Origin of the sequence: Micromonospora sp. NPDC047465 (genome assembly GCF_040643125.1) — a bacterium.
Classification (GTDB): Bacteria; Actinomycetota; Actinomycetes; order Mycobacteriales; family Micromonosporaceae; genus Micromonospora.
On record NZ_JBEYTP010000004.1, the window covers coordinates 1 to 56,590 of the forward strand.

54 protein-coding genes (1 of these 54 cut by a window edge) are annotated in these 56,590 nt (G+C 73.3%); 39 read left to right on the top strand and 15 right to left on the bottom strand.

Annotation, left to right across the window (positions count from 1 at the left end; genetic code table 11):
* Nucleotides 1-68 precede the first annotated feature (68 nt).
* Both ABZ793_RS05510 and ABZ793_RS05515 read left to right on the top strand, forming a co-directional pair.
* Nucleotides 69-1,100, top strand: a complete 1,032-nt coding sequence (locus tag ABZ793_RS05510; protein WP_357453148.1) for an iron ABC transporter permease — start codon at nt 69-71, stop codon at nt 1,098-1,100.
* A complete protein-coding gene (locus tag ABZ793_RS05515; protein WP_357452359.1) occupies nt 1,097-1,975 on the top strand; it encodes an ABC transporter ATP-binding protein in 879 nt (292 codons plus the stop codon). The genes ABZ793_RS05510 and ABZ793_RS05515 overlap by 4 nt, the downstream gene beginning before the upstream one ends.
* A gap of 114 nt (nt 1,976-2,089) precedes the next feature.
* Here the strand turns inward: ABZ793_RS05515 and ABZ793_RS05520 are convergent, their stop codons facing one another.
* Both ABZ793_RS05520 and ABZ793_RS05525 read right to left on the bottom strand, forming a co-directional pair.
* Complete coding sequence (locus tag ABZ793_RS05520) at nt 2,090-2,851, bottom strand: VOC family protein (RefSeq protein ID WP_357452362.1); 762 nt, start codon at nt 2,849-2,851, stop codon at nt 2,090-2,092.
* Nucleotides 2,852-2,944: 93 nt separating this feature from the next.
* The gene (locus ABZ793_RS05525; protein WP_357452365.1) at nt 2,945-3,082 is read right to left on the bottom strand and encodes a hypothetical protein; all 138 of its coding nucleotides are present in this window, start codon (nt 3,080-3,082) and stop codon (nt 2,945-2,947) included.
* A gap of 110 nt (nt 3,083-3,192) precedes the next feature.
* On the opposite strand from ABZ793_RS05525, the gene ABZ793_RS05530 reads away from it, so the two are divergent.
* A complete protein-coding gene (locus tag ABZ793_RS05530; protein WP_357452368.1) occupies nt 3,193-3,675 on the top strand; it encodes a sigma-70 family RNA polymerase sigma factor in 483 nt (160 codons plus the stop codon).
* Nucleotides 3,668-4,393, top strand: coding sequence for a hypothetical protein (locus ABZ793_RS05535; protein WP_357452371.1), 726 nt, complete (start codon nt 3,668-3,670; stop codon nt 4,391-4,393). Before ABZ793_RS05530 ends, ABZ793_RS05535 begins: the two co-directional genes overlap by 8 nt.
* 135 nt (nt 4,394-4,528) lie before the next feature.
* Here ABZ793_RS05535 and ABZ793_RS05540 read toward each other — a convergent pair whose 3' ends face one another.
* A complete protein-coding gene (locus ABZ793_RS05540) occupies nt 4,529-6,769 on the bottom strand; it encodes an AAA family ATPase (protein WP_357452374.1) in 2,241 nt (746 codons plus the stop codon).
* Between the two features lie 278 nt (nt 6,770-7,047).
* Between ABZ793_RS05540 and ABZ793_RS05545 the strand changes: the two genes are divergently transcribed.
* Genes ABZ793_RS05545 through ABZ793_RS05555 form a run of 3 tightly spaced genes read left to right on the top strand, consistent with a single transcriptional unit; the run spans nt 7,048 to nt 9,877 of the window.
* Nucleotides 7,048-7,629: a metalloregulator ArsR/SmtB family transcription factor gene (locus tag ABZ793_RS05545; RefSeq protein ID WP_357452376.1), complete on the top strand. Its 582-nt coding sequence runs from the start codon at nt 7,048-7,050 to the stop codon at nt 7,627-7,629.
* Nucleotides 7,630-7,672: 43 nt separating this feature from the next.
* Nucleotides 7,673-8,992 carry an MFS transporter gene (locus ABZ793_RS05550; RefSeq protein WP_357452378.1) on the top strand — a complete coding sequence of 440 codons (1,320 nt, stop codon included), beginning with the start codon at nt 7,673-7,675 and terminating at the stop codon, nt 8,990-8,992.
* A 33-nt stretch (nt 8,993-9,025) separates the two neighbouring features.
* Nucleotides 9,026-9,877: a menaquinone biosynthesis protein gene (locus ABZ793_RS05555; RefSeq protein WP_350701906.1), complete on the top strand. Its 852-nt coding sequence runs from the start codon at nt 9,026-9,028 to the stop codon at nt 9,875-9,877.
* 38 nt (nt 9,878-9,915) lie between these two features.
* Here ABZ793_RS05555 and ABZ793_RS05560 read toward each other — a convergent pair whose 3' ends face one another.
* Nucleotides 9,916-10,869, bottom strand: coding sequence for a hypothetical protein (locus ABZ793_RS05560; protein ID WP_357452382.1), 954 nt, complete (start codon nt 10,867-10,869; stop codon nt 9,916-9,918).
* On the bottom strand, nt 10,869-11,825 hold the full coding sequence (locus tag ABZ793_RS05565; protein WP_357452385.1) for a hypothetical protein: 957 nt from the start codon (nt 11,823-11,825) through the stop codon (nt 10,869-10,871). Before ABZ793_RS05565 ends, ABZ793_RS05560 begins: the two co-directional genes overlap by 1 nt.
* A 360-nt stretch (nt 11,826-12,185) precedes the next feature.
* Between ABZ793_RS05565 and paaA the strand changes: the two genes are divergently transcribed.
* The 5 genes from paaA (at nt 12,186) to paaE (ending at nt 15,951) form a co-directional block, all read left to right on the top strand.
* On the top strand, nt 12,186-13,253 hold the full coding sequence (paaA, locus tag ABZ793_RS05570; protein ID WP_357452388.1) for a 1,2-phenylacetyl-CoA epoxidase subunit PaaA: 1,068 nt from the start codon (nt 12,186-12,188) through the stop codon (nt 13,251-13,253).
* Nucleotides 13,250-13,570 (top strand): 1,2-phenylacetyl-CoA epoxidase subunit PaaB, encoded by a 321-nt coding sequence (gene paaB / locus ABZ793_RS05575; protein WP_357452391.1) that lies wholly within the window; start codon nt 13,250-13,252, stop codon nt 13,568-13,570. Before paaA ends, paaB begins: the two co-directional genes overlap by 4 nt.
* A gap of 76 nt (nt 13,571-13,646) precedes the next feature.
* Nucleotides 13,647-14,372 (top strand): 1,2-phenylacetyl-CoA epoxidase subunit PaaC, encoded by a 726-nt coding sequence (gene paaC / locus ABZ793_RS05580; RefSeq protein WP_357452394.1) that lies wholly within the window; start codon nt 13,647-13,649, stop codon nt 14,370-14,372.
* Nucleotides 14,369-14,845, top strand: coding sequence for a 1,2-phenylacetyl-CoA epoxidase subunit PaaD (gene paaD, locus ABZ793_RS05585; protein ID WP_357452397.1), 477 nt, complete (start codon nt 14,369-14,371; stop codon nt 14,843-14,845). The genes paaC and paaD overlap by 4 nt, the downstream gene beginning before the upstream one ends.
* Complete coding sequence (gene paaE, locus ABZ793_RS05590; RefSeq protein ID WP_357452400.1) at nt 14,842-15,951, top strand: 1,2-phenylacetyl-CoA epoxidase subunit PaaE; 1,110 nt, start codon at nt 14,842-14,844, stop codon at nt 15,949-15,951. The genes paaD and paaE overlap by 4 nt, the downstream gene beginning before the upstream one ends.
* Before the next feature lie 37 nt (nt 15,952-15,988).
* Here the strand turns inward: paaE and ABZ793_RS05595 are convergent, their stop codons facing one another.
* Entirely contained in the window at nt 15,989-17,122 is a 1,134-nt protein-coding gene (locus tag ABZ793_RS05595) for a Fic family protein (RefSeq protein ID WP_357452403.1), read from the bottom strand.
* 149 nt (nt 17,123-17,271) lie between these two features.
* Here ABZ793_RS05595 and mqnC point away from each other — a divergent pair, with 149 nt between their 5' ends.
* The 21 genes from mqnC (at nt 17,272) to ABZ793_RS05700 (ending at nt 41,895) form a co-directional block, all read left to right on the top strand.
* A complete protein-coding gene (gene mqnC / locus ABZ793_RS05600) occupies nt 17,272-18,462 on the top strand; it encodes a cyclic dehypoxanthinyl futalosine synthase (RefSeq protein WP_357452406.1) in 1,191 nt (396 codons plus the stop codon).
* Between the two features lie 340 nt (nt 18,463-18,802).
* A complete protein-coding gene (locus ABZ793_RS05605; RefSeq protein ID WP_357452409.1) occupies nt 18,803-19,969 on the top strand; it encodes an LPXTG cell wall anchor domain-containing protein in 1,167 nt (388 codons plus the stop codon).
* A 372-nt stretch (nt 19,970-20,341) separates the two neighbouring features.
* A complete protein-coding gene (locus tag ABZ793_RS05610) occupies nt 20,342-21,589 on the top strand; it encodes a cell wall anchor protein (protein ID WP_357452412.1) in 1,248 nt (415 codons plus the stop codon).
* A gap of 107 nt (nt 21,590-21,696) precedes the next feature.
* Nucleotides 21,697-22,407, top strand: a complete 711-nt coding sequence (locus ABZ793_RS05615) for a demethylmenaquinone methyltransferase (protein WP_357452415.1) — start codon at nt 21,697-21,699, stop codon at nt 22,405-22,407.
* Nucleotides 22,408-22,584: 177 nt separating this feature from the next.
* Entirely contained in the window at nt 22,585-22,815 is a 231-nt protein-coding gene (locus tag ABZ793_RS05620; protein ID WP_350701884.1) for a hypothetical protein, read from the top strand.
* 181 nt (nt 22,816-22,996) lie between these two features.
* Entirely contained in the window at nt 22,997-24,274 is a 1,278-nt protein-coding gene (locus ABZ793_RS05625) for a geranylgeranyl reductase family protein (protein ID WP_357452418.1), read from the top strand.
* A gap of 188 nt (nt 24,275-24,462) precedes the next feature.
* On the top strand, nt 24,463-24,828 hold the full coding sequence (locus ABZ793_RS05630) for an NADH-quinone oxidoreductase subunit A (protein ID WP_350701881.1): 366 nt from the start codon (nt 24,463-24,465) through the stop codon (nt 24,826-24,828).
* A gap of 14 nt (nt 24,829-24,842) precedes the next feature.
* A complete protein-coding gene (locus tag ABZ793_RS05635) occupies nt 24,843-25,517 on the top strand; it encodes an NADH-quinone oxidoreductase subunit B family protein (protein WP_357452422.1) in 675 nt (224 codons plus the stop codon).
* A complete protein-coding gene (locus ABZ793_RS05640) occupies nt 25,514-26,251 on the top strand; it encodes an NADH-quinone oxidoreductase subunit C (protein ID WP_357452425.1) in 738 nt (245 codons plus the stop codon). Before ABZ793_RS05635 ends, ABZ793_RS05640 begins: the two co-directional genes overlap by 4 nt.
* Nucleotides 26,248-27,573, top strand: coding sequence for an NADH-quinone oxidoreductase subunit D (locus ABZ793_RS05645; protein ID WP_357452428.1), 1,326 nt, complete (start codon nt 26,248-26,250; stop codon nt 27,571-27,573). Before ABZ793_RS05640 ends, ABZ793_RS05645 begins: the two co-directional genes overlap by 4 nt.
* On the top strand, nt 27,570-28,718 hold the full coding sequence (nuoE, locus tag ABZ793_RS05650; RefSeq protein ID WP_357452431.1) for an NADH-quinone oxidoreductase subunit NuoE: 1,149 nt from the start codon (nt 27,570-27,572) through the stop codon (nt 28,716-28,718). Before ABZ793_RS05645 ends, nuoE begins: the two co-directional genes overlap by 4 nt.
* A complete protein-coding gene (gene nuoF, locus ABZ793_RS05655; protein ID WP_357452434.1) occupies nt 28,715-30,031 on the top strand; it encodes an NADH-quinone oxidoreductase subunit NuoF in 1,317 nt (438 codons plus the stop codon). Before nuoE ends, nuoF begins: the two co-directional genes overlap by 4 nt.
* Nucleotides 30,031-32,541 (top strand): NADH-quinone oxidoreductase subunit G, encoded by a 2,511-nt coding sequence (locus ABZ793_RS05660; protein ID WP_357452437.1) that lies wholly within the window; start codon nt 30,031-30,033, stop codon nt 32,539-32,541. The genes nuoF and ABZ793_RS05660 overlap by 1 nt, the downstream gene beginning before the upstream one ends.
* Nucleotides 32,538-33,893 (top strand): NADH-quinone oxidoreductase subunit NuoH, encoded by a 1,356-nt coding sequence (nuoH, locus tag ABZ793_RS05665; protein WP_350701871.1) that lies wholly within the window; start codon nt 32,538-32,540, stop codon nt 33,891-33,893. The genes ABZ793_RS05660 and nuoH overlap by 4 nt, the downstream gene beginning before the upstream one ends.
* Before the next feature lies 1 nt (nt 33,894).
* Nucleotides 33,895-34,536, top strand: a complete 642-nt coding sequence (gene nuoI, locus ABZ793_RS05670) for an NADH-quinone oxidoreductase subunit NuoI (protein WP_121397080.1) — start codon at nt 33,895-33,897, stop codon at nt 34,534-34,536.
* Complete coding sequence (locus tag ABZ793_RS05675) at nt 34,533-35,303, top strand: NADH-quinone oxidoreductase subunit J (RefSeq protein ID WP_350701869.1); 771 nt, start codon at nt 34,533-34,535, stop codon at nt 35,301-35,303. Before nuoI ends, ABZ793_RS05675 begins: the two co-directional genes overlap by 4 nt.
* Nucleotides 35,300-35,599, top strand: a complete 300-nt coding sequence (gene nuoK, locus ABZ793_RS05680) for an NADH-quinone oxidoreductase subunit NuoK (RefSeq protein ID WP_350701867.1) — start codon at nt 35,300-35,302, stop codon at nt 35,597-35,599. Before ABZ793_RS05675 ends, nuoK begins: the two co-directional genes overlap by 4 nt.
* Before the next feature lie 11 nt (nt 35,600-35,610).
* Nucleotides 35,611-37,569, top strand: a complete 1,959-nt coding sequence (gene nuoL, locus ABZ793_RS05685; protein WP_357452443.1) for an NADH-quinone oxidoreductase subunit L — start codon at nt 35,611-35,613, stop codon at nt 37,567-37,569.
* 64 nt (nt 37,570-37,633) lie between these two features.
* Nucleotides 37,634-39,169: an NADH-quinone oxidoreductase subunit M gene (locus tag ABZ793_RS05690; protein WP_350701863.1), complete on the top strand. Its 1,536-nt coding sequence runs from the start codon at nt 37,634-37,636 to the stop codon at nt 39,167-39,169.
* Nucleotides 39,166-40,719: an NADH-quinone oxidoreductase subunit NuoN gene (gene nuoN / locus ABZ793_RS05695; protein WP_357452446.1), complete on the top strand. Its 1,554-nt coding sequence runs from the start codon at nt 39,166-39,168 to the stop codon at nt 40,717-40,719. Before ABZ793_RS05690 ends, nuoN begins: the two co-directional genes overlap by 4 nt.
* Before the next feature lie 90 nt (nt 40,720-40,809).
* Complete coding sequence (locus tag ABZ793_RS05700) at nt 40,810-41,895, top strand: polyprenyl synthetase family protein (protein WP_357452449.1); 1,086 nt, start codon at nt 40,810-40,812, stop codon at nt 41,893-41,895.
* Between the two features lie 46 nt (nt 41,896-41,941).
* On the opposite strand, the gene ABZ793_RS05705 is transcribed toward ABZ793_RS05700, so the two are convergent.
* Genes ABZ793_RS05705 through ABZ793_RS05715 form a run of 3 tightly spaced genes read right to left on the bottom strand, consistent with a single transcriptional unit; the run spans nt 41,942 to nt 44,002 of the window.
* Nucleotides 41,942-42,418: a hypothetical protein gene (locus tag ABZ793_RS05705; RefSeq protein ID WP_357452452.1), complete on the bottom strand. Its 477-nt coding sequence runs from the start codon at nt 42,416-42,418 to the stop codon at nt 41,942-41,944.
* Nucleotides 42,415-42,774: a hypothetical protein gene (locus tag ABZ793_RS05710; RefSeq protein ID WP_357452455.1), complete on the bottom strand. Its 360-nt coding sequence runs from the start codon at nt 42,772-42,774 to the stop codon at nt 42,415-42,417. Before ABZ793_RS05710 ends, ABZ793_RS05705 begins: the two co-directional genes overlap by 4 nt.
* A gap of 46 nt (nt 42,775-42,820) precedes the next feature.
* Nucleotides 42,821-44,002 (bottom strand): MFS transporter, encoded by a 1,182-nt coding sequence (locus ABZ793_RS05715; RefSeq protein ID WP_357452458.1) that lies wholly within the window; start codon nt 44,000-44,002, stop codon nt 42,821-42,823.
* 154 nt (nt 44,003-44,156) lie between these two features.
* Here ABZ793_RS05715 and ABZ793_RS05720 point away from each other — a divergent pair, with 154 nt between their 5' ends.
* Nucleotides 44,157-44,939, top strand: a complete 783-nt coding sequence (locus ABZ793_RS05720) for an IclR family transcriptional regulator C-terminal domain-containing protein (RefSeq protein WP_350701854.1) — start codon at nt 44,157-44,159, stop codon at nt 44,937-44,939.
* Nucleotides 44,940-45,083: 144 nt separating this feature from the next.
* Here ABZ793_RS05720 and ABZ793_RS05725 read toward each other — a convergent pair whose 3' ends face one another.
* Entirely contained in the window at nt 45,084-47,225 is a 2,142-nt protein-coding gene (locus ABZ793_RS05725; protein ID WP_357452461.1) for a PhoX family phosphatase, read from the bottom strand.
* A 248-nt stretch (nt 47,226-47,473) separates the two neighbouring features.
* Here ABZ793_RS05725 and ABZ793_RS05730 point away from each other — a divergent pair, with 248 nt between their 5' ends.
* On the top strand, nt 47,474-47,968 hold the full coding sequence (locus ABZ793_RS05730; RefSeq protein WP_350702681.1) for a sigma-70 family RNA polymerase sigma factor: 495 nt from the start codon (nt 47,474-47,476) through the stop codon (nt 47,966-47,968).
* Complete coding sequence (locus ABZ793_RS05735; protein WP_357452464.1) at nt 47,965-48,657, top strand: zf-HC2 domain-containing protein; 693 nt, start codon at nt 47,965-47,967, stop codon at nt 48,655-48,657. The genes ABZ793_RS05730 and ABZ793_RS05735 overlap by 4 nt, the downstream gene beginning before the upstream one ends.
* Before the next feature lie 107 nt (nt 48,658-48,764).
* On the opposite strand, the gene rarD is transcribed toward ABZ793_RS05735, so the two are convergent.
* The 4 genes from rarD to eccE all read right to left on the bottom strand — a co-directional run bounded on the left by rarD (nt 48,765) and on the right by eccE (nt 52,744).
* A complete protein-coding gene (gene rarD, locus ABZ793_RS05740; protein WP_357452467.1) occupies nt 48,765-49,697 on the bottom strand; it encodes an EamA family transporter RarD in 933 nt (310 codons plus the stop codon).
* On the bottom strand, nt 49,694-50,194 hold the full coding sequence (locus ABZ793_RS05745; RefSeq protein WP_357452470.1) for a GNAT family N-acetyltransferase: 501 nt from the start codon (nt 50,192-50,194) through the stop codon (nt 49,694-49,696). The genes rarD and ABZ793_RS05745 overlap by 4 nt, the downstream gene beginning before the upstream one ends.
* An 81-nt stretch (nt 50,195-50,275) precedes the next feature.
* A complete protein-coding gene (locus tag ABZ793_RS05750; RefSeq protein WP_350701847.1) occupies nt 50,276-50,662 on the bottom strand; it encodes a phage holin family protein in 387 nt (128 codons plus the stop codon).
* Between the two features lie 189 nt (nt 50,663-50,851).
* Nucleotides 50,852-52,744, bottom strand: a complete 1,893-nt coding sequence (gene eccE / locus ABZ793_RS05755; protein WP_357452474.1) for a type VII secretion protein EccE — start codon at nt 52,742-52,744, stop codon at nt 50,852-50,854.
* A gap of 257 nt (nt 52,745-53,001) precedes the next feature.
* On the opposite strand from eccE, the gene ABZ793_RS05760 reads away from it, so the two are divergent.
* Nucleotides 53,002-53,322 (top strand): WXG100 family type VII secretion target, encoded by a 321-nt coding sequence (locus ABZ793_RS05760; RefSeq protein ID WP_350701843.1) that lies wholly within the window; start codon nt 53,002-53,004, stop codon nt 53,320-53,322.
* A 27-nt stretch (nt 53,323-53,349) separates the two neighbouring features.
* Nucleotides 53,350-53,643 (top strand): WXG100 family type VII secretion target, encoded by a 294-nt coding sequence (locus tag ABZ793_RS05765; RefSeq protein WP_350701842.1) that lies wholly within the window; start codon nt 53,350-53,352, stop codon nt 53,641-53,643.
* A 108-nt stretch (nt 53,644-53,751) separates the two neighbouring features.
* Here ABZ793_RS05765 and mycP read toward each other — a convergent pair whose 3' ends face one another.
* Nucleotides 53,752-55,032 carry a type VII secretion-associated serine protease mycosin gene (gene mycP, locus ABZ793_RS05770; RefSeq protein ID WP_357452479.1) on the bottom strand — a complete coding sequence of 427 codons (1,281 nt, stop codon included), beginning with the start codon at nt 55,030-55,032 and terminating at the stop codon, nt 53,752-53,754.
* A gap of 152 nt (nt 55,033-55,184) precedes the next feature.
* On the opposite strand from mycP, the gene ABZ793_RS05775 reads away from it, so the two are divergent.
* Nucleotides 55,185-56,590 carry the 5' portion of an SseB family protein gene (locus ABZ793_RS05775; protein ID WP_357452482.1) on the top strand. 1,342 nt of this gene lie beyond the right edge of the window, so 1,406 of the gene's 2,748 nt are visible here — the first part of the coding sequence; its start codon is at nt 55,185-55,187; its stop codon lies off the right edge, out of view.

A 56,590-nucleotide genomic window follows, 5' to 3' on the forward strand; every position in this document is an offset into this window, starting at 1 on the left:
CGCGGTCTCTCCACTCGCCCCCCCCCCCGGGGGGGGCCGGGACGCTCCCCGCGTCCCGGCCCGCCGGGCTGCGGCCGCGCTGGCTCGTCGCCGGCGTCGCCGCCGTGCTGGTCGCCCTGGTCGCCGGGGTGTCGCTCGGCCCGGTCAGCCTGCCGCCGGGCAGCGTCGCGGCCGAGCTGCTCAACCTCGTCCCCGGGGTACGCATCGACAGCGGGCTGACCGAGCGGGAGATCGCCATCGTCACCGAGCTGCGGCTGCCCCGGGTGGTGCTCGGCCTGCTGGTCGGCGGGCTGCTCGCCCTGGCCGGCGGCTGCTACCAGGGCGTGTTCCGCAACCCGCTGGCCGACCCGTACCTGCTCGGGGTGGCGGCCGGGGCCGGGCTGGCGGTCACCGCCGTGATCACCCTCGGGGTGGGGGCGGGCGGCGCGCTCACCGGGCTGCCGCTCACCATCCCGCTGGCCGCCTTCGTCGGCGCGCTCGGCGCGGTGGCGATGACCTACCTGCTCGGGGCGTCCGGCGGGCGCGCCCGCTCCACGGCGACGCTGATCCTGGCCGGGGTGGCCGTCTCCGCGTTCCTCTCCGCCGGGCAGACCTACCTGCTGCAACGCAACTCCGACAGCATCCAGCAGGTCTACTCCTGGCTGCTCGGGCGGCTCGCCACCGCCGGCTGGCACGACGTCCGGCTGGTGCTGCCGTACTTCCTCCTCACCGCCCTGGTGGTGCTGCTGCACCGGCGGGAGCTGGACGTGCTCTCCGTCGGCGACGACGAGGCGACCGGCCTCGGGCTGCACCCGCAGCGGTCCCGCTACCTGCTGATCGCCGCCGCCTCGCTCGGCACCGCCGCCGCGGTCTCCGCCTCCGGGCTGATCGGCTTCGTCGGGATCATCGTGCCGCACACCGTACGGCTGCTGGCCGGGTCGAGCTACCGGGTGATCCTGCCGCTCTCGCTGCTCTTCGGCGGCGCCTTCCTGGCGCTGACGGACGTGGTCGCGCGTACCGTCGCCGCCCCGGCGGAGGTGCCGATCGGCGTGGTCACCGCGCTGCTCGGCGGCCCGTTCTTCGTCCTGGTCCTGCGCACCTCCCGGCGGGTGCTCGGATGAGCGCGCGACGTGCGCCGGCGCCGCGGCCGGCGGACGGCGGGGCGCGCGTGTCCGCCCCGCAGCCGGCGGACGGCGGCGACCGGACGACCGTCCCCGCCGTCCCCGCCGTCGAGGTCCGCGACCTGCACGTCCGCCTCGACGGCACGCCGATCCTCGGTGGCGTCGACCTGACCGTCGCCCCGGGCGAGTGGGTCACCGTGATCGGCCCGAACGGCGCCGGGAAGTCGACCCTGCTGCGCGCCGTCGGCGGCCTGCTGCCCGCGCCGGGCGCCATCTCCCTCTTCGGTACGCCGAGCGAGGCGCTGCGCCGCCGCGACCGGGCCCGGGTGGTGGCGACCGTGGCGCAGTCCCCGGTCGTGCCGGCCGGCATGTCGGTGCTCGACTACGTGCTGCTGGGCCGCACCCCGTACATCCCGCCGCTCGGCCGGGAGTCGGCCGCCGACCTGGCCGCCGCGTACGACGTGCTCGACGGGCTGGACCTGACCGGGTTCCAGGACCGGGAGCTGGCCACCCTCTCCGGCGGCGAGCGGCAGCGGGTCTTCCTGGCCCGGGCGCTGGCCCAGGGCGCGACCCTGCTGCTGCTGGACGAGCCGACCAGCGCCCTGGACATCGGCCACCAGCAGGAGGTGCTGGAGCTGGTCGACCGGCTCCGCCGCGAGCACGGCCTGACCGTGCTCGCCACCATGCACGACCTCTCGATAGCCGGCGAGTACGCCGACCGCATGGTGCTCCTCGCCGACGGCAGGGTGGTCGCCGCCGGCACTCCGCGCGAGGTGCTGACCGAGCAACTCCTCGCCACCTGGTACCGCGCCACCGTCCGCGTCATCGACGGCGACCACGGCCCCCTGGTAGTCCCCGTCCGCCCCCTCCCCTGACCCCCTGTCCCCTCCCCGCTCCTTCCCGGGCCCCCTGCCGTTGATCATGAAGTTGTTGTCGCGTCGCCCGGCTTGTCGCCGCACCTTCATGATCAACGTGGAGGGGTGGGTGGGTTAGGGGCGGGTGAGGATGTTGAAGAGGGCGCCGTGGGGGTCGCGGAGGGCGGCGAAGCGGCCCGCCGGGGCGTCCTGGGGCGGGACCAGGATCGTGCCGCCCAGTTCGGCGGCGCGGGCGGCGGCCGCGTCGGCGTCGGCCACCGCGAAGTACACCGACCAGTACGCGGGCGTGTCCGCCGGGAACCCGTCGCCCAGCGGCGGCACCATGCCGGCCACGATCCGGGTGCCGAGCCGCCAGCCGGTGTAGGTGACCGGCCCTGCCGGCTGGTCGTCCGGGTGCCAGCCGAAGACCAGCTCGTAGAAGACCTTGGCGCCGTCCGGGTCGGGGGTGACCAGTTCGGTCCAGGTCAGCGCGCCCGGGGTGTCGAACACCTCGGCCCCGGGCATCGCCATCGGCTGCCAGACGCTGAAGGCGGCCCCGGCCGGGTCGGTGAAGACCGCCATCCGCCCCCGGTCGAACACCTCGAACGGCGGCACCACCACCTGCCCGCCGGCCCGCTCGACCCGGCCGGCCACGAGGTCCGCGTCGTCCGTCGCCAGGTACGTCGACCAGATCGGCACCTGGTCGGGGATGGCCGGCGGTCCCGCGCCCGCCACCGCCCGTCCGCCGAGCAGGAAGACGGTGTAGCCGCCCGCCTCGGGCTCCGGGTCTATCCGGCCCGTCCACCCGAACAGCTCCGGGTAGAACCTTCGCGCGTCGGCGAGACCGGGGGTGGCGAGGTCGGCCCAGCAGGGCGTGCCCGGCGGGACGGTGCTCACGTCGACCCCTCTCGGCGGGGGGCGACCACGACGGTGCCCCTGCCGGCATCGTGGCACCGACCTGCCGCGCGACGGGGCGGATCGGACGAAACGTCAGCTGAACCGTCGACCCTCGTCGCGCCGGCACGCCCGCGCGGCCAGCGCCGTCAGCAGCACCACCCGGACCACGAGCATGCCCATCGACAGCGGGTTCGGCGGACAACGGGGCGTCGCCGCCGCTGGCCCGGTCACCTGTGAACCGATCCACCCCCGGTGGGTCGCCGATGGCTGAAACCGTCGCTGGCCGTCGTGCGCCTGTACGGTGTCGCCCGCTTTCGACGGCGGGCGGGAGCGGAGTAGGCATGACAGGCCGGACAGCGCTCGCGGACGTCGCGGACGACGTCTTCGGGACGACGTACGAGCGGCACTTCCGCGGGATGGTGGCGTTCGCGTACCTCACCACGGGTAGCGCCGCCGCGGCGGAGGACATAGTGCAGGAGGCGTTCATCGACCTGTACCGCCGCCGCGCCCAGGTGCGGGAACCGGAGCGCTGGCTGCGGCGGGCGGTGGCCAGCCGCTGCACCTCCTGGGTACGACGGCGCATCCTCGAACGGCGGCACGCCTTCGCCGACCCGACGCGCCCGGTCACGGTGCCGCACGAGTCCGCGTCGGTACGGGCGGCGCTGCGCCGGATCCGGCCCCGGCAGCGCGCCGCGTTGTTCCTCCGCTACTACCTCGACCTGCCGGAGCGGGAGATCGCCGAGACGCTCGGCTGCCCCGCCGGCACCGTCAAGACCCTCCTGCACCGTGGACTCGCCGCCCTCAGGGAGCACCTCGATGACTGACCCGACGCAGCAGGTCCGTGACGCTTTCGACCGGTTGCTCGCCGACGAGCGGCTGCCGGTCACCCCGCTGGGCGAGATCGTCCAGCGGGCCGAGGGCCCCGCCCGACGCGGCTGGCCGGGCATCCTGGCCACCGCGCTGGCCACCGCGTTCGTGCTGGTCGTCGGGGTCGGGTTGTGGCAGGTCGGGCCGCGACTGCTCGGCAACGCCGGACCGGGCCGGCCGCTGACCGCGATGGCGGAGCCGGAACGCGCCGATGTGCTGACCCAGTGCCGGGTGGACGGTCCGGGCGACCGACTGGTCAACGCCGTCGAGTGGCCCGACGGACGCCGAGCCGCCATCGTCGTCAACGGCACCGGAATCGCCCACTGCCTGGCCCGTCCCGGGGGCGACCTCAGGATTTCGAGCGGCAGCCGGCTGGACCCGGGGCAGGACCCGCTGTACTGCCCGCCGCGCACCTGCGCTGTTGCCGGCGGCGTAACCGTGCTCACCCTGAGCGATCTCCCCCTGGGTCACGCGAGCGTGATGGAGGGGCTTGCGCCCGAGGGCGCGACGCGCGTGCGGGTGCGGACCGACCGCGGGTACAGCGTCGAGGCGCCGGTGGTCAACGGGACGTACATCGTCCGGGCCGACAGTTGGACCACCAGCGAGGTCGAGTTCACGGAGATCACCGTGCTCGGCGCCGACGGCGCGGTGCTGATGCGGGTGCCGGTTCGCTGACGCGCCCGTCGTGGCCCGTCGTGACGAGCACGGAGCCAGCAGCGAATCACCGAGATCCGGGGCGGGCGTGCCCCGCCGGCACACCGCCCCGGACGACCGCCGCGCTCACCGGCAACCGCGCCGCCCGGCGGCCGGTCAGGCGAGCGGCGCGGGCAACGGCGCGGCGTGCAGCACGGCGAGGCGGGAGACGGCCCGGGTGAGCACCACGTAGAGCCGGTGCAGGCCGCGCGGCTCGGCCGCCACGATCGCCGCCGGCTCGACGACGATGACATGGTCGTACTCCAGGCCCTTGACCAGCGTCGCCGGCACCACCGTGACGCGCGCCGCGGCGGCCGGGTCGTCGACGGTCGCGGCCTCGACCCCGGCGGCGGCGAGGGCGGCCCGCAGCCCGTCGACCGCGTCGTCGGCGGCGATCACCGCGACCGAGCCGTCGAACGCCAGCGCCGCGCGCACCTCGGCCACCGTCGCGGCGGTCAGGTCGGTGACGGTACGCACGTCGAGCGCGCCGTCGCGGCGCAGCGACTCCGCCGGCGGCACGTCGACGGCGAGCGCCGGCAGCAGCCGGTTGGCGAACGCGACCACGGCGGCGGGCACCCGGAAGCCGACCGTCAGCGGGACCACCACCGCGTCCGGCTTGCCCAGGTGGCGCAGGGACTCCCGCCAGTCGGCGGCGGCCCACGGCGCGGTGCCCTGGGCCAGGTCGCCGAGGAGCGTGATCGACCCGTGCTCGCTGCGTCGGGCGATCACCCGGCACTGCATGGGCGACAGGTCCTGCGCCTCGTCGACCACCACGTGGCCGAAGCCGGCCGGCCGCTCGACCAGCCCGGCGGCCTCGTCGATCAGCACCGCGTCCGCCGCCGTCCACTTCGTGGCCTTCGGGGTGCGCCCGAGCTTCGTCCCGGCTGCCGCGGCGCGGCGCGCCGGACGCGGGGCATCCGCCGCGCCGCCTGCCGCCACCAGATCGGGCGTCCCGCGCAGCAGCGCCTGCTCGTCGGCAGTCAGCAACCCGTCGGCGCTGGCGGCCAGCAGCTCGGCGTCGGTGAGCAGCCGGTGGACCAGCCCTTCCGGGGTCAGCGCCGGCCAGACCGCGTCGAGGAAGGCGGCGACCGGCGCGCACCTGCCCATGCGGCGCAGCCAGGCGTCGCTCGGCGACTCGGCGCGCCGCGCCTCGGCCTGCCGCTGGAGCAGAGCCACCACCCGGGCCCGGACGCGTTCCCGCCCGGTGGCGTACGGCAACCGCTCCCGGCGGGTCTCCTCGACCAGCCGGTGCAGCGGGTCCAGCCCGATCCGCCACCGGTAGGAGCCGTCCGAGACCATGATCGGCTCGGTCGGCTCGCCGATGTGCGCGTCGATCGCCCGGCGCAGCACCTCGGCCATCCGCACGTCGTGCTTGACGGCCGCCACCGCCGGGTCGTCGACCGCCCGCACCGGCACCCGGGCGACCAGGTCCTCCACCGTGGCCTGCTCGACCTCGACCTCGCCGAGCGCCGGCAGCACCGCCGCGATGTACGACAGGAAGGCCCGGTTCGGCCCGACGATCAGCACACCCGCGCGGCGCAGCCGCTCCCGGTGCAGGTAGAGCAGGTAGGCGGCCCGGTGCAGGCCGACCGCCGTCTTTCCGGTGCCCGGCGCGCCCTGCACGCAGATCGAGTCGGCCAGGTCGGCCCGGACCAGCTCGTCCTGCTCCGGCTGGATGGTGGCGACGATGTCGCGCATCGGCCCGACGCGGGGCCGCTCGATCTCGGCGGTCAGGATCCGGCTGGCCGTGCCGAGTTCCTCGCCCCGGTCGAGGTGCTCGTCCTCGAAGCTGGTGAGCGTCCCGCTGCTGAACCCGAAGCGGCGTCGTACCGCCACGCCCTGCGGGTCGCGGGCGCTGGCCCGGTAGAACGACCGGGAGACGGGTGCCCGCCAGTCCAGCACCAGCGGCTCGCCCCGCTCGTCGGTGACGTGCCGCCGCCCCACGTGGTAGCGCCGGCCGGCGTGGTCGGGGTGCCCGGGGCCCGCCCCGTCGTCGCTGCCACCGGGCGTGCCGTCGGGGGACGAACTGTCGGTGGCCGTGCTGGCGGGCCGGCCGTCGGCTGGTGCGGCGTCGGTGACCGGGCCGGCGGCGGGTGCGGCGCCGGTGGCCGGGCCGAAGTCGAGGCGGCCGAAGAAGAGGGGCGTGGTCGGGTCGTCGGCGAGTTCGGCGACCCGGCGGGCCAGGGTGCGCCCGAGCGTCTCGGCGGCGTAGGCGTCGCCGGCCACCTGGTCGCCGGTGGCGAAGAGGGCCTCGGCGCGTTCCCGCATCCGGGCCAGGGCGGCCCGGGAGGTGGCGAGGTGCTCGCGCTCGGCGGCGAGGTCGGTGTCGAGGTCGAGGTCGAGGTCGACTGCGGTCACGCTGAATCCCATCGAGGTCATCTGCTGATCGCTCGCGTGTCCGGCGGGCGGATGGCCGGCCCCCGGCGCGGGACGTCCGATGCGGTGCTCACCTCACCCTGGCCGTCAAGCGACCTGCCAGCCTACGCGCACACCGGCTCCCGCTCCACCGAATTTCACCGCCCTCCGCGCCCGGCGCCCACGCGCTGGCGTGCTGACCGGTCGTCGCCGCCGGCTCCGGCGCACCCTCCTGTCGTTGCCGGTGGTGGCCGACCACCGGCGGCCGGGATCATGGGGGGATGACCGAGCCGCCTGCCGAGCGACCCCGGGTGACCATCAGCGATCCGCAGGTGATGCGGGCGCTGGCCCACCCGGCCCGACTCGCGATCACGGAACACCTCAGCTCGATCGAGGCCGGCGCGACCGCCACGGAGTGCGCGGAGATCGTCGGCCTGTCGCCGAGCGCCACCAGCTACCACCTGCGGGAGCTGGCGAAGGCGGGCCTGGTGGAGCAGGCACCGAACCGCGGCGACGCGCGGGAGCGAGTCTGGCGGGTGGTCAGCCCGAGCTGGACCGTCGACGCCGGGCGCGGGACGGCGCCGGAGGCCCGGGCGGCCGAGCGTGCGCTGGTGGAGGCGTGGCTGGCCCGCGACCTGGAGCGCAGCCGCGACTGGTTGCGGCGCGCGCCCGACGAGCCGGCCGAGTGGTACGAGGCGAGCCGGCTCGCCGACTCGCAACTGCTGCTCACCGCGGCGGAGCTGAGCGAGCTGAACGAGGCGGTGGACCGCCTGTTCGAGCCGTACCGCAAACGGTCGCGGGTGGACCCGCCGGCCGGGGCGCGCACCGTCTCGGTGCACTACAAGGCGTTGCCGGTCGACTGAAAGGGGATTGCACCCGCCAGATGTGAAGGATTATTTTCGAAGTATGTCCTTCACATCTGGTCCGTCGCGCTGGCCGGACGTCTGGCTCGCCACCACCGCCCGGGGCGTGGCCACCTGCGGTGACTTCCTCGCCGCCAGCACGCTCACGTTGGCGCTGCAGTCGGCCGGGGCGGGCGGGCTCGCCGTGTCCGGCCTGCTGCTCGCCGCGACCCTGCCGCTGGTGGCGTTCGCGCCGTTGACCGGTCGCCTCGCGGACCGGGTGGACAGCCGAATCCTGCTGGTGACCGCGGGGCTGGCCCAGGCCGGCATCTGCCTCACGCTCGCGTACGCCGGGCACCCGCTTCTGGTCATCGCGCTGGTGGCGCTGCTCGCCACCGGCCTCGCCGTCACCCAGCCGGTGCTCTCGGCGCTGGTGCCGGCGATGGTGCGGGCCGAGGACCTGCCCCGGGCCAGCGCGCTCAACCAGTCGGCCGGCACCCTGGGCTCGCTCGCCGGTCCGGCGCTGGCCGGGCTGCTGGTGGGCGAGTTCGGCACGCGCCTGCCGCTGCTCGTGGGCGCCGGCAGCTATCTGGCGCTGGTGGCGGCCGGACTGCTGATCCGTACCCGCAGAGGAAGCCGTGGGCCGACGGCGGCCGGCGACGCGGCGGTGCCCCCGGCCTGGCGGCTGCGACACGATCCGCTGCTGGTGGCGATGGTCGCCAGCGTCGCCGGGGTGTTCGGCGCCGTCGGGGCGATCAACGTGATCGAGGTGTTCTTCATCCGGGAGACGCTGGGCAGCTCGACCACGATGTACGGGCTGGTGACCGGCGCCTGGACGCTCGGCGTCCTGGCCGGCGCGTGGCTCTTCGCGCGGGTGGTCCGGCGGCTCGACCGCGACGCCAGGCTGGTCCGGGCCAGCCTGGCGCTGCTCGGCGCGTGCTGCGCGATGGTGCTGGCCTCGGCGGCCGTGCCGACGGCCCTGCTGCTGGTGCCGATCTGGTTGACCGGCGGCATCTTCAACGGCGGCAGCAACGTCTTCAACAACGTGCTGCTGGCCCGCCGGGTGCCGGAGGCGGCGCGGGGCCGCGCCTTCGCCTCCTTCGGCGCGGCGGTCCAGGGCGCCGCGATGGTCGGCTTCCTGGCCGGCGGCCTCCTGCTGGAGGCGGCCGATCCCCGGCCGCTGGTCGCGGGTTGCGGGCTGGCCGGCCTGCTGGCGGTCGCCGTCGTCTCGGTTCCCCTCCGCCGCGCGGCCCGTGCGGCCCCCGCGCGGACGCCTGCCGGTGCACCGGTCGCGGGCGCCGCCCCGACAGGAACCGGTTCGGGCGCCCCCGCCTCCGACGCCGCGGTGGATGCGGGGTTGGCCACTCCGACGCCGACCCGCTGAGCCCCGGGCGAATGGCGGGGATACGGTCGGGGCATGGCTGAGCACGTCGCGCGCCCCCGGGTCGGGCACATCCAGTTCCTGAACTGCCTGCCGATCTACTGGGGGCTGATGCGCTCCGGCGCCCTGATCGACGTCGACCTGCACAAGGACTCGCCGGACCGGCTGAGCGCGGCGCTGGTCGCCGGTGACCTGGACATCGGCCCGATCTCGCACGTGGAGTACCTGCGCCACGCCGACGAACTGCTGCTCCTGCCCGACCTGGCGGTCGGCAGCGACGGCCCGGTGCTGTCGGTCAACATCGTCTCCACCCGCCCGCTGGCCGAGCTCGACCACGGAAAGGTGGCGCTGGGCTCGACCTCGCGGACCGGGGTCCTCCTGGCCCAGCTCCTGCTCGGCGAGCGGTACGGGGTGAACCCTGAGTACTTCCGCTGCCCGCCGGACCTGACCCAGATGCTGCTGGAGGCCGACGCCGGGGTGCTGATCGGCGACGTGGCGCTGCGCGCGCTCTACGAGGCGCCGAAGCGCGGGCTGGAGGTCACCGACCTCGGGCAGGCGTGGCGGGAGTGGACCGGCCTGCCCATGGTCTTCGCCGTCTGGGCCGTACGCCGGGACTTCGCCGCCGCCCACCCGGGGCTGGTCAAGGAGGTGCACGACGCGTTCCTGCGCTCCCGGGACCTGTGCCTCTCGGAGCTGGACCAGGTCGCCGAGGCCGGCGCGCGCTGGGAGCCGTTCGACGCGGAGACCCTGGCGACGTACTTCCGGGCGCTGGACTTCTCGCTCGGCGACCGCCAGGTGGCCGGCCTGCGCGAGTTCGCGCGCCGCGCCGCCGCCCTCGGCGCCGCCCCGTCCCTCCCCGACACCGGCCCCGACTTCTTCACGGGCTGACCCCGCCCGCCCGCGACCGCCACGATCGGCGGCGAGGGTCAGACGGGGTCGCGGAGGAGGGCTTCCGTGATCTTCTGGCAGTTCTTCATGCCGTACTCGTAGCCCTTGCCGATCGGGTAGCGGACCATCACGCCCATCGTCCAGGTGTCGCCGATGGCCAGGCAGTTGATGTGCATCTCCTGCTCCCTGGTCCGGTCGATCCAACCGTTCTTGATGGCGATGGTCTTGCGCTCCGCGGCCGGGAACGCCTTGCGGATGCCGAAGTCGCCCGCCCCCCGGACCAGTCGCATCTCCTTGATCAGCCACGTCGTCCACTTCGGCCCGGCGGCCCGGCCGTCGGCGATGCAGGCCCCCATCCGGGCGGTGTCGCGGGGGGAGAGCGCCGTGCGGCTCCAGCCGCCGTCGGGGGCGACCTTGCTGTCGGTCAGCTCGCACAGCGAGATCAGCCGCTTGATCGAGGCGGACCGGCCGACGGTGTTGTAGAACTGCTCGGCCCGGGTGTTGTCGCTGTCCCGGATGATCCTCGTGGCGTCGGCGAGCTTGGCGTCGCTCGGCGTCTGGCCGGCATCGGCGGCGCGGCGCAGGTAGTCGGCCACGATCCAGGCCTTGATCAGCGAGGCGGTGGTGCTGGTCTCGTCCATGTTGTCCGAACCGATGATCTCGCCGGTCCGGCGGTCGAGGACGCTCCAGGAGTACCAGCCCTCGATGTCCATGTCGAGGTCCCTCGCCTCGAACGGCAGCGGCTCCGGCGTCGCGCTGGGCGACGGCGACGGCGATGGCGACTGCCGCGAGCTGCGGTCGCCCGGCGCGCTCGCACCGCGGTCGGCCGGCACGGCGGGCTCGCCCCACCGGGCGGCGGCGGTGGACTCGAACGGCGAGCCCGGCAGCAGCCGCAGGGACACGAGCACCAGGCCGACCAGGACCACCGCGACGGCGATCAGCTTGGCGGGGGAAGCGTCGCCGCGCCGGTCGTCCCGGCGCTGCCCGGCCATCAGAGCTTCCCGACCGGCTGCTGCGGCACCTTGAGGGCGGCGCCCGGCTGCGGGGTCACCAGCTGGCTGGCGACCGAGGCGCAGGTCTGCGCGCCGTAGTCCAGCCCGCTCTTCTGCGGGTAGCGCAGCATCACCGCGAGGCTCCACTTGTCGGTGACCGCGAGGCAGTTCACGTGCCAGTTGCCGTCGTAGTTCAGCGGGGTCCAGCCGTTCTTGATGCTGACCGGGCCCTGGCTGAGGATCGACTGGGGGAGCCCGTCGATGATGCCCCAACGGCCGCCGCCCGACCGGGCCTTCTGGTCCTTGGCGGCGGTGGTGCCCTTGACCTTGCTCATCTCGTCCAGCAGGTAGTTGGTCCACGTCGGGCCGGCGGCCGTGCCGTCGCCGATGCAGTCGCCGAGCCGGACGGCGTCGCGGGGGGACATCCGGGTGAAGCTCCACCAGCCCACGTAGCCCGGCACGTTGCCCGGCTTGGTGTCGGTCAGCTCGCAGGTGCTGGTCATCCGATTGATCGTCTCGGCGCGGCCCACCGCGTTGTAGAGGGCGTTGGCGGCGTCGTCGTCGCTGTTGCGGATGGCGGCGGAGATCTGCTTCTTCCGCTCGGCCGGCACGGGCTTGTCGCCGAGTCGGCGGAGGTAGTCGGCCGCGAACCATGCCTTGATCATCGACTCGGTCGAGCTGGTCGAGGCCATGTTCTTGGCGCCGGAGATCTCGCCGGTCTCCCGGTCCATCAGGGCCCACGAGAAGAACTCGCCCTTGAAGTTCACCGACACCGGGCCGGCGGCCAGGGTCGGCGGCGGGGGCGGGGTGGGCGCCGGCGCCGCCACGCTTCCGCCGCCGCTTCCGCCGCTCGCGGCGTCGTCGCCGGCGAGTCGGGCGTACGCGGCGGGCACGAGCAGGCCGCCACCGAGGAGGACCGCCACGACGGCGAGCACCAGGGTCACGCGGGATCGCATGAGTGGGTGAGCTCCAGATGTCAGGGCCGGGGGGACCGGCTTGTTGTCCGGACGGATCGGCGGCTCGCCGAGGCCGGGGGATGCGGCCTCCGTGTTCGTGGGGCGATAGTCGGCAGCCGATGGTGTGACCGGGGGAAGTCTACGTGCGGATCGGCCGCACGCCAGAACATGACACCTGGCAACTTGCCATGAAGGCGGGATATCGGGCCGCTATGCGGCTATTGGGGGAATTCGTTTTCGCCGCGTGATCCAAGTCATAGTTTGCCGCCCGCTGGGAGTCGCTGTCGCGTCCCGAACTGTCCTCGGAAACCTGTTACACACCTCTGGTGCGGCGAGTTGCAAGCTGTAACACTTGACCCCATGTATGGCAACGACTTCTCCGCCGAGGACGCACCCGGCGGTGGCCTGCTCGGCGAGGTCGAGGCGGCGGAAGCGGCGCTGCGGGAGGCCGCCGAGCGGGGACGGCGCGCCGGTGCCCCCGGCCCCGACGAGGACCTCGCCGCGTACTTCGCCGCGGTCATCGACGCCGACCAGAAGATCGAGCCGCGCGACTGGATGCCCGAGGCGTACCGCAGGACGCTGATCCGGCAGATCGCCCAGCACGCGCACTCCGAGATCATCGGCATGCAGCCGGAGGGGAACTGGATCAGCCGAGCCCCCTCGCTCAAGCGCAAAGCGATCCTGCTGGCCAAGGTCCAGGACGAGGCCGGCCACGGCCTCTACCTCTACGCCGCCGCGGAGACCCTCGGGATCAGCCGGGACGAGCTGGTCGAGCTGCTCCTCAGCGGCCGGCAGAAGTACAGCTCGATCTTCAACTACCCGACGCTGACCTGGGCGGACGTCGGCGCTATCGGCTGGCTGGTGGACGGCGCCGCGATCGTCAACCAGGTGCCGCTCTGCCGCTGCTCGTACGGTCCGTACGCCCGCGCGATGATCCGGGTCTGCAAGGAGGAGTCGTTCCACCAGCGGCAGGGCTACGAGATCCTGCACACCCTGGCGCACGGCACGCCCGCGCAGAAGGCGATGGCGCAGGACGCCGTCGACCGCTGGTGGTACCCGTCGCTGGCGATGTTCGGCCCGCCGGACACCGACTCCACCCACTCGGCGCAGTCCATGGCCTGGAAGATCAAGCGGTTCTCCAACGACGAGCTGCGCCAGCGCTTCGTGGACATGTGCGTACAGCAGGCCGAGATCCTCGGTCTGACCATCCCCGACCCGGGTTTGCGCTGGAACGAGTCCCGGCAGTCGTACGACTTCACCCAGCCGGACTACGACGAGCTGATGCGGGTGATCAAGGGAGACGGGCCGTGCAACCGGCAGCGGGCGGAGCACCGCCGCCGCGCCCACACCGACGGAGCCTGGGTGCGTGAGGCCGCCGCGGCGTACGCCGCCAAGCGGGCGGAGAAGAAGGAGAGGGTGGCGGCGTGAGCGAGCGTAGCGAGCGAACGGATCAGCGCGGTGCGAGCGATCCGTCGCCGTTGTGGGAGGTCTTCGTGCGGGCGCGGCGCGGGTTGTCGCACACCCACGTCGGCAGCCTGCACGCCCCAGACGCCGAGTTGGCCCTGCGCAACGCGCGGGACCTCTACACCCGCCGCCAGGAGGGCGTCTCCATCTGGGTGGTGCCGGCGGGCGCGATCACCGCGTCCAGCCCCGACGAGAAGGACGCCTTCTTCGACCCGGCGGCCGACAAGGTCTACCGCCACCCCACCTTCTACGAGGTGCCGGACGGGGTGGCCCACCTGTGAGCGAGCGCAGCGAGCGAACCATTCGGCTCAGCACCGGGGCGCGTCGCGCCGCCGCCGAGCGGAGCGAGGTGGCGGCGTGACCGGCCCCTTCGACTTCACCCTCGCCCTCGGTGACGACGCGCTGATCGCGGCGCAGCGGCTGGCCGAGTGGACCACCCGCGCGCCGGAGATGGAGGAGGACATCGCGCTGGCGAACATCGCCCTCGACCAGCTCGGCGCGGCCCGGCTCCTGCTGTCGTACGCGGGCGAGCTGGAGGGCGCCGGCCGGGACGAGGACGCGCTGGCGTTCCTCCGCGACGACCGGGAGTTCCGCAACTGCCTCCTCGTGGAGCTGCCGAACGGCGACTTCGCGGTCACCATGGCGAAGCTGCTCTTCCTCTCGGCCTACCAGCTCCCGCTCTACACCGCGCTGGTCGGCTGCGCCGACGAGCGGCTGGCCGCGATCGGGGCCAAGGCCCGCAAGGAGTCGGCCTACCACCTCGACCACGCCTCCCTGTGGGTGCGGCGGCTGGGTGACGGCACCGAGGAGTCGCACCGGCGCATGCAGGCCGCCGTCGAGCAGGTCTGGCCGTACGCGCACGAGCTGTTCGCGGCGGACCCGGCGGCGCCGGTCGACCCGGCCACCCTGCGGGCCGACTTCGACGCCACCGTCTCCGCCGTGCTCGACGAGGCCACGCTGACCCGGCCGGAGGGCGGCTGGGCGCCGGCCGGCGGGCGGGACGGGGTGCACACCGAGCACCTGTCCTACCTGCTCGCCGAGATGCAGGTGCTGCACCGCGCCCACCCCGGGGCCAAGTGGTGACGAGCGCCAGGGACGCCGTGGCGGCGGTGGTGGACCCGGAGATCCGGGTCGTCACCATCGCCGACCTCGGCATCCTGCGGGCGGTCGACGAGGACCCGGCGACCGGCCGGGTCGTCGTGACCATCACCCCCACCTACACGGGCTGCCCGGCGATGGACGTGATCCGCGCCGACATCCGCCGGGCCCTGGCCGCCGCCGGCCATCCCGACGCCGAGGTGCGCACCGTCTACAGCCCGGCGTGGAGCACCGACTGGATCTCCGCCGCCGGCCGGGCCAAGCTCGCCGCCGCCGGCATCGCCCCGCCGGCCCCCGTCCGCACCGGCGGCGTGGTGCCGCTGGCCCTCGCCGTACGCTGCCCGCGCTGCGGCTCACCGGAGACCGAGCAGGTCAGCCGCTTCGGCTCCACCGCGTGCAAGGCGCTCTGGCGCTGCCGTTCCTGCCGTGAACCCTTCGACCACCTGAAGGCGCTGTGACTGTCACCATCACCCGCCCGGTCCGCCGCCGGCCGGTCTTCCACCCGCTCTCCGTCGCCGCCGTCGACCGGCTCACCGACGACGCCGTGGCGATCACCTTCGCGGTGCCGCCGGAGCTGCGGGAGACCTTCGCGTTCTCCGCCGGTCAGCACCTCACCGTCCGGCGCGGCACCGAGGCGGGGGAGGACGTGCGGCGGTCGTACTCCATCTGCTCCACTCCGGAGGACCTGGCGCGGCACGGCCGGCTGCGGATCGGCGTGCGGGAGATCCCCGGCGGGGCGTTCTCGGCGTACGCCTGCGGCGCCCTGCGGGGCGGCGACACGGTCGAGGTGCTGCCGCCGCTCGGGAACTTCACCACGGCCTTCGCGCCGGACCGGGCCCGCCACTACGGCGCGGTGGTCGCCGGCTCGGGGATCACCCCGGTGCTCGCGCTGGTCGCGACGGCGCTCGCCGTCGAGCCGGCCAGCACCTTCACCCTGGTGTACGGCAACCGCACGGCCAACACGGTGATGTTCGCCGAGGAGCTCGCCGACCTGAAGGACCGCTATCCGACCCGCCTGCACCTGGTGCATGTGCTCTCCCGCGAGCAGGGCGAGTCCCCGCTGCTCTCCGGCCGGATCGACGCCGACCGGCTGGGCCGGCTGCTGGCCACCATCGTCCCCGGCGACGCCATCGGGGAGTGGTTCCTCTGCGGCCCGTACGGCATGGTGGTGGACGCCCGGGAGGTGCTCACCGGGTGCGGGGTGCCGGAGTCGGCGGTCCACACGGAGCTGTTCCACGTCGACGAGGCCCCGGCCCCGCCGCGACGCCCGGCCGACGAGCCGGGGGCCGGCGCCGAGGTGACCATCGTGCTGGACGGCCGTTCGTCGAGCTTCACGATGGGCCGCGACGAGCGGGTGCTGGACGCGGCGCTGAAGGTCCGCGGCGAGCTGCCGTACGCCTGCAAGGGCGGGGTCTGCTCGACCTGCAAGGCCAAGGTCGTCGACGGTGCGGTCACGATGGCCCGCAACTACGCCCTGGAGCCGGACGAGGTGGCCGCCGGCTACGTCCTCACGTGCCAGTCCAGCCCGACCACCGACAGGCTGACGGTCGACTACGACGCCTGAGGTGGCTGGCTGCTCACCGGTGACGTCGACCGAGTCCCTACCGTGCACGCTTGTACGGATCGACGATTTCCCTGGGACGTAGTGCTGGAGCGGCGAGTTCGCGCAGTGCTGCCGAGGCTATGTAGTACCTGCCGCGGGTCTGGCCATGCTGTTCGAGCAGATCTGCCCGCACCAGGGCACGGAGATCGCGGACGGCTTGGTCGTCTGTGAGCGACTCGTCATGCTGATAGACCGTACGGCGCACCTTGCCGCCGGTGGCCGCCAGCTGGAGCGCACTGACCACGCGCTCTGGCAGGTTGCGCCGCCTGACCCAGGTGTCGAGCAGGTCCCAGAGGCGGGCGGCCTGGTCGATCCGCTGCCGAACCAACTGGGCCTGTTGGTGGTGGGCGCTGAGGCAGAAGCGGATCCACGGCCCGGTGTCGTTCTCCGGCTGCCAGATCGGGCCGCCGACCTCAGCGAGCACGTCGTAGTAGGCGTAGGTGTTGCGGCCCACGCCGAGCCATTCCTCGATAGAGGAGAATTCGGGCGCCAGAACTCCGTCGCGGGCCAGGACGAGTGTGTGCAGGCACCGTGACATACGCCCGTTGCCGTCTCGCCATGGGTGGATCTTGACCAGGTTCAGGTGGGCCATGGATGCGCGGACCAGGAGAGGGGTGTCCGACTGCTCGTGAGCGAGCCACTCGACCAGTTCGCCGACAAGGGCCGGCACCTCGTCGGCATCGGGTCCCGTGTAGACCAGACGGCCGGTGTGCGCCTCGTCGGCGTAGATGTCGCCCGGTCTGTAGCGGCCCGGCCACTTCGACAGGTCGTGGCGCATCATCATGAAGTGCAGGGCGTTGAGCAGCATGTGGTGCCAGGTGAATTCCGATGAGTGCCCGAGCTGCTGCACGTAGGTGAGGGCGTCCCGATAAGCCGTGATGACGTCCCACGTGCCCGGACTGGTTTCCATGGGTTCCTCGCCGGCGACCGCGGCCACCGCGTCGTCCAGCCCGACCTGATAGCCCTCGATCGAGTTCGATCCCTGGATCGCATGCGCGATCAGTGTTCGACGGAGTTGTCCTGTCCAGCGTCGCGGTTCGGCAACCTGGTAGCGAAGCGTCTCGCGCATCCCCTCCAGTTCGTTGAGGACGTGCTTGTCGTCATCGGTCAAGAGGGGTGTCGAGTAGAGCATGGCAACATCATAGAATCATTCAGGGGCAATGCCGTAATCATTCAGGCATTCGGGTGTGTCGGGCCACCCCTCGCGTCCTCTTTTCGGCGTTGGTCACACGGTCGGATGCCGCCGACCAGAGCCGTGCGGAGCGACGTAGGCTCGGAGGCGTGACGGTGAGCCGGGAGATCGACGACATCCTGCAGCGCGGCGCGGACGGCGGGCGGATCACGCCCGAGGAGGGCCTGCTGCTCTACACCGAGGCGCCCTTCCACGCCCTGGGCGAAGCGGCCGACGCCGTACGCCGGCGGCGCTATCCGGACAACATCGTCACGTACCTGATCGATCGCAACATCAACTACACCAACGTCTGCGTGACGGCGTGCAAGTTCTGCGCGTTCTTCCGGGCCCCCAAGCACAAGGAGGGCTGGACCCACCCGACCGAGGAGATCCTGCGCCGCTGCGGCGAGGCGGTCGAGCTGGGCGCGACCCAGGTCATGCTCCAGGGCGGGCACCACCCGGACTACGGCGTGGAGTACTACGAGGAGCTTTTCTCCTCGGTCAAGAAGGCGTACCCGCAGCTCGCCATCCACTCCATCGGCCCGAGCGAGATCCTGCACATGGCCAAGGTCTCCGGCGTCAGCCTGGACGAGGCCATCGCGCGGATCAAGGCGGCCGGGCTGGACTCGATCGCCGGTGCCGGTGCGGAGATGCTGCCGGCGCGTCCCCGCACGGCGATCGCGCCGCTGAAGGAGTCGGGTGAGCGCTGGCTGGAGGTCATGGAGCTGGCGCACCGCCAGGGCGTCGAGTCGACCGCCACGATGATGATGGGCACCGGCGAGACCGCCGCCGAGCGGATCGAGCACCTGCGGATGATCCGCGACGTGCAGGACCGCACCCGGGGCTTCCGGGCGTTCATCCCGTGGACGTACCAGCCGGAGAACAACCACCTCAAGGGCCGGACCCAGGCCACCACGCTGGAATACCTGCGGTTGGTCGCGGTGGCCCGGCTCTTCTTCGAGACGGTGCCGCACCTGCAGGCGTCCTGGCTCACCACCGGCAAGGACGTCGGGCAGCTCGCCCTGCACATGGGCGTGGACGACCTCGGCTCGATCATGCTGGAGGAGAACGTCATCTCCTCCGCAGGCGCGCGGCACCGCTCCAACCTGCACGAGCTGATCGGCATGATCCGCTCGGCGGACCGGATCCCCGCCCAGCGGGACACCCTCTACAACCGCTTGGCCGTGCACCGGACCCCGGCCGACGACCCGACCGACGAGCGGGTCGTGTCGCACTTCTCCTCGATCGCGCTGCCGGGCGGCGGCGCCGGGAAGGCCCTTCCGCTGGTCGACGCCCGCTGAGCTACCGCCGCACCACCCGACACCCCACCGTCGACGGACGGTGGGGTGTCTGCCGTTGGTCGACCGGTCGGTGAACACGGAGTTGACCGAGCGTGACCGGCGGCGATGTCGCCGACCAGCCGATCGGGTGAGTGGTTGCCGGCCGTTGATATCGATTCGAGTGCCGTTCCAGCGGGCCGACCGGTGCCTGAGGGGCAGCAAGACATATCAATCCGGGCAATCCTTAAGCGATTCTTAGCCGCACTGTTCAACGCGGCCGACGGCGGGGTGGCAAGGGTGATCGCGGACCGCTAACGTCCCCGGCCGTACCGTTCCTGCACCCCACGGGGGGAACTCTCCAATGATCTTCCGTAACCGTGCGCTGGCCGTCGCCGGCGCCGCCGGGATCCTGGCCGCGGGCCTCTTCGCCGCCCCGGCCCTGGCCGACACCTCGGCCGACCTGGCCATCGAGGCCACCGGCACCAGCATCGCGGTCGGCGCGCCCGGCAAGATTTCGACCGTCTCCCTGCTCAACAAGAGCAAGGTGGACGCCAAGGGCGTCCTGGTCGGCCTCGACATCAGCAAGCTGGACACCACCAAGGTCGACATCGACGAGAGCGGCTGCAGCCCCCGCGAGGACGGCCTGATCCTCTGCGGCATCGAGGGCGACGTCCTGCCCGCCGGCCGCGACATCGACTGGGGTTTCCCGCTGACCCGCAAGGGCGAGGCGACGGGTGACGCCGGCCAGATCAGCGCCATCATCCTGCACGAGGGCGCCGACCCCGACGAGTCCAACAACGAGGTGACCGTCAAGGTCAAGGTCGAGGGCACCGGCCCGGACCTGACCGTGGTGGCCAATGACGTGACCAAGGCCGTCACGGTCGAGGGCGACAAGATCAAGGTTGGCGGCGACCTGCGCGCCGGCGACACCGCCCAGCTCATCTACTCCGCCTTCAACCAGGGCGACGCCACCGCCGCCGGGCTGAAGATCAGCGTCAAGCTGCCCAAGGGCGTGACCTTCGCCGAGGCCGAGGACGGCTGCGAGTACAACTCCGGCAAGACCTCGCTCGTCTGCACCTACCGGGACGCCGACCTGATCCCGGTCTCGCAGGACAAGGACGGCGACGACCTGATCTCGGGCGGCCGCTTCTACCACCTGCTCTCGGTCGGCAAGGACGTCAAGGCCGGCAGCCTGACCGGTGGCCAGGTCACCGTCGAGGCGCTCGGCAGCCAGGCGAGCACCGTCCGCGCCGCGGGCAAGAGCGCCCTCCCGGCGAACGCCGAGGCCGTGGCGGCCACCGAGGTGGACGCCACCGACAACACCGACGCGTACGCTGTCGTCGTGACCGCCAAGGGCGGCGCGGGCGGCGGCGGCGAGGAGCCGGGCCTGCCGCTGACCGGTCCGCAGACCGGCCTGATCGGCGGGATCGGCGGCGCGGTGCTGGTCGCGGGCGCGGCGATGTTCGTGATCGCGCGGCGGCGTCGGGTCGTCCTGGTGACCCCGGGCGACGAGAAGCCGACGGCCTGACGGTCGTCCTCCATCGACCCGCGAGGGTCGTTCACATAACGCACGGCAGTGGGGGCGGGATGGGTGACCATCCCGCCCCCACTGTCCGTTCCGTGCGCCGGACGCGGGCAGGGTCCGGCGTCGGGTCGTCCTGGTGACCCCGGGCGACGAGAAGCCGACGGCCTGACGGCCGGCCCCGTCGGCCCGCACCGGCCGGGCGCACGACCCTGGAGACGGGGCGGGACGGGCGACCGTCCCGCCCCGTCCGTCCGTTCGACCGAACCGGACGGATGGATGAAAGATGATCCGCCCTGCTGGCGCACCACGTCATGCTTCGATACGGTCCGCTCGGTTCCGCAACCATCCGTTTCTTCCCTAACCCCCGGGGGACCGATGACCCTGTTCCACCGCTCGGCCCTGGCCCGCGCCGGCGCCGTGGCGCTCCTCGCGGCGGGCGGCCTGACCACCGTCGCCGTTCCGGCATACGCCGCCGACCAGGCTGACCTCGCCCTGACGCCGACCAGCTACCAGCTGGCCAAGGGCGTCAAGGCCGCGAAGGCCAAGCCGTTCAAGTTCACCGTCCAGAACCTCACCGACGGCGTCGACGCCAAGGCCGTCACGGTGGAAGTCGACCCCAGCGGCCTCAAGGCCAAGCGGGTCGGCTACGTCGTGCCGGACGGCTGCGAGGTGACCGGCAAGACCTTCACCTGCCTCCTCGGCGACCTGCGGGGCGGCACCAGCGAGGACTTCGGTATCCCGTTGTTCAGCACCGGCGGCAGGGGCGACGGCGGCGTGCTGAAGGTGACGGTCAGCTCGGCCACCGGCGACCCCGACCTGGAGAACAACAAGGACATCGAAGTGCCGGTGACCGTGACGAAGCCGGGCTACGACCTCACCGCCTGGGTGCAGGACGTCCAGGCCAACGTCGTGGTCAACGGCGCGGTGGCCGACGAGCCCGACCTGAAGCCCGTACGCCGGGGCGAGACGGTCCCGCTGGACTGGGCGGTCTACAACGACGGCAGCCGGCCCGCGACCGGTCTCTTCTACGGCCTCATGCTCCCGTCGGGTGTGAGCTTCGTGACGCTGCCGGAGAGCTGCGTCGAGGACGATTTCCTCGGCAGGGCGCGGGCGCTGTGCGAGGACGCCGGCGCGATCATCCGCCGGGGGCAGTACTACACCGCCGACGTGACGGTGAAGGTCGGCGACGACGTCACCGAGCCGGTGCTCCGGGAGGGCGACCTCTTCGCGTACGGACTGGACGCCGCCGAGGGCGAGCCGGAAGCGGAGGCGCAGGTCGCCAGCCCGGCGCAGCGGAAGAGCTTCACCGAGGCCGAGCCGATGGACAACCACGCGACCTTCGAGGCGTTCGTGGACCTGTCGGCGCAGCCGACGCCGAACCCGACCCCGACGCCGACCCCGAGCGGCGAGCCGACCCCGACCCCGACCACGACCCCGGGCGGCGGCACGGGCGGCGGCGACGGTGACGGTGACGGCGGCGGGCTGCCGGTGACCGGCGTGCAGGCCGGCCTGATCGGCGGCATCGGCGCCGCCGTGCTGCTGGCCGGCGGCGCGCTGTTGCTGATCTCCCGGCGGCGCGACGTCGTCCTGGTCAACCCCGGCGACGAGAAGTCCACCGACTGACGTACGCCGCGCAGGGGCGGGGTGGGCTCCTCCCCGCCCCTGTCGCGTACCCGCCGCTCGGCCGACCCGCCGGGCGTCGGCCGGAGCCGGGCTGGCAGAGTGGAGGGGTGAGCCGTACCCCGCCGGGCCAGCGCGCCGGCCTGGACAAGCAGCCGCACGAGGTCGCCGCGATGTTCGACGGCGTGGCGGCTCGTTACGACGTGACCAACACGGTGATGACGGCCGGCCGGGACCGGGCGTGGCGCCGGGCCACCCGGGAGGCGCTCGGGTTGCGCCCGGGCGAGCGGGTGCTCGACGTGGGCGCGGGCACCGGCGTCTCCACCGAGGAACTGGCCCGCTCCGGGGCGTACGCGGTCGGCGCCGACCTGTCGCTGGGCATGCTGCACGCCGGCAAGCGCACCCGTCCGGCGGTGCCGCTGCTGGCCGGCGACGCGCTGCGGCTGCCCTTCGCCGACGGCGTCTTCGACGCGGTGACCATCTCGTTCGCGCTGCGCAACGTCGTCGACACCGAGGCCGCGCTGCGGGAGTTCGCCCGGGTCACCCGGCCCGGTGGCCGGCTGGTGATCTGTGAGTTGAGCCACCCCACCAACGCCGTCTTCCGCACCGCCTACCTGTCGTACCTCATGCGGTGGCTGCCGGCGGCGGCGCGGGTGGTCTCCAGCAACCCCGACGCGTACGTCTACCTGATCGAGTCGATCCGGGCGTGGCCGGACCAGGCCGCGCTGGCGCAGCGGATCCAGGCGGCGGGCTGGGGCTCGGTGGCCTGGCGGAACCTGACCGGCGGCCTGGCGGCACTGCACCGGGCGGTCCGCGACTAGGCGGGGCACGGCGCCGGCCGGTCCCGCGTCATGAGCGGCGGCGCCGCGCCGGACGGTCCGCTTCCGGGCGGCGGCCGGTGCCGACGGGAGGCCGATCGGCGCGCCGCACCCGCCGAGAAAGCGGCTGTTTCGTGAATATCCGTTTTTAGTCCACTTTGCGCCGTTAAGCTCGCCCCCATGACGGGACCAGAGCAGCCAGCCGGTGTGGAGGCCACCGACGACGACGCCGCAGAACTTATCGCGCAGCTCAGGGAGCTGGCCGGCGCGGATCCCGCCGACGTCCGGCAGGTGGTGGCCGAGGTGCTGGCCGCGCTGGACCGCGCCGCCGGCGGCGCGCTGCGCGAGCACCTGCCCGAGACGATCCGGCTCGACGCCGGCCTGGGCGCGGCCGCTCCGGCCCGGCACTGACGCCCGGCGCCGACCCCCGTCGGCATCCGGTCCCGACCCCGACCGACGCCCGGTCCCGACCCCGACGGGTGGGTTTCCGGCAAGTTAGGTACCCCTGATCAGGCGTGGTTATGACGCCGGTCATAGACTCCCTCCGTCTGGCTTGTGAAGGATTTCACGAGCATGCGGGAGGAGGCGCGAGATGACCGCGGTGGAGCATGACGCCGACGTGATCGTCGTGGGCGCCGGTCCCGGTGGGTCGGCTACCGCGTACCACCTGGCTCGGCACGGCGTACGGGTGCTGCTGCTGGAGAAGACGGAGTTCCCCCGGGAGAAGGTCTGCGGCGACGGGTTGACCCCGCGTGCCGTGCGACAGCTGATCCGGATGGGCGTGGACACCTCGCCGGAGGCGGGCTGGCTCCAGAACAAGGGCCTGCGGGTCATCGGCGGCGGCGTCCGGCTGGAGCTGGACTGGCCCGACCTGGCGAGCTTCCCCAACTACGGCCTGGTGCGCACCCGGCTGGACTTCGACGACCTGCTCGCCCAGCGGGCCGTCGCCGCCGGCGCCAAGCTGCGCACCAGCGTGAACGTCACCGGCCCGGTGCTCGACCCGGACGGCCGGGTCGTCGGCGTCGAGGCGGAGGTCGGCCCGGACAAGGAGCCCGCCACCTTCCACGCCCCGCTGGTGGTCGCGGCCGACGGGGTCTCCGGCCGCTTCCCGCTCGCCCTCGGGCTGGCCAAGCGGGAGGACCGGCCGATCGGGGTCGCCGTCCGGCGCTACTACCGCTCGCCCGCCAAGCACGACGACAACTACCTGGAGTCCTGGCTGGAACTGCGCAGCAAGGACAGCGGCGACAACCTGCTGCCCGGGTACGGCTGGATCTTCGGGCTCGGCGACGGCCGGGTCAACGTCGGCCTCGGCGTGCTCAACTCCTCCTCCGCGTTCGGCAAGACGAACTACCGCCGGCTGCTCACCGACTGGCTGGCCAACACCCCGGCGGACTGGGGCATGACCGACGAGGCCAACGCGGAGGGGCCGATCCTCGGCGCCGCGCTGCCCATGGGTTTCAACCGGGTGCCGCACTACACCCGCGGCGTGATGCTGGTCGGCGACTCCGGCGGCATGGTCAACCCGTTCAACGGCGAGGGCATCGCGTACGCGATGGAGTCCGGTGAGATGGCCGCGGAGATCGCCGTGCAGGCCCTCGCGCGCCCGGCCGGCGCCGAGCGCGAGCGCGCCCTGACGGCCTACCCGGCGGAGCTGAAGGCCCGCTTCGGCGGCTACTACCGGCTCGGCGGTGTCTTCGTGAAGCTCATCGGCCGTCCCGAGATCATGCGGATGGCCACGAAGCACGGCATGCCGCACCCGATGTTGATGCGCTTCGTGCTCAAGCTGCTGGCCAACCTGACCGACCCCCGTGGCGGGGACGCGATGGACCGGGTCATCAACGCGATGACGAAGGTGGCACCAGCCGTGTAGCGCGAGGAGTGAGCTTGCGAGCCCGCAGTCGCAGACGAAGGCGGGCTCGTGTGACGGCCGGGCCCGCGGCCGGCGACGACCGCGGCGCGGATAGAGATCGACCCCCCGGCGACAGCCGTCGCGGGGGACGTGAATAGTGTGATTTTCGTCAAGGACCAGGGGCAGGGAAGGACGAGCAGGAGAAAACGATGTCGCTCTCGCCTTACGCACCGATCATCGGGCTGTTCGCCCTCGCCGCGGGGTTCGCGCTGTTCTCCGTGGGCGCCGCCCGCTTCGCCGGTCCCCGGCGTTACAACAAGGCCAAGCTCGAGGCGTACGAGTGCGGCATCGAGCCCAGCCCGCAGCCGGTCGGCGGCGGCCGGTTCCCGATCAAGTTCTATCTGACGGCGATGCTCTTCATCGTCTTCGACATCGAGATCATCTTCCTCTTCCCCTGGGCGGTCTCGTTCGACGCCCTGCCGATCTTCGGCTTCGTGGAGATGGTCCTGTTCATCGTCGCGGTCTTCGTCGCGTACGCCTACGTGTGGCGGCGTGGCGGCCTGGACTGGGACTGAGGGAGGAACCTCAGATGGGTATCGAGGAGAAGCTCCCCGCCGGTGTCCTGCTCACCTCGGTGGAGAAGCTGGTCAACTGGTCGCGGAAGTCGTCGGTCTGGGGCGCCACCTTCGGCCTGGCCTGCTGCGCGATCGAGATGATGGCCGCCGGTGGCCCGCACTACGACATGGGTCGCTGGGGCATGGAGGTCTTCCGGGCCTCGCCCCGTCAGGCCGACCTGATGATCGTGGCCGGCCGGGTGAGCCAGAAGATGGCCCCGGTGCTGCGCCAGATCTACGACCAGATGGCGGAGCCCCGCTGGGTCATCTCGATGGGCGTCTGCGCCAGCAGCGGCGGCATGTTCAACAACTACGCCATCGTGCAGGGCGTCGACCACGTCGTCCCGGTGGACATGTACCTCCCCGGCTGCCCGCCCCGGCCCGAGATGCTCATCGACGCGGTCCTCAAGCTGCGCGAGAAGATCATGCACGAGCCGCTCGGCCCGAACGGCCGCAAGATGCTCGAGGCGCGCAAGGCGCGCGGTGACGTCCCGGTCGTCCCGTACGGCTCGATGCCGTCGTCGTACCGCAGCGACAAGGCCCGGCGGGCCGAGTGGACCAAGGCGGTCCGCGAGGGCCGCGAGGAGCAGCTGCGGATCGAGAACTGGATGAAGGCCCAGAACCACCTGCAGCACGGGGGCGTCAAGTGACCGCACCTAACCACAAGGCGAACGACGGCGGCGTGCCGGTGCCGGTGACGCCGGCCGGCGCCACCAGCGGGGCCCCGGCGGAGCACCCGCCGGCCAGCCCGGCGGGCCGGGGCATGTTCGGCAACCAGGGCTCCGGCGACGTCTCCGGATTCGGCGGCCTGGTCCGGCAGCGCCGGACCATCGAGGACGCCCCCCGGCCGTACGGGAGCTACTTCGACGAGGTCCGCGACGCGCTGGAGGAGGCATACCCGGCCTTCGGCGACGCCATCGAGAAGGTCGTGGTCGACCGGGGCGAGCTGACCCTGCACGTACGCCCCGAGCGGATCGTCGAGGTCTGCCAGGTGATGCGGGACGACCTGGCCCTCCGCTTCGAGCTGTGCTCCTCGGTGTCCGGTGTGGACTACCTGGGCGCCGACTCCCGCCGGCTGCACGTCGTCTACCAGCTCACCTCGATGACCTACCGCCGCCGCGTGCGGCTGGAGGCCGCGGTCCCCGCCGAGGACCCGCACCTGCCGAGCGTCACCTCGGTCTACCCGACGGCGGACTGGCAGGAGCGCGAGACGTACGACATGTTCGGCGTCGTCTTCGACGGCCACCCCAGCCTGACCCGGATCCTCATGCCGGACGACTGGGAGGGCTTCCCGCAGCGCAAGGACTACCCGCTCGGCGGCGTGCCCGTCGAGTACAAGGGCGCTGAAATTCCACCGCCGGACCAGCGGAGGTCGTACCAGTGACCACGTCGAACTACGCCACCGAGCGCGACACCACCGAGGGCAAGGTCTTCACCGTCACCGGTGGCGACTGGGACAGCGTCGTGTCGGGCACCGACCCCATCAACGACGAGCGGATCGTCGTCAACATGGGGCCGCAGCACCCGTCGACGCACGGCGTGCTCCGGCTGATCCTGGAGCTGGAGGGCGAGACGGTCCGCGAGGCCCGTTCGGTCGTCGGCTACCTGCACACCGGCATCGAGAAGAACCTCGAATACCGCAACTGGGTCCAGGGCAGCACCTTCGTGACCCGGATGGACTACCTCTCCCCGCTGTTCAACGAGACGGCGTACGCGCTGGCGGTGGAGAAGCTGCTCGGGATCGAGGAGCAGGTCACCGAGCGGGCGACCACCATCCGCGTGCTGATGATGGAGCTGAACCGGATCTCCTCGCACCTGGTCTGGCTGGCCACCACCGCCATGGAGCTGGGCGCGATCAACATGATGCTCTACGGCTTCCGCGAGCGTGAGTACATCCTGGAGATCTTCGAGATCATCACCGGGCTGCGGATGAACCACGCGTACGTCCGGCCGGGCGGCGTGGCCCAGGACGTGCCGGACGAGGCGGTCGTGAAGATCCGCGAGTTCCTGAAGCTGCTGCCGAAGCGGCTCAAGGAGTACGAGGACCTGCTCTCCGGGCAGCCGATCTGGCTCGAGCGGACGAAGAACGTCGCGGTGCTCGACGTGACCGGCTGCCTCGCGCTCGGCGTGACCGGCCCGGTGCTGCGCTCCGCCGGCCTCGCCTGGGACCTGCGCAAGACGATGCCGTACTGCGGCTACGAGACGTACGAGTTCGACGTGCCGACGCACACCGACGGCGACGTGTGGGGCCGCTACCTGGTCCGGCTCGCCGAGATCCGGGAGTCGCTCAAGCTCGTCGAGCAGGCGCTGGACCGGCTCCGGCCGGGCCCGGTGATGGTGGCCGACAAGAAGATCGCCTGGCCGGCGCAGCTCGCCATCGGCGTCGACGGCATGGGCAACTCGCTGGAGCACGTCGCGAAGATCATGGGTCAGTCGATGGAGTCGCTGATCCACCACTTCAAGCTCGTCACCGAGGGCTTCCGGGTGCCGCCGGGCCAGGTCTACGTCGGCATCGAGTCGCCGCGCGGCGAGTTGGGCGTGCACGCCGTCTCCGACGGTGGCACCCGGCCGTACCGGGTGCACTACCGCGAACCGAGCTTCGTCAACCTCCAGGCCCTCCCGGCGATGGCCGAGGGCGGCCTGATCGCCGACGTGATCGCCGGCGGCGCCTCGCTGGACCCCGTGATGGGTGGTTGTGACCGATGAGTGCTTTCACCGAAGAGACCCGCGAACGGGCCCGGGAGATCATCGCCCGGTACCCGGCCGACCGGTCCCGGTCGGCGCTGCTGCCGCTGCTGCACCTGGTGCAGGCCGAGGAGGGCTACGTCTCGCCGGCCGGCGTGGAGTTCTGCGCCGAGGTGCTGGGCCTGAACAAGGCCCAGGTCGGCGCGGTGGCCACCTTTTACACCATGTACAAGCGCCGGCCGACCGGCGACTACCTGGTGAGCGTGTGCACCAACACGATGTGCAACGTGCTCGGCGGCCAGGAGGTCTACGACACCCTCGCCGAGCACCTCGGCGTGGGGCACGACGAGACCACCACCGACGGGAAGATCACCCTGGAGCACGCCGAGTGCCTGGCGGCCTGCGACTACGGGCCGGTGATGACCGTCAACTACGACTTCTTCGACGGAGTGGACCCGCAGACCGCGCTCGGCGTGGTCGACGAGCTGCGCGCCGGGGGCCGGCCGATGCCGACCCGGGGCGCCCGGCTCTGCACGCTCAAGGAGATGGCGGTGCAGCTCGCCGGCTTCGCCGACGAGCGCGAGGGCGCGGTGGCCGACGGCGGGCCGGGAGAGCCCACCCTGCGCGGGCTGCGGCTGGCGCAGCAGCACGGCATCTCGGTGCCGGGCTTCGACCCGAACACCCCGATCCGCAGCAAGGCCGAGGCCGACAAGGCCGCCGCCGAGGCGAAGGCCAGGAGCGAGGCCGCCGCGAAGCCGGCTCCCGCCCCGGCCGCGAGTGGCAACGGCGCCGGGCCCGCCGGCAAGGCGGGCGCCGGCGAGCCGGCCCCGGCGGCCGAGGCAGCCGGCAGCACCACCCGGGACGTGAAGGCGCCGGACGACAAGTCGCCCGAGGTGCGGGCCGCCGAGACCCGCCAGCCGGACGCGCGGACGGCCGTGTCGGACGCCCCCGGCACGAAGGTCCCCGCCGACAGCGTGCCGCCGGCGCCCCGCGACGCCCAGGCGGCGGAGGCCGCCGGAGCAGCGGCCAACGCGCCGGCCGGCGACGGCAAGCCCGCCGGCGACGAGGCCGGGGCGCAGGAGCGCAACCTCAAGGAAGCCGAGGCGGGGGCCGGCGCCGGTGGCGCGGGCTCCGCCCGCGCGAGCGAGACGGGGGTCCAGAAGTGACCACTCCCCGGCCGGAGACCCTGGCCAAGCTGACGCCGGTGCTCACCAAGCGCTGGCTGTCGCCGGACGCGTGGCGGATCGGCACCTACGAGAAGCTCGACGGCTACGCGGCCCTGCGCAAGGCGCTCAAGGCCCACCCGGACGACCTCATCCAGCTGGTCAAGGACTCCGGGCTGCGCGGTCGCGGCGGCGCCGGCTTCCCGACCGGTCTCAAGTGGGGGTTCATCCCGCAGGGCGACGGCAAGCCGCACTACCTCGTGGTCAACGCCGACGAGGGCGAGCCGGGCACCTGCAAGGACCTGCCGCTGATGACGCACGACCCGCACTCGCTCGTCGAGGGCGTGATCATCGCGTCGTACGCGATCCGGGCCAGCCGCGCCTACATCTACATCCGGGGCGAGGCGGTGCACGCCGCGCGCCGGCTGCGCAACGCCGTGCAGGAGGCGTACGCCCGGGGCTACCTCGGCCGGAACATCCAGGGCAGCGGCTTCGACCTGGACCTGGTGGTGCACTCGGGCGCCGGGGCGTACATCTGCGGCGAGGAGACCGCGCTGCTGGACTCGCTGGAGGGCTTCCGGGGCCAGCCCCGGCTGCGCCCGCCGTTCCCGGCGACCCACGGCCTGTACGCGAGCCCGACCGTCGTCAACAACGTCGGCACCATCGCGAGCGTGCCGTACATCGTGCTGGGCGGCGCGGACTGGTGGAAGACCATGGGCACGGAGAAGTCCTCCGGCCCGATGATCTACTCGCTCTCCGGCCGGGTCGCCAACCCCGGCCAGTTCGAGTGCACCATGGGCGTCACCCTGCGGGAGCTGATCGAGCTGGCCGGCGGCATGCAGCCGGGCCACAACCTGAGGTTCTGGACGCCGGGCGGCTCGTCGACGCCGCTGCTCACCGCCGAGCACCTGGACGTGCCGCTGGACTTCGAGGGGGTGGCGGCGGCCGGTTCGATCCTCGGCACCACGGCCACCCAGATCTTCTCCGACCAGGACTGCCCGGTCTACGCGACCTACCGGTGGCTGGAGTTCTACCACCACGAGTCGTGCGGCAAGTGCACCCCGTGCCGCGAGGGCAACTACTGGATGGTCCGGGTCTACCGGCGGATCCTCGCCGGCCAGGGCACCCACGAGGACCTGGACACCCTGCTCGACACCTGCGACAACATCCTCGGCCGCTCGTTCTGCGGCCTGGGTGACGGTGCGACCAGCTCGGTGACCTCGTCGCTGAAGTACTTCAAGCAGGACTACCTCGACTACATCGAGGGACGTACCGCGCCGAAGCTGTCGGACAAGCAGCTGGTGGGAGCGCACTAATGACTGACGTCGTCAAGCAGACCGAGACCGTCACCCTCACCATCGACGGCGTCGAGGTCACCGCCCCGAAGGGGGCGCTGCTGATCCGGGTCGCCGAGCAGCTGGGCACCGAGATCCCCCGGTTCTGCGACCACCCGTTGCTGGCCCCGGCCGGCGCGTGCCGGCAGTGCCTGGTCGAGGTGGAGGGGCAGCGCAAGCCGGTCGCCTCCTGCACCCAGACCGTCGCCGACGGCATGGTGGTACGCACGCAGCTCACCTCCCCGGTCGCCAAGAAGGCGCAGGAGGGGGTCATGGAGCTGCTGCTGCTCAACCACCCGCTCGACTGCCCCATGTGCGACAAGGGCGGCGAGTGCCCGCTGCAGAACCAGGCGATGTCGACCGGCCGCGCCGACTCGCGGTTCCACGAGCACAAGCGGGAGTACCCGAAGCCGCTGCCGATCAGCACCCAGGTGCTGCTCGACCGCGAGCGCTGCGTGCTCTGCCAGCGCTGCACCCGGTTCTCCGAGGAGATCGCCGGCGACAAGTTCATCGACCTGATGGGCCGGTCGTCCGCCGAGGAGATCAACATCTACCGGGACGAGGAGTACGGCGAGGAGGGCGACGCGGGTGACGTGCCGTTCAACTCGTACTTCTCCGGGAACACGGTGCAGATCTGCCCGGTCGGTGCGCTGACCGGCACGCAGTACCGGTTCCGTGCCCGCCCGTTCGACCTGGTCTCCACACCGAGCGTGTGCGAGCACTGCTCGGCCGGGTGCGCCCAGCGCACCGACTGGCGGCGGGGCAAGGTGCTGCGCCGGCTGGCCGGCGACGACCCGCAGGTCAACGAGGAGTGGAACTGCGACAAGGGGCGGTGGGGCTTCCAGTACACCCGCGCCTTCGACCGGCTCACCACCCCGCTGGTCCGCGACGAGCGCACCGGCGAGCTGCGCGAGGCGTCGTGGAGCGAGGCGCTGGCCGTCGCCGCCGAGGGGCTGCGCGCGGCGCGGGACGGCCAGGGCACGGCGGTGCTGACCGGCGGCCGGCTGACCGTCGAGGACGCCTACGCGTACGCGAAGTTCGCCCGGGTCGCCCTGAACACCAACGACATCGACTTCCGGGCCCGGCCGGTCTCCCGCGAGGAGACCGACTTCCTGGCCAGCTCGGTCGCCGGGGTCACGGACGTCACGTACGCCGACGTGGAGAAGGCGCCGGCCGTGGTGCTGGTCGGGCTGGAGCCGGAGGAGGAGTGCCCGATCCTCTTCCTGCGGCTGCGCAAGGCGTACCTCAAGAAGAAGCTGACGGTGTACGCGATCGCGCCGTTCGCCACCCGCGGCCTGGAGAAGCTCGGCGCCAAGCTGGCCCGGGTGGTGCCGGGCGAGGAGGCGACCGTGCTCGCCGAGCACGCCACGGTCGCCGAGGCGCTGAGCGCCGAGGGCGCGATCCTGATCGTCGGCGAGCGGCTGGCGAGCGTGCCGGGCGGCCTCTCCGCGGCGGCCGACGTCGCCCGGCGTACCGGCGCGAAGCTGGCCTGGGTGCCGCGGCGCGCGGGTGACCGCGGCGCGGTCGACGCGGGCTGCCTGCCCAACATGCTCCCCGGCGGCCGCCTGGTCACCGAGCCCGCCGCCCGGGCCGAGCTGGGCGAGGCGTGGGACATCGCGGCCGGGGTGATCCCGAGCCAGGCCGGCCGGGACACCGACGGCATCCTCGCCGCCGCCGCCGGCGGCCAGCTCGGCGCGCTGGTGGTGGCCGGGGTCGACCCGGCCGACCTGGCCGACCCGCGGCTGGCCGAGGCGGCCCTCGACGCGGTGCCGTTCCTGGTCAGCCTGGAGCAGCGGATGAGCGCGGTGGCCCGCCGGGCCGACGTGGTCTTCCCGGTGGCCCCGGTGGCCGAGAAGGCCGGCAGCTTCCTGGACTGGGAGGGCCGGCTGCGCACCTTCGAGGCGGTGCTGCGGACCGCCGCGATGACCGACGGCCGGGTGCTGGACGCGCTCGCCGCGCAGCTCGACGTGCAGCTCGGCACCGGCGACGTGCTCAGCGTCCGCCGCGAGCTGGGCGCGCTGCCGCGCACCCGCACCGACCGGCCCGCCGCCCCGGCGGTGGAGCCGGCCGCGGTGCCGCAGCCGGGCGCCGGCGAGGCTGTGCTGGCGACCTGGCACCAGCTGGTCGACCTGGGCAGCCTCACCGACGGCGACGAGCACCTCGCGGGCACCGCCCGCCCGCCGGTGGTCCGGCTGGGCAAGGGCACCGCGGAGGCGCTCGGCGTCGCCGACGGCGACCCGGTGACGGTGGGCACCGACCGGGGGGCGCTGACCCTGCCGGCGGCGATCACCGAGATGCCGGACGGCGTCGTCTGGCTGCCGACCAACTCGCCCGGCTCGACCGTGCGGCGCAGCCTCGGCGCGACGTCCGGCGCGGTCGTCCGGATCTCCGCTCCCGCCCGGACCGGGGCGGCGCCGGAGGCCGGAGAGGTCGCCGCGGACGCGGCCGGCCGTCCGGGCCCGCTCCTCAACGCAGGGGGTGCAATCCAGTGAACGCGGTCTACCTGGCCCAGGATCCGACGCTGGCCGACTTCGGCCGGGACCCCTGGTGGCTGGTCCTCGGCAAGATCGTCTTCGCCTTCGTCTTCGGTCTGCTCGCCACCCTGCTCGGCGTCTGGTTCGAGCGGCGGGTCGTGGGTCGCATGGCCGTGCGGCCCGGCCCCAACCAGGTCGGCCCGTTCGGCCTGCTGCAGACCCTCGCCGACGGCCTGAAGATGGCCTTCAAGGAGGACATCCTGCCGAAGGCGGCCGACAAGGTCGTCTACTTCTTCGCCCCGACCATCTCGGTGATCTGCGCGGTCACCGCGCTGTCGGTGGTGCCGTTCGGCCCGATGGTGAGCATCTTCGGCCACTGGACGCCGCTGCAGGTCACCGACGTGCCGGTGGCGGTGCTGGTGCTGCTGGTCTGCTCGTCGATGGGCATCTACGGCATCGTGCTCGGCGGCTGGGCCTCCGGCTCGACCTACCCGCTGCTCGGCGGCCTGCGCTCCACCGCCCAGATGATCTCGTACGAGGTCGCGATGGGCCTGAGCATCGTGGCGGTCTTCATGACCGCCGGCACGATGTCCACCAGTGGGATCGTCGCCGCCCAGGCGGACGGCACCCGGCTGAGCATCGCGGGCGTCGAGGTCCCGGCCCCCGGCTGGTACGCGATCCTGCTGCTGCCCAGCTTCGTCATCTTCTTCATCGCCACGGTCGGCGAGACCAACCGCGCGCCGTTCGACCTGCCCGAGGCGGAGTCCGAGCTGGTCGCGGGCTTCATGACGGAATACAGCTCGCTGAAGTTCGCGCTCTTCATGCTCAGCGAGTACGTCTCGATGGTCACCATGTCCGCGGTCACCACGACGCTCTTCCTGGGCGGCTGGCGGGCCCCGGCGCCGATCACCACCATCTGGGCCGGCGCGAACTCCGGCTGGTGGCCGATGCTCTGGTTCTTCGCCAAGGTCGTCCTGCTGGTCTTCGTCTTCGTCTGGCTGCGGGGCACGCTGCCCCGGCTGCGCTACGACCAGTTCATGCGCTTCGGCTGGAAGGTGCTGCTCCCGATCAACCTGGCCTGGATCCTGGTCCTGGCCGGCCTGCGCTCGATCGAGGACTGGGACTCGCGCAGCAAGCTGATCGCGGTCGGCATCCCCGCCGGCATCCTGCTGCTCGCCACGCTGCTGTGGCCGAGCCGGAAGCCGCAGCCGAAGCCCACCGTCCAGGAACAGGTCGACAACCGGCCGCACGGGAGCTTCCCGCTGCCCCCGATGGACCTGCAGGTACCACCGAGCCCGCGCACCAGGCGCGTGGTCGCCGAGCGGGAGCCGGCCAACATCGCCGCCGGCTCGGACTCCAGGGAGGTGTGACGTGGGCGCGATCACCGGAACGTTCAAGGGCTTCGGTGTCACCTTCTCGCACATGTTCAAGAAGGTCGTCACCACCGACTACCCGTTCAAGCCGCCGGTGTCGGCGCCGCGCTACCACGGGCGGCACATCCTCAACCGGCACCCCGACGGGCTGGAGAAGTGCATCGGCTGCGAGCTGTGCGCCTGGGCCTGCCCGGCCGACGCGATCTACGTCGAGGGCGGCGACAACACCGACGAGCAGCGCTTCTCGCCGGGTGAGCGGTACGCCAGCATCTACCAGATCAACTACGCCCGCTGCATCTTCTGCGGGCTCTGCATCGAGGCCTGCCCGACCCGCTCGCTGACGATGAGCAACGAGTACGAGCTGGCCCGGGACAGCCGGCAGGATCTGATCTTCACGAAGGAGCAGTTGCTCGCGCCGCTGCTGCCGGGCATGGAGCAGCCGCCGCACCCGATGCGGCTGGGCGACAGCGAGAAGGACTACTACGTGGGGGCGCTGACCAACCCGGGCACCTCGGCCGGCGCGGAGCACTCGGCCAACAACCCGGGCCGGTACCAGGTGGAGGAGCACCCCGGTGTGACCTTCCCCGGCGCCGAGCAGCACGCCCAGCGGGCGGCGGCCGCCAAGGGGGACGGAGCATGACCACGCAGACGGTGCTCGCCGCGGCGGGCGAGGTCTCCGGCGGGGAGCAGGTGACGTTCTGGATCCTGGCCCCGCTGGCGCTGATCGGCGCGATCGGGATGGTCGCGGCGCGCAACGCCGTGCACTCGGCGCTCTGGCTGGTGCTGACCATGCTCTGCCTGGGCGTGTTCTACGTGCTCCAGGCCGGGCCGTTCATCGGCATGGTGCAGATCATCGTCTACACCGGCGCGATCATGATGCTCTTCCTGTTCGTGCTGATGCTGGTGGGCCGGGACGCCTCGGACTCGCTGATCGAGACGCTCCGCGGCCAGCGGGTCGCGGCGGTGGTGCTCGGGCTCGGCTTCGCCGGCCTCGTCGGCGGCGGGCTCTGGCGCGCGCTGGAGGGCACCACGGCCGTCGGCCTGGAGCAGGCCAACGCCGAGGGCAACGTGCAGGGCATCGCCCGGCTGCTCTTCACCAAGTACGTCTTCGCGTTCGAGCTCACCTCGGCGCTGCTCATCACCGCCGCGGTCGGCGCGATGGTGCTGGCGCACATCGAGCGGCGCAAGCAGGACAAGCTGGACCAGCCGACGACCATGCGGGCGCGCTTCGCCCCGGGCAACTACCCCGGTCCGAAGCCCGGCCCGGGCGTCTACGCGACCTCGTCCTCGGTGGCCACCCCGGCGCGCCTGCCCGACGGCCGGCTGACCGAGGTGAGCACCCCCGACATCCTGCCGGTACGCGAGCTCACCGACCGGGAGACCTCGCTGAAGGGGACCGAGAAATGACGCCCGACTACTACCTGGTGCTGGCCGCGGTGCTGTTCACCATCGGCGCGGCCGGTGTGCTGATCCGGCGCAACGCGATCGTGCTGTTCATGTGCATCGAGCTGATGCTCAACGCGGCCAACCTGATGCTGGTCACCTTCAGCCGGATCAACGGTGACCTCAACGGCCAGATCATGGCGTTCTTCGTGATGGTGGTCGCGGCGGCCGAGGTCGTGGTCGGGCTCGCGATCATCATGGCGATCTTCCGGACCCGGCGCTCCGCGAGCGTCGACGACGCCAACCTGCTGAAGTACTGAGGGGTCCTGCGGTGGGAACGATTCTGACGAACGCCCCGGCTGAGCCGGCGGGCACCGTCGCGTACGCGACGGCGGACGGGCTGCTGGGCAGCGTCTGGCTGCTGGTGGCGATCCCGCTGGTCAGCGCGGCGATCCTGCTGCTGCTCGGCCGGCGGGCGGACCGCTGGGGGCACTGGCTCGGCGTGGCCGCCATCGGCGCCGCGTTCGTGCTGGGCCTGACCTACTTCTTCCAGCTGCGTGGCCTGGAGAACAAGTCGGTCGAGCTGAGCCTGTGGGACTTCATCACGGTCGGCGACCTGCGGGTGGACTTCGGCCTGCTCTTCGACCCGCTGGCCGCCGTCTTCGTGCTGCTGATCACCGGGGTGGGTTTCCTGATCCACCTCTACGCGGTCGAGTACATGGCGCACGACGCGGGGCGCCGGCGGTTCTTCGGGTACTTCAACCTGTTCGTCGCCGCCATGCTCCTGCTGGTGCTCGGCAACAACTACGTGATGCTCTACTTCGGCTGGGAGGGCGTCGGTCTGGCGTCGTACCTGCTGATCTCCTTCTGGTACGAGCGGCCGAGCGCCGCCACGGCCGGCAAGAAGGCGTTCCTGATGAACCGGGTCGGCGACGCCGGCCTGGCGATCGGCATCTTCATCATGTTCGCCACCCTCGGCACCACCCAGTACGACGAGGTCTTCAACGGCGTCGGCTCGCTGACCGCGACCACGGTGCTGGTGCTCGGCCTGCTGCTGCTGCTCGGCGCGACCGGCAAGTCCGGCCAGTTCCCGCTCCAGGCGTGGCTGCCGGACGCGATGGAGGGTCCGACCCCGGTGTCGGCGCTCATCCACGCCGCCACCATGGTCACGGCGGGCGTCTACCTGATCGCCCGCTCCAACCCGATCTTCTCGGCCAACTCCACCCTCCAGCTCGTGGTGGTGAGCGTCGGCGCGCTGACCCTGCTGATCGGCTGCGTCATCGGCGCGGCCAAGGACGACATCAAGCGGGTGCTGGCCTGGTCGACGGTGAGCCAGATCGGCTACATGTTCGTCGGCGTCGGCCTCGGTGGGGGCGCGTACGCGCTGGCCATCATCCACCTGCTGGCGCACGGCTTCTTCAAGGCCAACATGTTCCTCGGCGCCGGCTCGGTCATGCACGGCATGAACGACCAGGTCGACATCCGCCGCTTCGGTGGCCTCTCGAAGCACATGAAGGTCACCTGGCTGACGTTCATGATGGGCTGGCTCGCCATCATCGGCATCCCGCCGCTGTCCGGCTACTTCTCCAAGGAGCCGATCATCGTGGCCGCGTTCGGGCGGGAGGACTGGACCGCCTGGCTCTTCGGCGGCGCGGCCCTGCTCGGCGCCGGGCTGACCGCGTTCTACATGACCCGGCTCTTCGTGCTCACCTTCCACGGCCCGAAGCGCTGGACGGAGGACATCGAGCACCCGCACGAGTCGCCGAAGCTGATGACCGTCCCGCTGGTCCTGCTGGCGATCGGCTCCGTCGGGGCCGGCTACCTGCTCTCCACCTCGGTGCCGGACTGGCTGACCGCCACCGCCGGGCTGGGCGGCCAGGAGGCCGAGCACCACCCGGTGCTCTCGCACGCCGTGGTCACGATCCTGTCGATCCTGGTCACCGTGCTCGGTGCCGGGCTCGCCTGGTTCCTGTTCCGGGGCGGCACGGCCACCGCGCCGCAGCCGGCCGGGGTGCTGGTCACCGCCGCCCGGCGCAACCTCTACACCGACGCGTTCAACGAGGCGGTCTTCGAGAAGCCGGGCATCTTCCTCACCCGGGCGCTGGTCTACCTGGACAACCGGGGCGTCGACGGGCTGGTCAACGGCCTCGCGGCGGGGATCGGTGGCGGCTCGGGCCGGCTCCGGCGGCTCCAGACGGGCTTCGTCCGGTCGTACGCCACCTCGATCCTGGCCGGCGCGCTGCTGGTGGTGGCGGCGTTCCTGGCCGTCGAGGCGGGGTGGCTGGCGTGATCGACCTCTTCCAGGCGGCCGTCGTCGGCGGACCGCGCAGTGACGACGGAGGTAAGGCCGCATAATGTCCGACTTCCCGTTCCTCTCGGTGCTCACCGTGGCGCCGCTGGTCGGTGCCCTGGTGGTGGCCTTCCTGCCGCGCAGCCGGCCGGAACTGGCCAAGCAGGTGGCGCTCGGCTGGTCGCTGCTGGTGCTGGCGCTGTCGGTGGTCATGTGGGTGACCTTCCAGGTCGGCGGTGACCGCTTCCAGTTCCGCGAGTCGTACCCGTGGATCCCGAACTGGGGCGTCAGCTTCACCTTCGCCGCCGACGGCATCGCGCTGGTCATGCTGATGCTGATCGCGGTGCTGGTGCCGCTGGTGATCCTGGCGTCCTGGCACGACGCCGAGTCGTCGAAGCGGTCGGTGCCGGTCTACTTCGCGCTGCTGCTCGTCCTCGAGTGCACGATGATCGGCGTCTTCGCCGCCGCCGACGTCTTCCTGTTCTACGTGTTCTTCGAGGTCATGCTGGTGCCGATGTACTTCCTCATCGGCAGCTACGGCGGCCACCAGCGGCAGTACGCGGCGGTGAAGTTCTTCCTCTACTCGCTCGTCGGCGGCCTGTTCATGCTCGCCGCGGTGATCGGCCTCTGGGTCGTCGGCGGGAAGACCTTCGACTGGCAGGCGCTGTCCCAGGTGGATATCTCCACCGGCACGGAGCGCTGGCTGTTCCTCGGCTTCTTCCTCGCGTTCGCGATCAAGGCGCCGTTCTTCCCGTTCCACACCTGGCTGCCGGACGCCGGTGGCGCGGCCCCGGCCGGCGCGGCGGCGCTGCTCGTCGGCGTGCTCGACAAGGTCGGCACGTTCGGCATCCTGCGCTACTGCCTGCCGCTGTTCCCGGACGCGGCCAAGTGGTTCGCCCCGTGGGCGCTGGCGCTGGGCCTGATCGGCATCATCTACGCCGCGCTGCTGGCGGTGGGCCAGAACGACCTCAAGCGGCTGGTGTCGTACACGTCGATCGCGCACTTCGGCTTCATCGGGGTGGGCATCTTCGCCTTCACCACCCAGGCGGGCACCGGCGCGGTGCTCTACATGCTCAACCACGGCCTCGCCACCGGCCTGCTCTTCCTGGTGGTGGGCATGCTCATCGCCCGGCGCGGCTCGGCGCTGATCAGCGACTTCGGCGGCGCCGGCAAGCTGGTGCCGCTCCTGGCCGGGGTGCTCTTCTTCGCCGGTCTGGCCTCGCTCGCGCTGCCGGGCACCGCGCCGTTCGTCTCCGAGTTCCTGGTGCTGATCGGCACGTTCACGGTGAACAAGCCGGTCGCGGTGATCGCGACGCTCGGCATCATCCTGGCCGCCGCGTACGTGCTGTGGATGGTGCAGCGCACCACGCAGGGCACGCTCAATCCGGCGCTGACCGAGGTCGACGGCATGCGGCGGGACCTCAACCTGCGCGAGAAGTTCGTGGTCGCCCCGCTGATCGTGCTGATCGTGCTGCTCGGCTTCTACCCGAAGCCGGTGACCGACGTGATCAACCCGGCAGTGCAGGCGACCATGCAGGACATCGGCAGGACCGACCCCGCCCCGACCTCGGGCGGCACCGTCCAGGAGGCGGCAAAGTGAATGAGCTGAAACTGCCGTCGATCGACTACGCGGCGCTCGCGCCGACCCTGATCATGCTGGGTGCCGCGCTGCTCGGCGTGCTGGTCGAGGCGTTCGTGCCCCGCCGGCTCCGGCACGTGGTGCAGCTCTCGTTGGCCCTGCTGGCGGTGCTCGCCGCGCTGACGATGGTGGTGCTGGCGGCGGACGAGCGGTCGATCACCATCGGCGGGGCGATCGCGGTCGACGGGCCGACGCTCTTCCTCCAGGGCGCGATCCTGGTCCTCGCCGCGATGGCGCTGCTGCTCATCGGCGAGCGCTCGGTGGAGCGGGGCGGGGCGTTCGTCGCCCAGGCCGCGGTCACCGCCGAGTCGGCCGACGACCGTCGGCAGGCCGAGGGCAAGAACGGCCTCACCGAGGTCTACCCGCTGACCACGTTCGCGATCGGCGGCATGCTGATCTTCGTGGCGGCGAACGACCTGCTGACCATGTTCATCGCGCTCGAGGTCTTCTCGCTGCCGCTGTACCTGCTCTGCGCGCTGGCCCGCCGCCGGCGGCTGCTGAGCCAGGAGGCCGCGCTGAAGTACTTCATGCTCGGCGCGTACGCCTCGGCCTTCTTCCTGTTCGGCGTGGCCCTGGTGTACGGCTTCACCGCGGGCGTCCCGGGCCGGCAGGCGGGCGTCGACTTCGCCACCGTCCACGCGGCCGTGGCGAACTCCCCGGCCAGCCCGGTGCTGCTCTTCGCCGGCATGGCGATGCTCGCCATCGGTCTGCTCTTCAAGGCCGCGGCCGCCCCGTTCCACGTCTGGACGCCGGACGTCTACCAGGGCGCGCCGACCCCGATCACCGGCTTCATGGCCGCCTGCACCAAGGTCGCCGCGTTCGGCGCCCTGCTGCGGGTGTTCCACGTCGCCTTCGACGGGGCGCGATGGGACTTCACCCCGGTCCTCGGCGCGGTGGCGGTGCTGACCATGCTTGTCGGCGCGGTGCTGGCGGTCACCCAGACCGACATCAAGCGGCTGCTGGCGTACTCCTCGATCGCCAACGCCGGCTACCTGCTGGTGGGCGTGCTGGCGCCGAGCGCCGACGGCGTCTCGGGGACGATGTTCTACCTGGTCGCGTACGGCTTCTCGGTGCTCGCCGCGTTCGCCGTGGTGACCCTGGTGCGCGACGCCGACGGGGAGGCCACCCACCTGTCCCGCTGGGCCGGGCTGGGGCGGCGTTCGCCGTTCTACGCCGGCGTCTTCACCTTCATCCTGCTCGCCTTCGCCGGCATCCCGCTGACCAGCGGCTTCACGAGCAAGTTCGCGGTCTTCGGGCCGGCGCTCGACGGCGGGCAGGCGTGGCTGGTGATCGCCGGCGTGCTGACCAGCATGGTGCTGGCCTTCCCGTACCTGCGGGTCGTGGTGATGATGTGGCTCTCCGAGCCGGGCGAGTCGACGCCGACCGTCGCCGTGCCGGGCGGGCTGACCTCGGCCGCGCTGATGATCGGCGTGATCGCCACCCTGGTCCTCGGCGTCGCCCCGGCGCCGCTGCTCGACCTGGCCACCGGTGCCGCCGAATTTGTCAGATGACCGACGCTCTGGCCTGCGGGGGCCGGTACGCCACGGCGTGCCGGCCCCCGCGCCGTATCCCCCGTCCCGGGCAGGTCGGAGGGGTGTGGCATGGTTGAAGGCGTGGTGAATCCGGCTGGCGAGCGTTCAAGTGCCATCGGGTCCGGCGGCCGTCGGACCAGGGTGAGCACGAGTCAGTTCGGCGCGCTCGGCCTCTATCTCGCCGATCCCCGCGTCGAGGCGTCCGTGCTGGGCCTGCTGGAGGGCGTCGAGGTCGAGTTGCGGGCCAGTGTGGCCAGTGCCGACCCGTTCGTCACCGAGGCCGCCCGGCATCTCGTGGAGGCCGGCGGCAAGCGGTTCCGCCCGCTGCTGGTGGCGTTGGGCGCGCAGTTCGGCGACCCGACCAGCGCCCAGGTCGTGCCGGCCGCGGTGGTGATGGAGCTCACCCACCTGGCGACGCTCTACCACGACGACGTGATGGACGAGGCCGCCGTGCGCCGGGGGGCGCCCAGCGCCAACTCCCGGTGGACCAACTCGGTCGCCATCCTCGTCGGCGACTACCTCTTCGCCCGCGCCGCCGACATCGCGGCCGACCTGGGCATCGAGGCCGTACGCCTCCAGGCGCGCACCTTCGCCCGGCTGGTGCACGGCCAGATCGCCGAGACCGTCGGCCCCCGCCCCGGCGACGACCCGGTGGCCCACTACCTGGACGTGATCGCGGGGAAGACCGGCTCGCTGATCGCCACCTCGGCCCGCTTCGGCGGCATGTTCGGCGGCGCCGCCCCGGAGCACATCGAGGCGTTGGCCGGCTACGGCGAGACCATCGGGGTGGCCTTCCAGCTCTCCGACGACCTGCTCGACATCGCCTCGGAGTCGGTGGAGTCGGGCAAGACGCCCGGCACCGACCTGCGTGAGGGCGTGCCGACCCTGCCGGTGCTCTACGCGCTCGCCTCGGACGACGCCGACGCCGCCTCGGTGCGGCTGCGGGAGATCCTGGCCACCGGCCCGCTGACCGACGACGACCTGCATTCCGAGGCGCTCGGCCTGCTCCGCGAGAGCCCGGCGCTCAAGCGGGCCCGGGAGACGGTCCGCAGCTACGCCGAGGAGGCCCGGGAGCAGCTCGCGCCGCTCCCGGAGGGCCCGGCCCGCCGCGCCCTGGAATCCCTCTGCGACTACATCGCCGACCGCACGAGCTGACGCCCGTCCCGGCCGCCCCGCAGCAGGGGCGGCCCGGTGCGGCCGGTCAGTCGTGCTCGTAGTACTGGACCTGGATTCCCGCTCGACGGACGATCACGTCGGCGTGGTCGCCGAACGTCTCCAGGAGCACGTCGTCGAAACCACCCTGTTCGAGGGCCTCGGCGAAGGCGTACGCCCGCAGGTAGCGGGCCTCGTCGTGCCCTCGGTACGTGTCCCGCCGCGAGGAGGCCCAACCGCCCAGGCTGGGGTGCCGGTCGGCGTACTCGCCCACGCAGAGGTCGTCCGGGTCGGCCTGCGGCCCGTCGGCGGTGGTGCGTACCCACACGTCCTGGACGCCGAAGACGCACGGCTCCCCGTCGTTGAAGTAGGGCGTGAACTGCCGCCAGCCGAACTCCGTGACGGCCTCGTCGTCGAGCAGGGCGCGCAGGAGCGGTCGCAGCTCCTCCAGGGGCCGCTGCGGGACCCGGTGGCCCTGGGTGATCTCACCCTCGACCGGGATGCCGAGGAAACTGACGTGACTCACTGGTCGCCTCCGAGCAGGGTGGAGAGGGGCAGGTCCTTGCGCTGGGCGCCGGACATCCAGGGGCGGATCGGCATCCCGTCGAGGTAGTCGGCGGGGCTGGGCAGCCAGCCCAGGTCCTCCAGCACGTGTCGTTCGGCGATCAGGCGGACCGGGACGCGCTTGCGGCCGACCTGCAGGGTGTCGCCGAAGATCCGCTGGCAGAGGTAGATGCCGGCGGTGTGGTGGTACATCGCGCGGTGCCGGACGTCCCCGATGATCTGTTTGGAGGAGTCGATGAACTCCTCGATCGGCAGGTAGTCCTCCGGCGTGCCGCCCCACTTGCGCGCCGCCGACTGCGCGTGGTGCCACGAATTCATGATCGACAAACTAGCCGTCGGCACCGACAGGATCGGCCCGGCCCGCTCAGTGGCGGGTGAGCAGCCGGCTGCCGGTGAGCATCAGGGCGGCGGCGGCCAGCATGGCCGCCCCGGCGGTGAGCCACATCGCGGGGTAGCCGGCGTGGGCGGCAACCGTGCCGAGGCCCAGCGGGCCGAGGCACCCGCCCGCGTACACCCCGGTCTGGGTGATCGAGGTGGCGGCGGCCGGGGCCTGCGGGTGCAGCCGGACCACCGCGAACGTCATCAGCCCCGGCCACGCCCAGCCCAGGCCGAAGCCGAGCACCACGCCGAGGACCAGCGGCGCCGGACCGGCGACGGCGAGCAGGCCCAGCCCGGCCGCGCCGACCACGAGCATGCCGGCGATGACGGCCACGTGCCCGGTGGGGCGCCGGTCCGCCAGCCAGCCCGCGCAGACCCGCGCGGTGACGCAGACCGCGCTGCCGAGGGTCAGGGTCAGCCCGGCCAGTCCGGGGGTGAGTCCCCGGTCGACGGCGGAGTCCACCACGAAGGTGCCCAGCGCGTTCGCGGCCGCCGCGGCGAGCATCGCGGCGGCCCCGACCACCAGCAGGGCCGCCGTGGCGCGGCCGGCGCGGGCGGGGGCGGCCGTCCGGCCCGGGCGCGGCTCCCGCGCGGGTACGGCGGGCAGCGCCGCCAGGGCCGCCCCGGCGGCCACCACGAACGCCCACCGCCAGCCGGCGGTCAGCGCGACCGTCGGCACCGCCGCGCCGGCCAGCAGGGTGGAGACGGGGATGGCGGCCTGCTTCACCCCGAACGACAGCCCCTGCCGCCGCGCCGGCACGTGCCGGGCCAGTGCGGCGTTGCTGGCGAGCTGGCCGAGGGCGTTGGCGGCGGCGCTGAGCGCCAGCAGCCCCACCAGCACGGCGTACGAGCGGGCGAGGGCGGCGACGGCGAGCATCGCCCCGGCGGAGAGCAGGATGGCGCAGCGGGCCACCACGGCCGGCCCGTACCGGTCGACGAGCCTTCCGGAGGGCACCGACGCCAGCGCGCCGACCCCGAAGTAGACGGAGACGGCCAGGCCCAGCCCGGCGGGAGAGAAGCCGAGGTCGTCGCCCAACTGCACGGCGAGCCCGCCGACCAGGAAGACCGGCAGGACGGAGGCGATGGTGACGGCGACGGCACCGGCGGCGGCCCGGGCGGGGCGGGGCGGCGCGACGTCCGGGGCGGGGTGGAGCGCGGGGCGGGTCATGGTGCGGCAAACCTACGCGAGGCCGTCTCGGGTCACGCACCGTGCCGGTGCGGGTACGCGCAGTTCCCGACGATCTGGCATCCTCCACCCGAACAGGCATTTCGCGCCGGGCCTGTATTTCATATGGTGTAAGTCCCCGGCGGCGGAGGTGGTTGTGCGCGACCCCTTGGCGGAACCTTCGGATCTCATCCGGAGCGTGTCCCGCGCGCTACGAGTGCTCGAGTCGGTCGGTCGCGCCCCGAAGGGGCTGACCGTCAAGCAGATCGCCCGGCGGTGTGAGCTGACGGTGGCGACGACCTACCACCTGGTCCGCACCCTGGCCTACGAGGGCTACGTGATCCGGCGCGAGGACGGCACGTACATCGTGGGCCTGGAGGTGGCCGACCGTTACCGCGAGCTGGTGACGGCGTTCCGGGGGCCGCCGGCGGTCGGGGAGAGCCTGCGCCGGGCCGCCGTGGACACGGGCTACAGCCACTACCTGGGCCGGTTCGTGGGCGGTCAGGTGGCCGTCACGGCCGTCGCCGAGGGCCCCCGCTCGCCCTACCTGGAGGACCTGGTGCCCGGGTTCGACGAGGGGGCGCACGCGACCGCCCTGGGCAAGGCCCTGCTCGCCACGCTGACCGCCGAGCAGCGCTTCCGCTACCTGCGCGAGTACGGCATGCGCCCCTTCACCTCCGCCACCCTGACCAGCACCGAGGCGTTCGAGGCCGACCTGGCCGCCGGCGACCGGCGCGGCATGCAGCTGGAGCTGGGGCAGTTCCGGCAGGGGGTGGCGTGCGCCGCGGTGCTGGTCAGCCCCGACAAGGACATGGAGCGCCGGGTGGTGCTGGCCTGCGCCCTGCCGGCCAGCGAGATGATGACCTCCGCCCGGGTGGTCCGGGCGAAGCTGCTCACCGCCGCCCGGGCCATCGCCGACGGCCTGGCGTCGGAGAGCTGACCCGGCCGACGGGCACCGCAGCGGCCGTGCCCGGCCCGGCTCCGCCGGGACGGGCGCGCCGTGCCCGGAAACGGCCGAGGGCCCTCACCCCGGCTGGGCGAGGGCCCTCGGTGGCGGTCCAGCGCCGGACCGCCCGAGGAGGCGTCAGCTGCCGACCGGCCCGCCGTCGAGACGCCAGGTCACCACCACGCCGGGCTTGGCGTAGTCGCCGTCCGGCCAGTTCGAGGCCGGCTTCTCGACCGACGCGCCGCTGATCTCACCCGGGTGCTGCACGGCCACGAAGACCGAGCGGTTGTCCCCGGTGATGAACGGGCCGCAGGCCTCCGCGCCCACCGGCACGGTCAGGAACTGCTTCAGGTGGCCCCGTTCCGGTCCCTCGACGGCGGTCGCGAAGAGGCCGTCGTTGCTGCCCAGCGCGTTGCCGTCGGTGGAGATCCAGAGGTTCCCGGTGGCGTCGAACGCCACGTTGTCCGGGCAGGAGATCGGGGAGACCGCCCCCTTGTCGTACCCGGCGAAGTACGTCGACGGGTCGGTCGGGTCGCCGCAGACGATCGGCAGCGACCACGCGAACGTCTCGGCGGAGTTGTCGCCACGGTCCTCGACCAGCTCCAGCACCTGACCGTGCTTGTTCAGGTTGCGCGGGTTGGCCTCGTCGGCGGCCGGCTTGCCGGCCTTGCCCCGGTCGGTGTTGTTGGTGAGCGCCACGTACACCTTGCCGGTGAGCAGGCTCGGCTCGACGTCCTCCGGGCGGTCCATCTTGGTCGCCCCGACCTTGTCGCCGGCGAGCCGGGTGAAGGTCAGCACGTCGGCGGCGGTCATCCCGTCGACGTACGAGCGGTTGCCGCTGACCAGCTTGATCCAGCGGCCCCGGCCGTTGAACGCGCCGTCGGCGGGGAGCTTGCCGGAACCGTCGATCTCGCCGGCGCTGGTCTGCTCCAGCTGGGCGACGTAGAGGGTGCCCGACTCCAGCAGGGTGAGGTTGTGCCTGCGGGCGACCCAGGAGTTGCCCTTCATGAACTTCTTGTCGGAGACGAACTTGTAGAGGTAGTCGAACCGCTCGTCGTCGCCCATGTACGCGACCACGTGCCCGCTGGCGGCGACGATGACGTTCGCGCCCTCGTGCTTGAACCGGCCCAGCGCGGTGTGCTTGCGCGGGCGGCTCTCCGGGTCGAACGGGTCGATCTCCACGATCCAGCCGTGCCGGTTGGCCTCGTTCGGGTGCTTGGCCAGGTCGAACCGCTCGTCGGCGCGCTCCCACTTGCGGCTGCCGCTCGGGTAGCGGGCGGTGGTGGTGATGCCGTAGCGGGCCAGCTTCGGCTTGTCCGCCTCCGGCGCGCCGTCGCCGCCGACGAAGTACTGGTTGAAGTTCTCCTCGCCGGAGAGCACCGTGCCCCACGGGGTCACCCCGCCGGCGCAGTTGTTGAGGGTGCCGACGACCGTGCGGCCCTTCGGGTCGGCGGCGGTCCTCAGGGCGGCCGAGCCGGCGGCCGGCCCGGTCAGCTCGAACTTCGTGGCCAGCGCCGTGATCCGCCGGTTGTACGGCCGGCGGCCCTTGGTGACCGGCCGCCACTGCCCGGTGCCCTCGACCCGCTCCAGTTCCACCACGGACATGCCGTGCGCGGCCATCGCGACCCGGAGCTGCTCCACGGTCAGCGCGTCCTGGCCGGTGAAGCCGGGGAACATCAGGTCCTCGTTGGTGTACTCGTGGTTGACCACGAGCAGCACCCGCTGCCCGCGCCCGTCCAGCGGCAGCACCCCGACGAAGTCGTTGTTGTAGCCGAACTGCTTGGCCTGCGCGGCGGCGGTCTGGCCGTGCAGGTCGAACTCGGGCGCGCCCGGGACGACCGGGTCGCCCCAGCGGATGACGACCGCGTGGTCGTACCCGTTGGGGACGACGAAGGTGTCCAGGGTGTTCGGCGGGACCGGCTTGAAGGTCAGCGCGCCGCTGCCGACGCCGCCGGAGGGGCGGCCGAAGCCGGCGCCCTCGGGCACCACGGGGGCGGCGGGGGCGGCCGCGGCGGGGGCGGCCGCGGCGGGGGCGGCGCCGGCCAGCGCGCCGGCCGCCGCGCCGCCGAAGCCAAGGACCAGTGCGCCCACCGCGCCGGCCCGGACCACGCCGCGCCGGGAGACCTCCGCGCCCACCACGTCGCCGAAGTACGCGTTGTCGGAGGTGTTCGGAACCGGGTGGTCGCAGGCGTTGCCGCACCGGTACAGACAGGTCATGGCGTCGCGGCTGCCGTGGCGGGTGGCGCCCAGCAACGGGAGCAGCCGGGGACGGTCGCTCATGGAAGGAGCCTCCTGGAGGGGTCGGTGCACGCCGGACAGCCGCTGGCGTGCGTACCCGCCGGACGGTAGGAGGACCTGGTGAGCGGGCGTCGGCGGCGGCGTGAACCGGGCGTGAACACCTCCGTCGGGACTGCCACGATGACCTGCGGCTGAACCGATCCGGGTGACGGCACGTATTCCCGTGCGAACGCCACTGTCGGACTCGCGCCGAGAGCGAGGAGACCGCCATCAGCGACCACGACGCCCAACTGCTCCGCGCGCTGCACGACGAGCACGCGGAGGCGCTCTACGCGCACGCCCTGCGCCTCGTCAACGGCGACCGGCAGCGGGCAGAGGACCTGGTGCAGGAGACGCTGCTGCGGGCCTGGCGGCACCCGGAGTCGCTCGACCCGGAGCGCGGCTCGGTCCGGGCCTGGCTCTTCACCACCGCCCGCAACCTGGCCATCGACGCCTGGCGGCGGCGCTCCACCCGGGTCGGCGAGGTCTTCACCGACGAGCTGCCCGAGCCCCCGGAGACGGTGGACGAAGCGGAACGCGCGGTGGAGGCGTGGACCGTCGCCGAGGCGCTGAACCGGCTCAGCCCCACCCACCGGGAGGTGCTGGTGGAGTGCTTCTACCAGGGGCGGTCGGTGGCCGAGGCGGCCTCCCGGCTGGGCGTGCCGCCGGGCACCGTGAAGTCCCGGACGCATTACGCCCTGCGCTCACTACGGTTGGTCCTGGCCGAGATGGGGGTGACCGCATGACCCGGTGCGACTTCGCGCACGACGACGGCGCGTACGTGCTGGGTGCGCTGGCCCCCGCCGAACGGGCGGCCTACGAGCGGCACCTCGCCGGCTGTGTCGCGTGCCGCGAGGCGGTCGCCGAGATCGCCGTTCTGCCCGGCCTGCTGGGCCGGCTCGATCCGGCCGGGCTGGAGCAGTTCCTGCCATCGCCGGAGAACCCCCGGGTGTCCGAGCTGCTCACCGCCGCGGGCGACCGCCGGCGCCGGGAGCGGTCGGCCGCCCGCCGCCGGTACGCCCTCACCGCCCTCGCCGCCGCCGCGCTGGCCCTGGTCGTCGGCGTCGGCACCGCCGTGGTGCTGCCCCGCGAGGCGGCCACCCCGCCGCCCGGCGACGTGCGGATGGTCACCATGCAGCCGGTGGCCGGCGACGTGCCGGTGTCCGCCGAGATCGCCCTGACCAGCACCGGCTGGGGCACCGAGGTGCGGATGCGCTGCGGGTACGTCGCCAGGGCGGGCTACGCCAAGGCGTACACCTTCCGGCTGGTGGCGCACGGCCCGGACGGCGCGACGGAGCAGGTCGGCTCCTGGCTCGCCGCCCCCGGCGACGACCTGCGGATCACCGGCGCGACCCGCTTCACCGACGCCGAACTGGTCCGTCTGGAGCTGCTCCGCGCCGACGGCACCCCCGTCCTCGCCTACGACGTCCGCTGACCCGCCCCTCGCCCCGGCCCTCCCGTCCCCGCGCCGTCGATCTCGCACATCCCTTTTTGTCAGGGCGAGCAGTGCAAGATCGCGAGGGGTGAGGGGCGGGGGTGGGGTCAGCGGGTCGTGGCGGGGGTGGGGGCGGCGTGGCGGGCGGCGACGGTGGCGGCGCGGGTGCGGCGGGACTGGTGGAGGGCGTCGATGGTGAAGACGATCAGCGCGGCCCAGACCAGGGCGAAGCCGGCCAGCCGGGCCGGCGGCATCGGCTCGTGGAAGATCAGCACGCCGCAGCCGAGCTGGAGGATCGGGGCGAGGTACTGGAGCATGCCGAGGCCGGTGAGCGGGAGCCGGTTCGCCGCCCCGGCGAAGAGCAGCAGCGGGATCGCGGTCGCCGCGCCGGCCGCCACCAGCAGCGCGGTGTGCCCGACCGAGACGTGCCCGAAGGTGGCGTCGCCGCCGGCGGTGAGCCAGCCCAGGTACGCCAGCGCGGGCAGCGCCAGCACCGCCGACTCGACGAAGAGCCCTTCCGCGGCGGGCAGCCCGAGTCGCTTCTTGACCAGTCCGTAGCCGGCGAAGCTGAGCGCCAGGACCAGCGCCAGGTAGGGCGGCCGGCCGTAGTCGACGGTCAGCACCGCCACGGCCAGCCCGCCGATGCCGAGCGCCAACCACTGCGCGGACCGCAGCCGCTCGCGCAGCACGGTGACGCCCAGCAGCACCACCACCAGCGGGTTGATGAAGTAGCCGAGGGCGGTCTCCACCACCCGGTCCGAGTTGACGCCGTAGATGTAGGTGCCCCAGTTGACCGCGATCAGCGCGGCGGCCGCGGCGACGCCGGCCAGCGCGCGGGGTCGGCGCAGCAACGCCCGCAGGAAGCCGACGTTGCGCATCGCGGCCAGCAGCAGAGCGACGAACGCCACCGACCAGACGATCCGGTGGGCCAGGATCTCCATCGGCCCGGCCGGGCGCAGCACCTTCATGTAGAGCGGGAAGAAGCCCCAGAGCAGGTACGCGCCGAAACCGTAGAGGTAGCCGAGGCGAAGTGGCGTCACGCCTCCAGCGTAAGGGGCGACTGACCGCCCGGTTCCTTGCCGGTGACCGGTCTCATCGGCTGGTCCCGCTGGTCGAGTTGCATCCAGTGGTGCGGCTCGGCCACCGGGGCGAAGCCCACCTTCGCGTACACCTCGTGGGCGTCGAAGGTGGCCAGCAGGATCCGGCGTACGCCCAGGCCGGCGAGGTGGTCGCGGACCGCGCCGGCCAACCAGGTGCCCAGCCCCCGGCCGCGCTCGCCCGGGTCGACGTAGACGTCGCAGAGCCAGGCGAAGGTGGCCCCGTCGGTGACCGCCCGGGCGACGGCGACCTGCCGCCCGTCGCCGGGGCGGTAGACGCCGAACGCCACCGACCCGGCGAGCGCGCGCGCCACCGTCTCCCGGTCCCGCCCGATCGCCCAGTACGCGTCGGTGGAGAGCCAGTGGTGCACGCGGTCCAGGTCGATCCGGTCCGGGTCGGTGCTGAGCTGGTAGCCGTCGTGGCGGGTCAGGGTGGTCACCCTGGTGACACTAGCCCGGCGACCCGGGCCGCTGAGCAGCCAGTTCCCGGCATCTGGTCGGCCGCCCCGCGGCGGCGCGGCTCAGTCCCGATCGAGGACGGCGCCGAGGATCCAGGTGACGATCCCGACGAAGAGCGCGCCGAGCACGGCCTCCGGCCAGAAGCTGTCGACATGGAAGGGCAGCCCGGCCTGGTCGGCGATCCAGCTCGTGAGCAGGAACAGCAGCCCGTTGACCACCAGCGCGATCAGCCCGAGGGTCAGCAGGTAGAAGCCGCAGCCGACGGTCTTGATGACCGGCTGGAGCACCGCGTTGACCACGCCGAAGATCGCCGCGACGAGGACGAGCGTGGTGACCGCGTCGGTGGCGGACTCCGATTCCAGCGTGATGCCCGGGATGAGCAGCGTGGCCAGCCAGAAGGCCAGTGCCGTGCTGGCCAGCCGGATCAGCAGCCCCTTGAGGAATCCCATGGCGGGATCGTGCCACGGACGCGCCACGCGCGGAACCCGCGAGATCGCCGGACCGCCGCGGGAAGCCGGATCCGCGGCCGGCCGCCGGGCGAGTGGCGCGCCGGTCAGTGGCGGGTGGCGCCGGTCGGTGGCGGGTGGCGCCGGCCGCCGAGCGAGTGGTGCGCCGGTCGGTGGCGGGTGGTGCGCCGGTCAGCGGCGGGAGGGGCGGCCGATGAGCTGTGACTCGATCGGGGTGGGCGAGAGCAGCGCCCAGCGCAGCGCGCGCCGGTTGACCACCGCGACCATGTCGTCCCGGATCCGGGTCAGCCACTCCGCCGACCCGCCGAGGCCCAACGCGGCGCCGGCCAGGGCCGCCTCGGCCGGATCGAGCGGTTGCAGCACGGCCAGGTCGGCCCGGCCCAGCGCGTCGGCGTCGGCCGGGGTCAGCTCGTCGCGGACCAGCAGCGTGGCCCGCCACGCGGGGCCCGGTTCCGGGTCGGCCGGCGTCGGGCCGGCGTCGACGACCACCAGCAGCGGGCACAGCGGCGAGCCCGGTCCGCCGCCCACCGGCCGGCCCGGCGGAACCAGCGGGATCATCGCGCCCGGCGTGCCGACGCCCCGCACGAACGGCTCCCAGCTGCGGGGGCGCGCCGTCTGCACCACCACCCGGGCGCCGAGCGCCATGGCCCGCAGCGCGACGAGCTGCGCCGCGCGTACCCCGCCGACGAGCATCACCCGGGTGCTCTCCGGCCGGAACAGCCGGACGGTCACCGCGCCGCCGTGCCGGTTCGTGCCGACCATCAGCCCCGCCTCGCCGACGGTCAGCTCCAACGCGTCGGGCGCCGGCCCCGGCCCCGGCGCCCCCGCCGCCGCGAGCGGCAGCGTGGCGGCCAGCCCGTCGAGCTGCGCGCCGTCGAGCCGGTGCACATCGCCGCCCGCCTCGGTCACCAGCCGGCGCAGCGCCTGGGCCGCGACCGAGAGCTCCGCCGGGGTGGCGGCGGCCAGCCGTACGGCCACCTCGGCCGGCGCCGACGCGGGGTCGGCGCCGGGCCACGGCCCGGCGCAGAGCGACACCGTGGTCGCCGTCGCGGGCAGCGCGAGCAGCCGGGGCACCAGCCGCCGGCCGGCCTCGGTGCGCGCGTCGGGCCAGCGGCGCAGCCGGAACGTGGTCTGGAGCAGGTCGCCCGCCCGCACCGTCTGCCAGGACTCCCGCGCCGGATGGTCGTCGTGGTGGGCCGACTCCGCCAGCACGCGCAGCGTCGCGTGCTCGCCGAGCGGGCGGGCGGCGACCGCCCCGAGCCGGCGCACGATCCGGCGTACGGTGCCGGAGAGCGCCCGCCGCAGCTCCTCGCCGGTCCAGCCCTCGGCGCGGAGCACCCGCACGGCGAGGACGGCCTGTTCCAGGCCGGCGAGCCGCCCGTCGGTGAGCTGCCGGTAGGACGTGGCGACCGTGCCGCCGCCCGCCCCGACCGTCGGCGCCGGCGCGCCCGTCAACAGGAGCTGGAGCCGGACCGGCGGCCCGTCCGGCGCGGCGGCCGACAACAGGGACGCCGGGAACGGCAGCGCGCGGGGACCGTCGCCGAGCAGGTCGGCCGGGTCGCCGACCTCCACCAGGGCCACCATGCCGGCGGCGTCGTCGAGCACGGCGGCCGGCGTGCCGGCCAGCTCGGCGGGGCGGACCACCGCACCCGGGTCGACCAGGTCCAGCAGGGCCGCCGGGCCCGCGGCCGGCGGCAGGGCGCGGCGGCGGGTCGCATAGCCCAGGCCGGTGGCGAGCCACTCGAAGAGCCAGCGCCCCCGCAGCCGCACCCACGCCAGGGGCAGCAGCGTCGCGGCCAGCGCCACGGCGGCCAGCGCCGCGAGCACGCCCCGGCCGGCGGCCGCGACCAGGGCGGCCACCGCGACCTGCGCGGCGACGACCTGACCGGCCCGGACGCCGACGGTCCGCCGCCGGGCGGCCGGAATCCACTGCGGCGGCAGGACGGCGCGGGGCCCCGACGCCCCCGGTGCGGGACCGGCCGGCGCGGGTGGGGCCGGGGCGGGGACGGCGGCGGCCGGCCGCGCGGCCGGCCGGACCGGGCCCGTGCTGGTGGTCACCGTCACCGTGCCTCCTCGACCGGTCACTCGCCGCGACATCGACGCCGCCCATCGTAAGGGCCTGCTCCGGGGAGCGGGAGCGCGGTTGTCCACAGGGGATGGCGGCGGGGTAGCAGAACCGCGACGTGACGGCTACCGTCAGCGACGAGTTCCGCTGACCCCGCGCCTGCCGCGCTCGACGCCCGGGCGGCGCGAGCGGGGCGCCCGAGTGAGCGGGCGCGCCGACGGCCAGCCACGACCGATGAGACGAGGTGACGTCCCGGGTGTCCCAGACCCAGGCAGAAGCAGCGGTGATGCAGCAGACCGCCGCGAAGTTCGAGCAGGTGGACCAGTCCCTGCAATCCATGCTGAGCAGCCTGATGGCCCAGCTGGAGGTGTTGCAGCAGGCCTGGCGCGGCGCCGGCGGGCGCTCGTTCGAGCAGGTCAAGCAGCAGTGGGCACAGGACCAGGCGACGCTGCAGCGGGCGCTGCGGGAGACCGCCGGCGCCATCCGCACGGCCGGTCAGCAGTACGACGTCTCGGACAGCGAGGCCGCCAGCCGCGTGTCCACCACCAACCGCGGCGGCATCCAGCTGCCGCTCTGACCCGGTCTTCGGGGGAGGAGACATCCGATGGACCACGGTGTGCTGGTCGTCAACTTCGCCGCGTTGCAGCAGGCCAGCGCGGACATCCAACGGGCGCTGAACACGCTCGACTCGCAGCTCGGGCAGCTCGAACGCGACGCCGCCCCGCTCGTGGCGAGCTGGTCCGGCGAGGCCCGGCAGGCGTACGAGCAGCGGCAGGGCCGCTGGCGCTCCGCCTCGCAGGACCTGCAGGCCATGCTGCGCGACATCAAGCTCGCGGTCGACGACTCCGCGGCCGACTATCTCGACACGGAGAAGAAGAACGTCGGCCTGTTCCAGTGAGCCACGCCCGGTGGTGGCGCCGACCCTGACCCGGTCGGCGCCACCACCGTCGTTCCCGCTCGTGACCGGGCGACCGGGCGGAGAGCCGGACCCCGCGGCAGCACGCCGTCAGGCCGGACCGGCGGGCTGCCAGCGGCGGCGGGCGCCGCGCGGCACGACCAGCGCCAGCAGCGCCGCCACCGCGACCGCCGCTCCGCTGACCCCGGCCACCAGCAGCGCCCGGTCCCGGGCCGTCGCCCGGCGGGCCTGCTGCGCCACCAGCGCCGGATCGTCCCGGTCGTCGGCGAGCGCCGTGGCCGGGCGCGGCCGCTCCGGCGCCCCGCCGCCGGTCTCGGTGACCGCCCGGTACGGGTTCAGCACCCCCGCGCCGTACCCGCCGCCCCCGCCGCCTCCGGGCGCCGGATCGGCGCTCGCCACGATCCGCTGCGCCACCTGCGCCGCGCTCAGCTCCGGCCGGTACTGCCGCAGCAACGCGGCCGTGGCCGCCACGAAGGGCGCCGCGTAGCTGGTCCCCTCGGCCCGGTGGTGCCCCTGGCCGGGGGCGGCCATCAGCACGTCGCTGCCCGGGGCGACCAGGTCGACGTACGCGCCGGTCTGGGAGAACGGGGAGCGGGTTCCGTCCGCCCCGATCGCGCCCACCCCGAGCACCCCGTCGTACGCGGCCGGGTAGGGCCGGGGGTCGCCGCTGTCGTGCAGGTTTCCGGCGGCGGCCACCACGACCACGTCCCGCTCGACCGCGTAGCCGACCGCGGCCCGCACCGCGGGGTTGTCCGCGTACAGCACGACGGAGAGGTTGAGCACGTCGGCGTCGTGGTCGACCGCCCAGCGGATGGCCCGGGCGAAGTCCTCGGCGCTGACCGTACGCCCCGACTCCCGCCCCTCGACGACCTGCTGCTCGCTGACCCGTACCGGCAGGATCCGGGCGCCCGGGGCGAGCCCGTGGAACGCCACCCCGTCGCGGGGGCCGGCGGCGATGATGCTCGCCACGCCGGTGCCGTGACCGGCGCAGTCCCGGCTGCCGTCGCCGCCCGGGTCGAGCAGGTCGGTGCCGTCGAGGACCCGCCCGGCCAGCTGCGGGTGGCGGCGGTCCACCCCGGAGTCGACGACCGCCACCGTCACCCCGGCCCCGGTGGCCAACGGCGCGAGCCGCTCCGGGGCGTACCGCTGGTGGGGCCAGGGCGGCGCGGACACCGGCCGGACCGGGGCGAGCGGGGACGGGCAGCCGGGGGCCGCCCGCGCGGTGAGCGCGGCGGGCCCGGAACGGCCGACGGCGACCGGTTCCGGGGCGGCCCGGTCCGGCCGGGCGGCGGCGGCCGGGGCGGCCGGGACGGCGGTCAGCAGCGCCGTCGTCAGGGCCGCCAGGAGCGGGCGGGCGGGGGACCGGGACATCGACCGCCTCCGTATCGTGTCGACTCCGGGACGGGATGTTAGCGCCTCCGGCGCGACGGCGCGGACCACCGCCGGCCAGCCATTGTGATCTTGTTTCTACCTTGTAGGTTGTACGCGATGCCTATGGCCTGTTCGCGGGAGGAGGGGTGGCCGTGACCGACTGGGAGCCGGCCACCGACGCCGAAGCGGCGTTGCGCGACGCGTTGCGCGCCAACGACCAGCAGCTCTACTTCCGCGTTCTGGCTCAGACCGAGCTGCTGCTGCCGGTCTCGGCCGAGGCGCTCGCCGGGAAGGCGCCGCTGGGCTGGGGCACCTGGACGACCGGCGGTCGTACCCATGTGCTGGCGTTCACCTCCGCCGCGGCCATGCGGGCCTGCCTCGGGGAGAACGCGGGCTCCGGCCGCCGCACCTCGTACGCCGACCTGGCTGCCGGCTGGCCCAACCACGAGTGGTGGCTGGCGGTGAACCCCGGCCTGCCCGTCGAGGGCTACCTGCCGGCCTGGTTCGTCTCCCAGCTCTCCCGGGGCGACGTCCGGCTGCCCGGCCGCACCCTGGGTGCGCGGGCCCGCCTGGAACGGGCGGAGACGGTCGCCCGGGTGCGGGCCCAGGCCACCGGTCGCGACCCGGCCGACGGGCCGGAGACCCGGCCGACCACCGGCAGCACGGGGCGGGCCGCCCTGGCCGGTGCCGCCCCGGCCAACGGCGCCCCGGCCGCCCGGCCCGAACCCCCGGCGACGTCGACGGCCGGCCGGGTGCCTGCGCCCGCCCGACCCGGGCCGCCGGAGCCGCCCCGCGCCGCCGTCCCACCCGCGTACCCGTCGAACCGGCCCGGCCCGCAGCAGGGTGACCCGGCGGCCGGCGACGCCGTGGCGGCTGTCGACCGGCCGGCGCCGTCCCGGTTCGTGCCGCTCGGCGACCGCGCGGAGGGCCGGCCGGTCCCGCCCCCGGCGCCGTCCTCGCCGACGAACGGTCGTCCCGCCGGCGAGACCCCGGAGCGGCCCAACCACCGGTCCTTCTTCGAACCGGCGTCCGGCCGCGCGTCCGCGCAGCGGCAGGAGGCGCTGCGCTCCGGCGAACGGGCCGTACCGCCGTCCCGCCTCGCGCGCGGCGGCCAGCCGTTTCCCCGGCGTCGGCCGCTCGCCGAGCCGGTGCCGGAGGGCCCGACCCACCCGATCCCGATCGCCCCGGCCGACGGGGAGCCGACCCGGGCCTTCGCGGTGCCGGGCGGGGAGAGCACCCAGGTGCTGCCGCCGCGCCGGGCGGACCCGTCCGCCGAGGACGTCACCCGCGACCTTCGCGTTTCCGCCCCCGACCCGGCACCGGCGTACGCCGCCCGCCGGCCGGACCCCGACGGTGACGTGACGCAGGCCCTGCCGCGCCCCCGGCCCACGCCCGAGCCCGGCGCGGAGCAGGAGCCGCCCTCGGCCGCGGAGCCGGTCTCCGGGCCGCCCGCGCCCCGGCGCGGGTTCACGCCGATCGTCATCGAGGGCACGGTCATCGAGTCGCGGGACCTCGCGGGGCCGCCCGCCGCTGCCCCGGCGGAGCCCGTGTCGCTGTT

Excerpts from the sequence above, each read along its gene's own strand:
- ABZ793_RS05515 (WP_357452359.1), top strand. The coding sequence starts at position 1,097 with ATGAGCGCGCGACGTGCGCCGGCGCCGCGGCCGGCGGACGGCGGGGCG.
- ABZ793_RS05530 (WP_357452368.1), top strand. The coding sequence starts at position 3,193 with ATGACAGGCCGGACAGCGCTCGCGGACGTCGCGGACGACGTCTTCGGG.
- ABZ793_RS05535 (WP_357452371.1), top strand. The coding sequence starts at position 3,668 with ATGACTGACCCGACGCAGCAGGTCCGTGACGCTTTCGACCGGTTGCTC.
- ABZ793_RS05545 (WP_357452376.1), top strand. The coding sequence starts at position 7,048 with ATGACCGAGCCGCCTGCCGAGCGACCCCGGGTGACCATCAGCGATCCG.
- ABZ793_RS05550 (WP_357452378.1), top strand. The coding sequence starts at position 7,673 with ATGTCCTTCACATCTGGTCCGTCGCGCTGGCCGGACGTCTGGCTCGCC.
- ABZ793_RS05555 (WP_350701906.1), top strand. The coding sequence starts at position 9,026 with ATGGCTGAGCACGTCGCGCGCCCCCGGGTCGGGCACATCCAGTTCCTG.
- ABZ793_RS05560 (WP_357452382.1), bottom strand. The coding sequence starts at position 10,869 with ATGGCCGGGCAGCGCCGGGACGACCGGCGCGGCGACGCTTCCCCCGCC.
- ABZ793_RS05565 (WP_357452385.1), bottom strand. The coding sequence starts at position 11,825 with ATGCGATCCCGCGTGACCCTGGTGCTCGCCGTCGTGGCGGTCCTCCTC.
- paaA (WP_357452388.1), top strand. The coding sequence starts at position 12,186 with ATGTATGGCAACGACTTCTCCGCCGAGGACGCACCCGGCGGTGGCCTG.
- ABZ793_RS05595 (WP_357452403.1), bottom strand. The coding sequence starts at position 17,122 with ATGCTCTACTCGACACCCCTCTTGACCGATGACGACAAGCACGTCCTC.
- ABZ793_RS05605 (WP_357452409.1), top strand. The coding sequence starts at position 18,803 with ATGATCTTCCGTAACCGTGCGCTGGCCGTCGCCGGCGCCGCCGGGATC.
- ABZ793_RS05610 (WP_357452412.1), top strand. The coding sequence starts at position 20,342 with ATGACCCTGTTCCACCGCTCGGCCCTGGCCCGCGCCGGCGCCGTGGCG.
- ABZ793_RS05620 (WP_350701884.1), top strand. The coding sequence starts at position 22,585 with ATGACGGGACCAGAGCAGCCAGCCGGTGTGGAGGCCACCGACGACGAC.
- ABZ793_RS05625 (WP_357452418.1), top strand. The coding sequence starts at position 22,997 with ATGACCGCGGTGGAGCATGACGCCGACGTGATCGTCGTGGGCGCCGGT.
- ABZ793_RS05630 (WP_350701881.1), top strand. The coding sequence starts at position 24,463 with ATGTCGCTCTCGCCTTACGCACCGATCATCGGGCTGTTCGCCCTCGCC.
- ABZ793_RS05635 (WP_357452422.1), top strand. The coding sequence starts at position 24,843 with ATGGGTATCGAGGAGAAGCTCCCCGCCGGTGTCCTGCTCACCTCGGTG.
- nuoE (WP_357452431.1), top strand. The coding sequence starts at position 27,570 with ATGAGTGCTTTCACCGAAGAGACCCGCGAACGGGCCCGGGAGATCATC.
- ABZ793_RS05660 (WP_357452437.1), top strand. The coding sequence starts at position 30,031 with ATGACTGACGTCGTCAAGCAGACCGAGACCGTCACCCTCACCATCGAC.
- ABZ793_RS05675 (WP_350701869.1), top strand. The coding sequence starts at position 34,533 with ATGACCACGCAGACGGTGCTCGCCGCGGCGGGCGAGGTCTCCGGCGGG.
- nuoK (WP_350701867.1), top strand. The coding sequence starts at position 35,300 with ATGACGCCCGACTACTACCTGGTGCTGGCCGCGGTGCTGTTCACCATC.
- ABZ793_RS05690 (WP_350701863.1), top strand. The coding sequence starts at position 37,634 with ATGTCCGACTTCCCGTTCCTCTCGGTGCTCACCGTGGCGCCGCTGGTC.
- ABZ793_RS05700 (WP_357452449.1), top strand. The coding sequence starts at position 40,810 with ATGGTTGAAGGCGTGGTGAATCCGGCTGGCGAGCGTTCAAGTGCCATC.
- ABZ793_RS05710 (WP_357452455.1), bottom strand. The coding sequence starts at position 42,774 with ATGAATTCGTGGCACCACGCGCAGTCGGCGGCGCGCAAGTGGGGCGGC.
- ABZ793_RS05715 (WP_357452458.1), bottom strand. The coding sequence starts at position 44,002 with ATGACCCGCCCCGCGCTCCACCCCGCCCCGGACGTCGCGCCGCCCCGC.
- ABZ793_RS05725 (WP_357452461.1), bottom strand. The coding sequence starts at position 47,225 with ATGAGCGACCGTCCCCGGCTGCTCCCGTTGCTGGGCGCCACCCGCCAC.
- ABZ793_RS05735 (WP_357452464.1), top strand. The coding sequence starts at position 47,965 with ATGACCCGGTGCGACTTCGCGCACGACGACGGCGCGTACGTGCTGGGT.
- ABZ793_RS05750 (WP_350701847.1), bottom strand. The coding sequence starts at position 50,662 with ATGGGATTCCTCAAGGGGCTGCTGATCCGGCTGGCCAGCACGGCACTG.
- ABZ793_RS05765 (WP_350701842.1), top strand. The coding sequence starts at position 53,350 with ATGGACCACGGTGTGCTGGTCGTCAACTTCGCCGCGTTGCAGCAGGCC.
- mycP (WP_357452479.1), bottom strand. The coding sequence starts at position 55,032 with ATGTCCCGGTCCCCCGCCCGCCCGCTCCTGGCGGCCCTGACGACGGCG.